This window comes from Anaerostipes sp. CAG:276 (assembly GCF_000432215.1).
In the GTDB taxonomy this organism is placed as follows: Bacteria; Bacillota; Clostridia; order Lachnospirales; family Lachnospiraceae; genus Anaerostipes; species Anaerostipes caccae.
Window position 1 is genome coordinate 1 of the sequence record NZ_FR889205.1, and the last position, 47,179, is coordinate 47,179.

At 45.6% G+C, this 47,179-nt stretch carries 44 protein-coding genes; 1 reads left to right on the top strand and 43 read right to left on the bottom strand.

Annotation, left to right across the window (positions count from 1 at the left end; all coding sequences use genetic code 11):
- Positions 1-38: 38 nt before the first annotated feature.
- From QVP35_RS13960 to QVP35_RS14110, 31 genes are all read right to left on the bottom strand, one after another.
- Complete coding sequence (locus QVP35_RS13960) at positions 39-419, bottom strand: PTS glucitol/sorbitol transporter subunit IIA (RefSeq protein ID WP_022261285.1); 381 nt, start codon at positions 417-419, stop codon at positions 39-41.
- A 12-nt stretch (positions 420-431) separates the two neighbouring features.
- Positions 432-1,610 (bottom strand): sn-glycerol-1-phosphate dehydrogenase, encoded by a 1,179-nt coding sequence (locus QVP35_RS13965; protein WP_009290340.1) that lies wholly within the window; start codon positions 1,608-1,610, stop codon positions 432-434.
- A gap of 15 nt (positions 1,611-1,625) precedes the next feature.
- Positions 1,626-2,075 carry a ribose 5-phosphate isomerase B gene (gene rpiB, locus QVP35_RS13970; RefSeq protein ID WP_009290339.1) on the bottom strand — a complete coding sequence of 150 codons (450 nt, stop codon included), beginning with the start codon at positions 2,073-2,075 and terminating at the stop codon, positions 1,626-1,628.
- 95 nt (positions 2,076-2,170) lie between these two features.
- Entirely contained in the window at positions 2,171-3,154 is a 984-nt protein-coding gene (gene srlE / locus QVP35_RS13975) for a PTS glucitol/sorbitol transporter subunit IIB (RefSeq protein ID WP_009290338.1), read from the bottom strand.
- A complete protein-coding gene (srlA, locus tag QVP35_RS13980) occupies positions 3,147-3,698 on the bottom strand; it encodes a PTS glucitol/sorbitol transporter subunit IIC (RefSeq protein ID WP_009290337.1) in 552 nt (183 codons plus the stop codon). Before srlA ends, srlE begins: the two co-directional genes overlap by 8 nt.
- Before the next feature lie 10 nt (positions 3,699-3,708).
- Entirely contained in the window at positions 3,709-4,107 is a 399-nt protein-coding gene (locus QVP35_RS13985) for a transcriptional regulator GutM (RefSeq protein ID WP_009290336.1), read from the bottom strand.
- 224 nt (positions 4,108-4,331) lie between these two features.
- Positions 4,332-5,306, bottom strand: coding sequence for a sugar-binding transcriptional regulator (locus QVP35_RS13990; protein WP_006568023.1), 975 nt, complete (start codon positions 5,304-5,306; stop codon positions 4,332-4,334).
- 12 nt (positions 5,307-5,318) lie between these two features.
- On the bottom strand, positions 5,319-6,113 hold the full coding sequence (locus QVP35_RS13995) for a Cof-type HAD-IIB family hydrolase (protein ID WP_009290334.1): 795 nt from the start codon (positions 6,111-6,113) through the stop codon (positions 5,319-5,321).
- Positions 6,114-6,451: 338 nt separating this feature from the next.
- Positions 6,452-7,891, bottom strand: a complete 1,440-nt coding sequence (gatB, locus tag QVP35_RS14000; RefSeq protein WP_006568026.1) for an Asp-tRNA(Asn)/Glu-tRNA(Gln) amidotransferase subunit GatB — start codon at positions 7,889-7,891, stop codon at positions 6,452-6,454.
- On the bottom strand, positions 7,891-9,363 hold the full coding sequence (gene gatA / locus QVP35_RS14005) for an Asp-tRNA(Asn)/Glu-tRNA(Gln) amidotransferase subunit GatA (RefSeq protein ID WP_006568027.1): 1,473 nt from the start codon (positions 9,361-9,363) through the stop codon (positions 7,891-7,893). The genes gatB and gatA overlap by 1 nt, the downstream gene beginning before the upstream one ends.
- Before the next feature lie 9 nt (positions 9,364-9,372).
- The gene (gene gatC, locus QVP35_RS14010; protein WP_009290330.1) at positions 9,373-9,666 is read right to left on the bottom strand and encodes an Asp-tRNA(Asn)/Glu-tRNA(Gln) amidotransferase subunit GatC; all 294 of its coding nucleotides are present in this window, start codon (positions 9,664-9,666) and stop codon (positions 9,373-9,375) included.
- Positions 9,667-10,005: 339 nt separating this feature from the next.
- Complete coding sequence (locus tag QVP35_RS14015; protein ID WP_022261286.1) at positions 10,006-11,055, bottom strand: hypothetical protein; 1,050 nt, start codon at positions 11,053-11,055, stop codon at positions 10,006-10,008.
- 32 nt (positions 11,056-11,087) lie between these two features.
- Positions 11,088-11,522 (bottom strand): hypothetical protein, encoded by a 435-nt coding sequence (locus QVP35_RS14020; protein ID WP_009290328.1) that lies wholly within the window; start codon positions 11,520-11,522, stop codon positions 11,088-11,090.
- A 21-nt stretch (positions 11,523-11,543) separates the two neighbouring features.
- Positions 11,544-12,188: an HAD family hydrolase gene (locus QVP35_RS14025; RefSeq protein ID WP_009290327.1), complete on the bottom strand. Its 645-nt coding sequence runs from the start codon at positions 12,186-12,188 to the stop codon at positions 11,544-11,546.
- A 277-nt stretch (positions 12,189-12,465) separates the two neighbouring features.
- Entirely contained in the window at positions 12,466-13,107 is a 642-nt protein-coding gene (locus QVP35_RS14030) for a thiamine diphosphokinase (protein WP_118475543.1), read from the bottom strand.
- A complete protein-coding gene (rsgA, locus tag QVP35_RS14035) occupies positions 13,101-13,976 on the bottom strand; it encodes a ribosome small subunit-dependent GTPase A (protein WP_006568034.1) in 876 nt (291 codons plus the stop codon). The genes QVP35_RS14030 and rsgA overlap by 7 nt, the downstream gene beginning before the upstream one ends.
- Before the next feature lie 9 nt (positions 13,977-13,985).
- Complete coding sequence (gene pknB, locus QVP35_RS14040) at positions 13,986-15,773, bottom strand: Stk1 family PASTA domain-containing Ser/Thr kinase (RefSeq protein ID WP_009290322.1); 1,788 nt, start codon at positions 15,771-15,773, stop codon at positions 13,986-13,988.
- Positions 15,767-16,504 (bottom strand): Stp1/IreP family PP2C-type Ser/Thr phosphatase, encoded by a 738-nt coding sequence (locus tag QVP35_RS14045; RefSeq protein ID WP_006568036.1) that lies wholly within the window; start codon positions 16,502-16,504, stop codon positions 15,767-15,769. Before QVP35_RS14045 ends, pknB begins: the two co-directional genes overlap by 7 nt.
- Before the next feature lies 1 nt (position 16,505).
- Positions 16,506-17,570, bottom strand: coding sequence for a 23S rRNA (adenine(2503)-C(2))-methyltransferase RlmN (rlmN, locus tag QVP35_RS14050; RefSeq protein ID WP_009290321.1), 1,065 nt, complete (start codon positions 17,568-17,570; stop codon positions 16,506-16,508).
- Positions 17,567-18,913 carry a 16S rRNA (cytosine(967)-C(5))-methyltransferase RsmB gene (rsmB, locus tag QVP35_RS14055; protein ID WP_009290320.1) on the bottom strand — a complete coding sequence of 449 codons (1,347 nt, stop codon included), beginning with the start codon at positions 18,911-18,913 and terminating at the stop codon, positions 17,567-17,569. The genes rlmN and rsmB overlap by 4 nt, the downstream gene beginning before the upstream one ends.
- 1 nt (position 18,914) lies before the next feature.
- On the bottom strand, positions 18,915-19,844 hold the full coding sequence (fmt, locus tag QVP35_RS14060; protein ID WP_022261288.1) for a methionyl-tRNA formyltransferase: 930 nt from the start codon (positions 19,842-19,844) through the stop codon (positions 18,915-18,917).
- Positions 19,845-19,854: 10 nt separating this feature from the next.
- The gene (def, locus tag QVP35_RS14065; RefSeq protein ID WP_009290317.1) at positions 19,855-20,328 is read right to left on the bottom strand and encodes a peptide deformylase; all 474 of its coding nucleotides are present in this window, start codon (positions 20,326-20,328) and stop codon (positions 19,855-19,857) included.
- Positions 20,329-20,366: 38 nt separating this feature from the next.
- Positions 20,367-22,592, bottom strand: a complete 2,226-nt coding sequence (priA, locus tag QVP35_RS14070) for a replication restart helicase PriA (RefSeq protein WP_009290316.1) — start codon at positions 22,590-22,592, stop codon at positions 20,367-20,369.
- Positions 22,593-22,595: 3 nt separating this feature from the next.
- The gene (gene glmM / locus QVP35_RS14075; RefSeq protein ID WP_009290315.1) at positions 22,596-23,945 is read right to left on the bottom strand and encodes a phosphoglucosamine mutase; all 1,350 of its coding nucleotides are present in this window, start codon (positions 23,943-23,945) and stop codon (positions 22,596-22,598) included.
- A 134-nt stretch (positions 23,946-24,079) separates the two neighbouring features.
- The gene (locus QVP35_RS14080; RefSeq protein WP_009290314.1) at positions 24,080-24,499 is read right to left on the bottom strand and encodes a Fur family transcriptional regulator; all 420 of its coding nucleotides are present in this window, start codon (positions 24,497-24,499) and stop codon (positions 24,080-24,082) included.
- Positions 24,500-24,612: 113 nt separating this feature from the next.
- On the bottom strand, positions 24,613-25,821 hold the full coding sequence (locus tag QVP35_RS14085) for a deoxyguanosinetriphosphate triphosphohydrolase family protein (RefSeq protein ID WP_009290313.1): 1,209 nt from the start codon (positions 25,819-25,821) through the stop codon (positions 24,613-24,615).
- A gap of 69 nt (positions 25,822-25,890) precedes the next feature.
- The gene (locus tag QVP35_RS14090) at positions 25,891-26,772 is read right to left on the bottom strand and encodes a phosphatidylserine decarboxylase (protein ID WP_009290312.1); all 882 of its coding nucleotides are present in this window, start codon (positions 26,770-26,772) and stop codon (positions 25,891-25,893) included.
- A gap of 12 nt (positions 26,773-26,784) precedes the next feature.
- The gene (locus tag QVP35_RS14095) at positions 26,785-27,396 is read right to left on the bottom strand and encodes a CDP-alcohol phosphatidyltransferase family protein (protein ID WP_006568046.1); all 612 of its coding nucleotides are present in this window, start codon (positions 27,394-27,396) and stop codon (positions 26,785-26,787) included.
- 10 nt (positions 27,397-27,406) lie between these two features.
- Positions 27,407-28,429: a lysylphosphatidylglycerol synthase transmembrane domain-containing protein gene (locus QVP35_RS14100; RefSeq protein ID WP_009290311.1), complete on the bottom strand. Its 1,023-nt coding sequence runs from the start codon at positions 28,427-28,429 to the stop codon at positions 27,407-27,409.
- A complete protein-coding gene (locus QVP35_RS14105) occupies positions 28,419-29,135 on the bottom strand; it encodes a phosphatase PAP2 family protein (protein WP_009290310.1) in 717 nt (238 codons plus the stop codon). The genes QVP35_RS14100 and QVP35_RS14105 overlap by 11 nt, the downstream gene beginning before the upstream one ends.
- A 121-nt stretch (positions 29,136-29,256) precedes the next feature.
- Positions 29,257-32,934, bottom strand: coding sequence for an efflux RND transporter permease subunit (locus QVP35_RS14110; protein ID WP_022261289.1), 3,678 nt, complete (start codon positions 32,932-32,934; stop codon positions 29,257-29,259).
- A 136-nt stretch (positions 32,935-33,070) separates the two neighbouring features.
- Here QVP35_RS14110 and QVP35_RS14115 point away from each other — a divergent pair, with 136 nt between their 5' ends.
- Positions 33,071-33,712, top strand: coding sequence for a superoxide dismutase (locus tag QVP35_RS14115; RefSeq protein WP_009290307.1), 642 nt, complete (start codon positions 33,071-33,073; stop codon positions 33,710-33,712).
- 69 nt (positions 33,713-33,781) lie between these two features.
- Here QVP35_RS14115 and guaB read toward each other — a convergent pair whose 3' ends face one another.
- The 12 genes from guaB to QVP35_RS14175 form a co-directional block, all read right to left on the bottom strand.
- Positions 33,782-35,236, bottom strand: coding sequence for an IMP dehydrogenase (gene guaB / locus QVP35_RS14120; protein WP_009290306.1), 1,455 nt, complete (start codon positions 35,234-35,236; stop codon positions 33,782-33,784).
- A gap of 123 nt (positions 35,237-35,359) precedes the next feature.
- Complete coding sequence (locus tag QVP35_RS14125) at positions 35,360-35,728, bottom strand: PTS glucitol/sorbitol transporter subunit IIA (RefSeq protein ID WP_009290305.1); 369 nt, start codon at positions 35,726-35,728, stop codon at positions 35,360-35,362.
- Between the two features lie 15 nt (positions 35,729-35,743).
- A complete protein-coding gene (gene gltA / locus QVP35_RS14130) occupies positions 35,744-37,132 on the bottom strand; it encodes an NADPH-dependent glutamate synthase (protein WP_006568053.1) in 1,389 nt (462 codons plus the stop codon).
- Between the two features lie 2 nt (positions 37,133-37,134).
- Positions 37,135-37,956, bottom strand: coding sequence for a sulfide/dihydroorotate dehydrogenase-like FAD/NAD-binding protein (locus QVP35_RS14135; RefSeq protein WP_022261290.1), 822 nt, complete (start codon positions 37,954-37,956; stop codon positions 37,135-37,137).
- Positions 37,957-38,117: 161 nt separating this feature from the next.
- Entirely contained in the window at positions 38,118-38,795 is a 678-nt protein-coding gene (locus QVP35_RS14140; RefSeq protein WP_022261291.1) for a hypothetical protein, read from the bottom strand.
- Positions 38,796-38,980: 185 nt separating this feature from the next.
- Positions 38,981-40,609, bottom strand: coding sequence for a chaperonin GroEL (groL, locus tag QVP35_RS14145; protein ID WP_006568088.1), 1,629 nt, complete (start codon positions 40,607-40,609; stop codon positions 38,981-38,983).
- A gap of 21 nt (positions 40,610-40,630) precedes the next feature.
- Entirely contained in the window at positions 40,631-40,903 is a 273-nt protein-coding gene (locus tag QVP35_RS14150) for a co-chaperone GroES (protein ID WP_006568089.1), read from the bottom strand.
- A 143-nt stretch (positions 40,904-41,046) separates the two neighbouring features.
- Positions 41,047-41,637: a GrpB family protein gene (locus tag QVP35_RS14155; protein ID WP_009290302.1), complete on the bottom strand. Its 591-nt coding sequence runs from the start codon at positions 41,635-41,637 to the stop codon at positions 41,047-41,049.
- Between the two features lie 124 nt (positions 41,638-41,761).
- The gene (locus QVP35_RS14160) at positions 41,762-43,420 is read right to left on the bottom strand and encodes a glutamine--tRNA ligase/YqeY domain fusion protein (RefSeq protein WP_006568091.1); all 1,659 of its coding nucleotides are present in this window, start codon (positions 43,418-43,420) and stop codon (positions 41,762-41,764) included.
- 54 nt (positions 43,421-43,474) lie between these two features.
- Complete coding sequence (gene radA / locus QVP35_RS14165) at positions 43,475-44,830, bottom strand: DNA repair protein RadA (RefSeq protein WP_006568092.1); 1,356 nt, start codon at positions 44,828-44,830, stop codon at positions 43,475-43,477.
- 15 nt (positions 44,831-44,845) lie between these two features.
- Positions 44,846-45,259, bottom strand: a complete 414-nt coding sequence (locus tag QVP35_RS14170) for a hypothetical protein (RefSeq protein ID WP_006568093.1) — start codon at positions 45,257-45,259, stop codon at positions 44,846-44,848.
- 56 nt (positions 45,260-45,315) lie between these two features.
- Positions 45,316-47,179 (bottom strand): ATP-dependent Clp protease ATP-binding subunit (locus tag QVP35_RS14175; RefSeq protein ID WP_288187944.1); only part of this gene is annotated, 1,864 nt, incomplete at its 5' end.

Below are 47,179 nucleotides of genomic sequence, written 5' to 3' on the forward strand. Positions count from 1 at the left end.
CATCTCTGAGACAGCAAGCCGGAAAACTCGTCAAAATGTCATATGAATTCAATCGTATTTCCCGGCGCAAAATCTGCGGATGTCAAAGGCTCCTCACCTTTTACCGCCTCCACCATAATACACCCCGGGCGCTCTGCTTCCGGGCCGCCTTTAAAACTTACCGTACAATGTCCGAGTCCCCGGAGAGTCTCATTTGCTTCCGTACCTACTGCCGTCACTTCAAATCCTTTTTCATTGAGCAGCATCATATCTCCGGGCTCAATATTTGCTCTCAGTTCTTCAATCGTATGCAGCACACAGAGATCCTCAAATGCAGGGGGTGCGTTGTCATTAAACAGAATAATAAAATTTGAATCAGGATCCCCCAAAAATGTCAGCGAGTCTTTCCCCAGCTTTTGGATTCTTGTAAAATATTTCATTTCATCTCTCCCTTACTGATAAATACGGTTGGTTATTTTTTCAGCGATCTCTTCAAGCCTTCCTGTTTTCAGGGCCAGTTCCAGAATACTGTACCGGTTTCTTACCTTGTATCCCTCCAAAATACTGTTATAGAACAATTCTCTGTCTATCCCTATATCCGTCGGATACACCGGTGCCCCCACTGTCTTTAAGAGGCCTTCAACATATTCTCTGGAAGGCGCCAGTTTCATGGCTTCTTCTGGCACCTCGTCCTTCATCATTTCAAAAATTTCCGCAATCACAGGCGTCGCGATGCCGACCTTGATGCCGTGCAGTTCCGGGAATTTTCCCTTGGCGATAAAGTCCATCTCCCAATAGTGGCTGAGCATATGTTCTGCCCCTGAAGCCGGGCGGGATACACCGATCAGACCCATAGCCACCCCTGTGAGGGTCAGCGCTTCAATCAGGTAAAGGACCGCGTCATCGTCCCTCTTTGCCAGGGCTTCTGCGCTGCCTGTGACTTTGTCCAGTGCTCTCTGCACAAGGGTCACACAGGTCTCACAGCAGTACTCATCCACATTTTCTTTTGCCAGATACCAGTCGGCAAGGGCGGTCAGTTTGCCCAGCACATCGCCGAATCCGGCGTGGATCATATGCATCGGTGCCTGCTTCATGATATCCGTGTCCCCGATGACGCCGTAAGGAAGTGTGGCGACAAAGGATATTTTCCTTCCCTCCAGGATCAGCGGTGCCCCGTCGGCCACATATCCGTCCATGGAGGGAGCCGTACAGACGATCACATATGGAATCTTTGTTCTCGCAGACATATATTTTGCCATATCATTGATGGTCCCTGAGCCAACGGCAACGATCACTGCCGTATCCGGCTCCAGATTGAGGAACATCGTTCCCACGGCCTGTTCGTTGGGGATCAGGATATCATCCCCGGAATCCAGCATTACATTTTTCACAAGATAATCCTCGGCTTCCAGAATCGAGAGCACCCGGTCTCCCGCTGCCTCAAATGTGTGATTATCACTGAGCATGTAAACCTTTTTGCCGGAAAACGGCTCCAGTACTTTCGGAAGTTCCTTTAGAACCCCCTGCCCCATGATGATATGCCTAATATCCAGTGTATGATGTCTGCCGCAGCTGCAGTCAAAATCTGCTCCTGCCATTTCATTCATTGAATAATTTAAAACTTCATCCATATGCTCTCCTCCTGCCTATTTGCTGAATTGTTTCTCGTAATAAGTAATCCTCTCGACCTTTTCGGTAGACGGCCCGTCTTTAAATTCAAGCCCCATCCAAATGTCCAAAAGGTATAAGGCCAGCTGAGGTGCGATCACCCTGGCTCCCATGCACATCACATTTCCGTCATTGCTCAGAATGGAGCGCTCTGTAGAAAACGGATCGTGACAGACCGCTGCCCTGATTCCCGGCACCTTGTTTGCCGTCATAGCCATGCCGATGCCGGTGCCGCACACGAGAATTCCCCTGTCACACTCACCGCTGGTCACTCTTTCACAGGTTTTTACTGCAACATCCGGATACAATGCGGTTTCTCCGGCCTCTACTCCATTGTCCACATATGTATGCCCTGTCTCCTCCAGTCTCTTTTTGATGGCCTCTTTTAACTCATAAGCTGCTTCGTCACATCCAATTGAAATCTTCATATACTTCTGCCTCCTTTGATTTTATGTCTTCATTTTACCTTTTTATTCAAGCAAAGTCTATATAAATTATTGAAATTATGTATAAATATTATTTTCTATCCATGATATAGTCCAAAGCTTGCAGCGAACGCAATAATAACCGCCAGCGGCCCAGTAATGACACGGGAATACAAAACAGACGGAACACCCAATTCGATCGTTTCTGACTCACACTCCGCAAGGCTCAGCCCCACCGGGATGAAATCACATCCTACCTGGGCATTGATCGCAAAAAGTGCCGGCAGTGCATATTGAGCCGGTATCTTGCCCATAGCGATCTGTGATCCCAGAAGAGTTCCCACGACCTGTGCGATAACGGCTCCGGGACCGAGCACCGGTGACAAAAACGGCATAGCACAAATAAGTGATATGATCAGCATTCCGGGAAGCGTGGCACACAACGGCGAAATTGTCTTAGCAATGACGTTCCCAAGTCCCGTAGCTGTGATGATTCCAAGGATAGTGCTGGTAAATGCCATGAACGGAAGGATATTCTTTACTACCATTTCAATCGTTTCACGTCCTGCCGCAAAAAACTTTCCGACAACCTGCCCTACTCCGATGCCGAGTCTCGTGATCAATCCCGGACGTTCAGCCGCCTGTTCCTGTTTCATTTCCCGGCTGCCGTCTCTTTCTTCTTCGGGCTCTTTCTTCTCCGTGACAGCCTCACCATCAGCATAAGACAGACAATTTTCATTCACAGCTGACACGTAAATATCCGGAGTAATATATTTTGCCAGAGGCCCTGACTGCCCCACAGGATTTAAATTAATGGTGAAAATCCCTTTTTGCGGATAAATTCCGCACCGCAGCGTTCCTCCGCAGTCTACGATAGCCACCAGGATTTCTTCATCCGGCACGTTATTCTTGTGGCCGTCGACGGCTTCCCCTCCGGTCATCTCCGCCAGTTTTGCCCCCAGCGGATGAATGCCTCCTATCGCTGTCATACAAAGAATCTTATTGCATGTTTCTGTTGCCTGGACTACAAGCGGTCCCCCGTATCCTCCGGAACCTGCGACGATTTTAACTGGCTTATTCATGGACAGCTACCTCCTTCTTTCCCATCTTCTGATATTTGTTGCTGAGCATCAGATAAATTCTTTCTGTCACCATACCGCGGATGAAAATGACGACAAGTCCTACGAGAAAATAGCGGACCGCCAGATCACCCAGAGGCAGATTCAGCTTTTGAATGCCTGCGGCGATCCCCATGTATACGAACAGCTCGCCGGCGTTGGCGTTAGGAAAGAATCCCAGCACCGGGTGACAGAAGCTGATGGCCGCGTCAAAAAAAGGAACCTTATACTTTTCTTCTACAAATCTTCCAAACGTATATGCCATCGGGTTGCCGACACAGATCATTGCGATGACAGGCAGAAATAAATACCGGCACAGCCTGTTCCCGGTGATCCTCATACAAAACCTTTCCACCCTGTCTTCTCCGATCAGCTTTATGATCGCATTGACTGCCGTCATCAGACATACGACTGTTGGAATAATCGTGGTCACCCAGCCTAAAAACGTCTGTCCTCCCGTGGAAAACAGCTTCATGAATCCATTCGCTAAATTAGATATAACCTGCATATGTTCCTCCTTACACTCTCATTTCCAATGCTTCCAGTGCCTGTATGTATCCTTTATAGTATTTCTGTTTCTTCTTCGTCATACTGCGGAGTTCCAAAAGGACTTCCCGAAAATCCCTTCCCAGTATCCGCACATGATAAACCTCAGACACCGGATGGAATCTGGCCAGAAATGAAATTCCGTCCATAGCTTCTCCGCCGGTTATCCTTCCGCCGTCATCGCATGCAAGAATGACAATATGGCCTCCGGATAACAGACGTCCTCTTTTCTGTCCGATCCCTACTGCTCCGTCCCGGTTTACTCTCCGCACGGCTTTCTCATAATCTTTGATCTGAAAAATCCCTCCCGCAGACTGAAGCAGAAACAGCACTAGAAACACTCCAAAAAGAATCAATACATGATTTGACATTTTCTCTCCTTTCTTTGATCTTTTTTTCTGTACATGTATTTTAACTCTTTTATTATTACATAGTCTATACTTTTTATTGAAACATTGTATAAGTCTTTTATATCAGTCCCATATTTATACAACATTTCAATACATATCAACACAACAAAAGACCTTCCGGAATTCTGTGGTTCCGGAAGGTCCTTACCTTTATCCTATATGAACTTATGATGATGTTTCAAATATCAAACTTCTTTCAGCATCTGTCTTGCACATTCAGAGTCTGTGATCAGGACATTAATATTTTTGGAACGCACGGCTCCGACGACAGATTTGGATTTTTCAATCCCTCCTGCAACCCCGATCCTAATGTCAATCTTCTTCAGCTGCTCCTGTGATATGCCTGCCACACGCTGATTAAAAGAATCAAACGGTTTGGTATTTCCTTCGATGTTGTAAAAATATAGAGACGCGTCTCCGACTGCCCCCATCTCGACAAAATTTTTTAATTCATTCTCCGTTAAATACCCCTCTGCCACAAGAGCTGTTCCTCCGGCCTCCGGGATTCCGATCCCCATGACCACGACCCTGAGCTTTGAAAAATATTCATAAATGTAGTTCACCGTCTCCTCCTGAAGGAAGATGTCTTTCACCTCTTTGCTGGAAAAGATACCGGGCGACAAAAACTGTACATAATCGCCGCCGAATTTTTCCGCAAATTCCACTGCGATCCGGTTGGACTGTACATCCCTTTTTTCCGTCCGTTTCTGGGATATCCCGCCGTACAGGGGCACAAATAAAAGCTTATTGCCTTTGTTATAGGTTTTATCAACGTGTGCAATGTGGTAAAGCGTCCGCCCCATGGTGACTCCCACATAGTCATCATTTTTGAGAATATGGCTCAGATAGTCAAAAGCCGCCTCTGAAAGCATGTCCATCTGCTCCTCTTTCGTATCCAGCGGTTCGCTCTCCACAATGATGGCCTCTTTCAGTCCAAATCTCTGTTCCAGCTTCTGCTCCAGTTCCCCGTAATCGTAACTGATCGGGTTGATGACCTCGATTTTTACAATTCCCTGTTCTCTTCCGAGAGCAAGCATCCTGGATACGGTGGCCCTGGAAAGTCCCAGGGTATTGCAGATCTCCACCTGGGTCTTATTTTTCATATAGTATAAATTGCAGCATTTATAAATCAGACGGTCGTCATCGACAATTTTTTTCATCTGCTTCCACCTTTATATTAATTCTAATTCTCTCAGCGCATGATAGATACCGTTTTCTTTTGTCGTCTGGGTGAACATATCCGCGGTCTCCTTCACCGCGTCACTGCAGCGTCCCATTCCGATACCTGTCCCGACATTTTTAAGCATCTCCACGTCGTTGTCTGAATCGCCGAATGCATAGAGATTCTCTTTGGAAATGCCAAGATCATCCGCTACCTGGACAACCGCGTCTCCTTTCGTGACACCTTTGAGCGTAATGTCAAAGAAATTCTCACGGACATGTTTCGCACACTCGAAGGTATCTGCGTATTCCTTTTTGAAATCCTCAAAAACATCCGGTGCTTTATAATTCATCGTAAGCTTTGATATGTGCTGCTTTTCCCAGTACTTCCATGGAGCGTACCACTCCATCGGCAGGCTGAACAGACGGCAGAAATACTTAAAAAATTCCTCGTCGTTATGTAAATAATAGGTCACATCCTGGGTATCCATCTGGATGATCGTATCTCTTATAAAGTATTTGTCTATGACTTCATGCAGCAGATCTTCCTCAATATAAATATCCCTGAGCACTTCCCCGTCCACTTCCGCATAGCTTCCATTGCAGGTGACGGCCCCGTCAAAATGCTCGATATCCGCCTCTAAAAACCGTTTGGTCCGCCCTGAACAAAGCAGGGCTGCATAGCCGTTATCCTGAAGCCTTCTGATGGCCTCCAGAGTTTTCGGCGTAACCGTCTTGATATGATCCACTTCATCGACTAATGTTCCGTCGTAGTCAAAAAATACCGCTCCTTTATATTTCTTCATAGTATGGCTCTTCTCCTTATTGATCGTGCTCGTTTACTTAACCAATACTATTGTACTTTCTTTTAATTCCCATTTCAAGCGGTATCCTACATCATAAGCACCTGCATGATCAAAATCAGGGTTATTCCAAGGGAAAGCAGAAACATCGACCTGTAAAAATCCTTCATGATAACGCTCCTTCTGATTTGTTTTTCCGTTGTATTTTATGTGATACTGTTATCATACCGGATTTCTCTTTCAGAATTCCCAACCAATTTGTGAAAAATTTCTTAACATTTTGTGTTTTTATACAAAAACAGAAGCTTTGGATGACAATCATACCAAAGCTTCTGTTCTTTTTATAAACTTTCTAATATTTCTTTCAGTATCTTATTGACAACTCCGGGATCTGCTTTCCCCTGGGTTGCTTTCATAGTCTGCCCCACAAGGAATCCCATGGCTTTTTTCTTTCCTGCCTTATAGTCCTCCACTGACTTCGGATTGTCTTTGACGATCTGTCCGATGGTTTCTTTCAGAGCCCCCTCGTCATTCATTGATTTCAATCCGTGCTCTTCAACATAGGCTTTCGGGTCCACATCTTCTTTGAAAATCTTCTCAAAGACTTCTTTTGCGACCTTTCGGTTGATCTCATTTTCTTTCACCATGCTGATCAGGGCTGCCAGATGCTCCGGTGAAAAAGAAAGATCTGTAAGGTCCATTTCCGAATCGTTAACCAGACGCATTGTCTCTCCCATGAGCCAGTTGGATACTTCCTTCGCCTCGGCTCCGTGGGTGATCGTCGCCTCAAAAATATCTGCCAGATGTTTGCTTCCCGTGATAATGTCAATATCATAATCCGGAAGGCCGTATTCTTCTTTATAGCGGTTTCTCTTTTCATCCCGCAGTTCCGGCTGTGCCTCTTTTATCTGGCTGATCCACTCATCGCTGATGATGACCGGCACGAGATCAGGGTCCGGGAAGTAGCGGTAATCCTGTGCGTCCTCTTTGGAACGCATTTGATAAGATTTTTCTTTTGTGTCGTCCCAGCGTCTTGTCTCCTGCGTCACTTCTTTGCCTTCTTCCAGCAGAGAGATCTGGCGGTCCGTCTCTCCTTCAATCGCACGTCTGATCGCCTTAAAAGAGTTCAGATTTTTCATCTCTGTCCTTGTCCCGAACTCTTCTGCTCCTGCCTCTCTTATAGAAAGGTTGACATCGGCTCTCATGGAACCCTCCTGAAGCTTACAGTCGGAGGCGCCGAGATACTGGATGATCAGTCTGAGTTTTTCCAGATAAGCCACGACTTCATCAGCGGAACGCATATCCGGCTCTGAGACAATCTCGATCAGCGGCACTCCGGAACGATTGTAATCCACAAGGGAACAGTCTTCCCATTCGTCATGGATTAATTTACCCGCATCTTCCTCCATATGGATCTCGTGAATTCCAACGGATTTTGTCCCCCCGTCCGTTTCGATCTCCACATGTCCGTCCCGGCAGATCGGAAGATACAGCTGGGAAATCTGATAATTCTGCGGATTGTCGGGATAAAAATAATTCTTCCTGTCAAACTTGCAGTTCTGTGTAATGCTGCAGTTGGTCGCAAGCCCAACAGCCACGGCATATTCGACTACCTGTTTATTTAATACCGGAAGAGAACCCGGCATTCCGGTGCACACCGGACAGGTATGTGTATTCGGCGCACCCCCGAACTCAGTGCTGCATCCGCAGAAGATCTTCGTTTTCGTCGCCAGTTCCACATGGACTTCCAGTCCGATAACGGTCTCATATTGTTTACTCATTACTGAACACCTCCTTTGGCAATTTCTGGTGCTTCATAACTTCTCGTCTGCTCAAATGCATAGGCAGCCCGGATCAGTTTCTTTTCCTGGAAGCAGTCTCCCAAAAGCTGCAGACCGATCGGCAGTCCTTTGCTGTCTTTTCCGCACGGCACACTGATTCCCGGCAGTCCTGCCAGGTTTGCAGAAATCGTGTAAATATCTCCGAGATACATTTTGATCGGATCACTTAAACTGTCCCCAAGCTTCGGGGCGGTGGTAGGTGCCGCCGGTCCGAGAATCAGGTCGTAGGATGCAAATGCTTTGTCAAATTCCTGTTTGATCAATGCTTTTGTCCTCAGTGCCTTCAAATAGTACGCGTCGTAGTAGCCGGAACTTAAGACAAAAGATCCAAGCATGATCCTTCTTTTGACCTCCGGCCCGAATCCTTCGGAACGTGTCTTTTTATACATGGCATGGAGTCCCTCTGCTCCCTTTGCGCGGTATCCGTATTTTATACCGTCAAACCGTGAAAGGTTTGAACTGGCTTCCGCCGCGGCAATAACATAGTATGCAGGGATGGCGTAATCCACGAGCCCCAGGTCAAACTCCTCAATGACGGCTCCCTTTTCCTCCAATGTACGGGCAGCATTCATGACAGCTTCCCTGACTTCAGAGTCCAGTCCTTCCCCGAAATAGTCTTTCGGGATTCCGATCTTCATTCCTTTCACATCGTCAACTAAAGCCGATGTAAAATCATACTCATCCCGCTCAATGGATGTGGAGTCTTTTTTGTCATACGATGCCACAGTTTCCAGAAGAGCCGCACAGTCGGATACATCTTTGGCCATCGGCCCGATCTGATCCAGGGAAGAACCGTAAGCGATCAGTCCGTATCTTGAAATTGTACCATAAGTCGGTTTCATTCCGGTAATTCCGCAGAAAGATGCGGGCTGGCGGATGGATCCTCCGGTATCTGAGCCGAGTGCCATGAAACACTCTCCTGCCGCCACTGCTGCTGCCGATCCGCCGGAAGATCCTCCCGGCACATGTTCCTGATTCCATGGATTTTTTGTCGGCCCAAATGCTGAAGTTTCAGTCGTGCTTCCCATGGCAAACTCATCCATATTCGTCTTTCCTATGATGACCACACCGGCAGCGATCAGGTTTTCCACCGCCTGAGCGGCATAGGTCGGAACAAAATTTTCGAGAATTCTGGAACTGCACGTAGTTTTATATCCCTTTGTACAAATATTATCTTTCACAGCCATCGGAACACCGGCCAGCGGCCCGGTCAATGTGCCGTCATCGATCTGTTTCTGCACCTCTTCTGCTCTCTTTAATGCACTCTCTTCATCATATGATACATAGGCATGCACCGCCGGCTCTGTTTTCCTGATCTGTTCCAGAACAGCCTGTACTGCTTCTACTGAGGTGATCTCTTTTGCTTTTATTTTTCTGCCCAGCTCAAGGGCTGTCAAATCTAAAATTCCCATGGCTTCCTCCTATTCTACGGTCTTTGGCACCACAAAGGCACCTTCTTTTCTCTCCGGTGCATTTTTAAGAATCCCTTCTCTGTCGTCTCCATTGGTGACGATATCTTCTCTGAATACATTGTTTACCGGAAATACGTGAGACATAGGTTCCACACCGTCCGTATCCAGTTCATTCAGCTTGTCGACATAGTCGAGCATACTCTCCATGTCCTTCTTTGCCTGTTCTTTTTCTTCGCCGGACAGCTCAAGCTTTGCCAAAATGCCGACGTATTCAATCGTTTCATCACTGATGTGATTTGCCATTCTAATTCCTCCTTTTATAAAGGGTGGGTGAACTTAAAAATCCCGCTCCAAAGCAAAATTGCTTCGGGGCGGGAATATCTTCCCACGGTACCACCCGTCTTAAAACCAGAATCTCTATTCATATTCTGGCTTCCTCTCGTTTCCGTACTTAACGCGTACCACGTGACCGCCTAACAGGCATCCTACCTTTCAGCCGCCCGGCTCCAAAGTGTTCCCGCCGCAAGGTGTCCCTGGAAAGCTTTCAGTCTGCGGGCTTTCCTCCCTGTAAGGTTCCTTTTGCCTTGAGTCTTTTTCACTGCCTTTCTCCCACTATGATTTTTAATCATAACACAGTTGATTTTATGAATCAAGCCCATTTAACGAATCATAGACATGCATATTTTCAGGTCTGACATGTTTGCTCGGAATCAGCCTGACCTGAAAATATCCTTCCGGTGGAATTTCGATTTCCGTGCCTTTCATAAGTTCTAAATTCACAAATTTTTCTGGATCTTCCCCCTTTGAATCTTCTGAGAGCCAAATACTATTTGCACCAAATTCGTCATCCTTATCTTGTTCATAAGTAAATTTGAATTCACCACCATCGCTGACCGCAACTACATCATAAGTGCCTGCCGGAAAATCTTTTCCTGCTTTCATCACCCCGTCAACTTCTACTTCTTTACTCAGAGGATTTTTCCTGGGTTCTTCCATTTTCTTCATATTAGCATCCGATGTCTCGCAGTTAATATGCCCCCTGCCTGTAACTTCTATTAAAGAGCCCTGATAAAGACGGACGTTTTTTACTTTACAGTACCGCTTTACATCCAATATTTTTTCATCTGTAAACTGTTCGTAAATGCCGATATTCTGTGCATCATTATTTGCTGAAAAATACAGTTCCTCCCCTCCTGCGGTCATTGTATAGTTTCCTTCCGGAAGATCCAATCCTACGATATATCTGCCGGAAGTAAGGTTCACAGAAAACCTCTTTCCGGTCTTCTCCAAATCATAATCCGTATCTTCATATGTATGGTCCGGCATCGTTTTTGTCCACTGTTTCTTTTCATCTTCACTCATAAAAGTCCGGACCTTTTTCATCAGCTGCCCGATATCAGCCTCACTTACCGCATCCAAAAATATACTGGAAATAACCACGAAACTCAAAATAAACTTTATAAGCTTCCCCGCACCTCTTTTTTTCTCGGTGCGGAACTGTCTGTGTGCCTGTTTATGCTGTTTTGTCATAGAGTGCTTTGGCTCTTCGTTGGGCCTGGCTCTGTAATCCGGACGGTTCCCCCTGTTTCCGGATCTTTGCCCGCTCTCCAGTCTTTTAAAGTCATAACCGCACATAGGGCAGATGCCGTTTTTTAATTTTTCATTGCAGATCGGACATTTATCATATTTCATATCCATCTCCTCCAGCCGATAAGAATATCCTGCTATCTGGCCCGATTCTTAAACTTTTTCTTTTCGATACGTTCTTTATCCTTCTGCTCGATCTCCGGGGCAATGGTCTTTGTAAACCATAAAAGCGCCAGCGCCGGTGCAAGGATCCAGAGTGATCTCTGATCATTTCCCAAAAATGAAATCGTCATAATTCCCCTGGCCTGAAACATCATTACAAACATATAAACAAAGACTAAAAGAAGTGCAATTGACTCTGTTTTCGTATAATTTTTGCCCGTACCGGGTCCCACGAGGAACCGTTCTAGGAGCAGAGCAGCTCCGCTGATCACTGTCAGGATAAATGCCACATCCGTAAACTCAACACTGGATCCCACAAAGTTTTTTACCCAGTCAAACACCAGACTGAATGCAAACATCAGAATTAAAACCAGCCACAATACTTTTTCTAGTTTTTTATATAATTTCATCTTTTCACCTCTGTAAATTATCTACGCATTTTTCAGCATTGGAATCACATCCACTACCCGCTTCACTTTCGTATCTGCCTCTTCCTGCGGCAGACAATATTCTTCCGGCACCTTTGCCACCGTAAAAATTCCGGCGCCTTTGGACGCCCTGATGCCTGCCCTGGAATCCTCCAGAGTAATACACTGTTCCGGCTCCAGGTCCATATATTCCATTGCTTTTAAATAGACATCCGGATGGGGCTTATTTCTCCGCAGCTTTTCTCCGCTGATCACAAAATCAAAATGACTTTCGAGACCGCACTCCTCCAACATTTTTTCGATACAGTCCATAGAATTTCCGGAAGCCAGGGTTGTCTTGATCTTTTTCTTTTTGCAGTATGTAAGCAGCTCCTTCACTCCCGGATTGAGAATATCCCGATAGTTAAATTTTACCTGATCTTTCAGCTGAGCAAACATCTCAGCAAACTCTTCCCTGCTGCTCCTGTCTCCCCAAAACTCCATAAAGTAATCAATAGCCTCCGCATACGGTGTGCCAATGATCTTCTCAAAATCACTCATTCCCATCTCGATACCCTGCTTTTTAAACCATGTCATAAATTTTTTTACATACACAAGCTCACTGTCCACGACGACTCCGTCCATATCCATGATCAAACCTTTTTTCATAATATCAACCCTCTCCAAATATAAAAAATAAACAACACTAAAACAAGTATACCTTATCGTGCGAAGCACGTCCACCCGAGAGACATTTTCCACATAATTTCCGTTCGGCTCTTAGAATGCCTCACTCCAACCATGTAGAAAATGGACGTAATGTCTGCTGGATAAGGACTCATCAAACTGCTGTCACTATCTAACGATAGTTTTTTAGCACTATTGGAGGAATGCATTTCAAAGCGTGACGGAAATAGTGGTAAAAAACTCGTCCACCCCGCCTCATCTAGTCTCTGCTTTCTACCACAAGCAGGGTCCCTGTCTTCATTTCAACGATTCCGCTCTCCTCAGTCAGTTCATTGCTGATCCCCCATGTCTCATGAAACAGAAGGGTATCGTCATTCAGCGGGTAATAAAATCCGTGAAGTGTCACTCCTGTAACCGTGCCCACCGGAATGAGGGAAATATAGTTCCCAAACTGTTCATTTTTATCTATGCAAAGGGGGCGGTCCACTGCCCGGATACGGTTATGTGAATCCACCATATATGCCTCCACTCCATGCTTTAACGCATAGACGAGCTGTCCCATATTGCCGAGTACATGGTCCAGCCTGGTTCCCGTACTCCCAAGTACCGTCACTTTATCGGCTCCCATACGGACTGCCTGCTCCATGGCGATCCCTGTATCCGTGTCGTCTTTTTCTCTCGGCAGAACCATAATGTTTTCTTTTTCAAACTTTTTTACCGTTTCTCTGGGACAACTGTCGAAATCGCCCAAAATAAAATCAGGGCGAATCCCGATCTGCTCTGCATAGAACAGTCCTTTGTCCGCAGCGATGACTTTATCAAATTTCTGTGTCTGAATATAAGAACGGGCGAAGACCCTGTCCAAATCTCCGCCTGTTAAAATCAAGATATGCATTACCATTTTCTCTTTTCTTTTAATTCATTGTAGATGAGTACATAGTTGTCATAGCGTGTCTTACTGATCTTCCCTTCATCAAGCGCCTGTTTGACACCACAGCCAGGTTCATGGGTATGGCTGCATCCCTGGAACCGGCATTGTCCCTCATAGGGTTCAAATTCTTTAAAATAGTATTTAATCTCGTCTTCCTCGAACATATCCACAAACAGAGAGCTGAAGCCCGGCGTATCCATGACGAAGGTGTCTTCTCCCACCCGGATCAGCTCCGAATGTCTGGTCGTATGCTTTCCTCTCTGGATCTTTTCACTTACCGCTCCGGTTTCCATATTTGCATCCGGATATAAAAGATTCATCATAGAAGATTTTCCTACACCGGAAGGGCCTGCAAGCACAGTTGTCTTGTGATCTACGGCCTCCCTGATCTCCGAAAGTCCCGTCTCTCCGGAAACACTGGTAAAGATCACCCGGTGGCCGCAGTCTTTATATACATCCATGAGAACAGACAGTTCTTTTTCTTTTGCAAGATCCGTCTTATTAAAACAAACCACCGCAGGGACTCCCTGCTTCTCCATCATGAGCAAAAACCGGTCCAGAAGATTATAATTTGGTTTTGGATTCTTGGCTGCAAAAATAACCAGCGCCTGATCAATATTTGACACAGCCGGACGGATCAGTTCGTTCGTCCTTGGGAGTAACTCTGTCAGATTTCCCAGCTTTTTTTCTTCATCCAGGACTTCGATCTCTGCCATGTCTCCCACGAGCGGCTTCATCTTCCGGTTTCTGAAAATGCCTTTTGCTTTGCACTCATATAAACCGGTGCCCGTGTCAACATAATAAAACCCTGCAATTCCTTTGATAATTCTTCCCTGCATGAACTGATCTTACTCCTCTGTATTATCTGTGGTGTCTTCTGTTGTCGGCTGCTTTCCAAGGCTTACGACCACGCCAATTCCTGTTCCTTTTGTGACCTTTTTCCCGGCTTTTGGTGACTGACTGATGATGCATCCCTCCGGCACCCTGCTGTCGTACTTTTGGGAAGAGACAATCAGCTTTAATCCTTCTATGCTTAACTCTTCTCTCGCATCCTCTACGGTCTTAAATACGATCTCCGGCACTGTGACCTTGTTCTCACCCTTGCTGACCGTGATCGTCACCTTGGAACCTCTGGAAATTTTGTTCCCCGCTCCAGGAGACTGAGAAATCACATCACCTTCCTTGACACTGGAGCTGAATTTGGTAGACACAGAAACTTTGAATCCCTGGTCTGAAAGAATCTTCGTGGCAGACTTCTGGCTGTATCCGCGGACATCCGGCACCTCAACTTTGCTCTCGCCGGTGCTGACAGTCAATACAATGGTCGTACCCTTTTCCACTTCCTGGTCAGACTCCAGACTCTGGCGGATGATATATCCCGCCTCATAAGAAGAGGAAGCCTCTGTTTTGCGCTCCACTTTCAGATCCTCATCGATGGACGCCAGCGCAGCATCGTAAGTCATTCCCACATAGTTTTCAACCGGTACCTTCTCAAGCTCTTCCGTGGTGCTTTCCTCGGTAGTCGTAAGTTTCTCTGTGCCGGCATTGTCCCCTGAGCGAAACAGCCCTGAACTGTTAATGACCAGCACAATGATGGATATGAGAATAATGGCTCCCACCACAGCAGCCAGGACGACAACCAGTTTTTCGATCTTGGAATTCATGCCCCGCGGCTCTTCCTCATCATCGTCATCCACAAATCCAGATTCCTCTTCCGGTTCTTCTTCTGTCTCCTCCGGTTTTACAAACTCTTTTGTATGAAGCAGCTGCGTCGGTGAATCATCCACAAAGGGCGCCATGCCTACATAGCTTCCTTTCGTGTCTTCAAAAACCAGCTTCAAATCCTCGATCAGTTCATTCACAGACTGATACCGGTCTTCCGGCTTCTTCATGGTACATTTGAGAATGATCTTTTCCAGGCTTTCCGGGATATCTCCGATCAGTTCCCCCGGAGGCGTAATCTCATTCTGGAGATGCATCAGAGCAATGGTAACCCCATTTTCATGGTCAAAAGGAACCTGGCCTGTGGCCATCTCATACATCGTGATGCCCAGGGAATAAATGTCGCTCTTCTCATCACAGTACTTTCCTTTGGCCTGTTCCGGAGAAATATAATGGACTGATCCTATGGCCGTGGATGTGACTGTATTGGAGTTGGCTGCCTTTGCTATTCCAAAATCCGTGACTTTTACCTGACCGGAATCTGAGACCAGAATATTCTGCGGCTTAATATCCCTGTGGATCGTGTGGTGCCCATGGGCATGACTGATCGCTGAAGCTATCTGAAGAGATAATTCTACAGTCTCTTTCGCGGAAAGATGCCCCTTTTTCTTAATATATTCCTTCAGGGTAATGCCTTCTGCCAATTCCATGACAATGTAATTGACACTGCCTTCCTGACCTACATCATATACGTTCACAATATTGGGATGGGCCAGTCTTGCGACCGCCTCTGCTTCCACCTGAAATTTTTTTAAAAACTTCTCATTATCTACATATTCATTTTTCAGCACTTTGATGGCAACGTTCCGGTTGAGTTTATGGCACTTTGCCATGTATACGTCAGCCATCCCGCCGGTACCGATCTTTTTCAGGATTTCATAGCGTCCTCCTAAAATGGTTCCTGTTTCTAACATGTGATCTCACCTCGCTCCCCCAGCGCAACGATCACCAGGGATATATTGTCCTTGCCGCCATATTCGTTGGCCCTGTTCACCAACTGGGCTGCCTTATTTTCTAATTGACTGTGATCCAACAGGAGTTCTTTGATTTCATCATCCGCAACCATGCTCGTCAGTCCGTCACTGCACAACAATAAATATCCGTTTTTCTTTGGCAGCTCAAAAAAATCGGGTACAGATTCAATCCCTGCACCGATCGCTCTCGTGATCAGATTTCTTTTTGGATGCTGCCTCATCTGTCTGCGGTCAATCTCTCCGGCCTTCACCAATTCTTCCACAAAAGAATGGTCTGTTGTCACCTGGACAAGATCCTGATCTGCAAAATACAGACGGCTGTCCCCGATGTTCATCACAAAAATACTCTCTTCTGTCACAGTGGCTGCTACCATAGTTGTTCCCATGCCAGAGTACTCTTCTTCCTGGCACTTCAGCAATATTTCACTGCTCACTTTCTGCAGTGCTTCCTTCATAATCTCAATAGGATCTGAATTCTCTATCTCTCGTATTAATTCCACAAACCGACTGACCGCAAAAGAGGACGCAAAACCTCCTGCCTTGTGGCCTCCCATGCCGTCCGCAACGATATATAAATTATCTAATTGTCCTACGGGTTCATCAGAGTGAAAGATGGTGTCCTGATTTTCAGACCGTACCTTTCCTCTGTGAGAAGTTCCAACGGATTGCATCTTAGTTCTCCTTTTTTGTGCGGATTTCCTGTTTTTCCACAGAATTCAGCTTCTTTCTTCTTAATTGTCCACAGGCAGCGTTGATATCTCTGCCCATTTCTCTTCTTATGGTAACATTTACACGATTTTTTTCAAGTATGTTTTTGAAGTCGTTTACAAACTCCGGCATAGACTGGCGGAAGTCTCTCTCCTTAATAGGATTGACCGGAATCAGATTGACATGGCATGGAAACCCGCCTAAAAAGCGGCAAAGTTCCTTTGCATTTTGGGGACTGTCATTCACTTCTGCTACAAGGCTGTATTCAAATGTGATCCTCCGGCCCGTCCGGTCAAAATAATATTTACAGGCAGCAAGCAGATCTTCCATAGAATACTGATTTGCCACCGGCATCAGGGATTTCCTCATCTCGTCGTTGGAGGCGTGAAGAGAGATCGCAAGAGTCATCTGAAGCTTTTCATCTGCCAGTTCCCGTATTTTCGGCACCAGTCCGCAGGTAGACACTGTCAGGTTTCTTTGACTTAAATTCAGCCCCTTTTCATCGGTCAAGAGTCTGATAAATCTCAAAAGATTTTCATAATTATCCAACGGTTCCCCAGTTCCCATAACGACCACATTGGACACCCGTTCCCCGGTATCTTTCTGGATATAATAAATCTGTCCAAGCATTTCTGACGGTAAAAGATTGCGGTCCAGCCCTCCGAGGGTAGATGCACAGAATCTGCATCCCATCCTGCACCCGGCCTGTGACGAAATGCACACCGAATTGCCGTGCTTGTATTTCATCAGGACACTTTCTATCATATTCCCATCATTCAGCTGAAATAAATACTTTCTTGTGCCGTCAATCCTGGATACATAGGTTTCCACTTCTTTCAGTTCCGCAGCTTCATATTTTTCCTGAAGTTTTTCTTTCAGGTTTTTCGGAAGATTGTTCATCTCATCAAGAGAGGATGCCAGCCTCTTATGGAACCACTCAAATATTTGTTTTGCACGGAACTTCTTTTCTCCCAGTTCTTTCACCGCAAGTTCCAGTTCTTCCAGTGTCATTGATTTCAGATCTCTCATTTTGTTCTCCTAAGTTTTCCGATAAAAAATCCGTCGCACGGATGTATTCCCGGCAGCAGCTGGATATATCCCTCTTTCGCCGTTTTAATGTCAAGAGTTTCGGGAAGAAACGGAGTCAGGTCTTCCGGCTCATATCCGGTCTGTCCCGCAAGCCACCTGAAATTTTCCTCATTTTCTTTCGGATTGATCGTACATGTAGAAAAAAGCAGGCTTCCTCCCGGCTTCACATAGGTCAGGGCGGTTTTTAGTATTTCTCTCTGCAATTTCACCAGGTCTTCCAAAGCGGATTCTTCCAGATTGTACTTAATGTCCTGCTTTTTTCCCATAATTCCAAGTCCGGAACAGGGAACATCGCACAGTACAACATCCATAGACTCTGCCAGGCGTTCATCCGGAATTCTGGCATCCCAGATCTGAGTACGGATATTTTCAAATCCCACACGCTCAATGTTTTCCTTTAACAGTTCCTCTTTGTATTCCGTCAGATCCCGCGCCAGGACCTGCCCCGTTCCGTGGAGTTTGTCTGCCGCATACAGAGCTTTGCCTCCCGGCGCGCTGCACATATCGAGGATCTTCTGTCCCTCTTTTGGATCTGCAGCCTTTCCCGCCAGCATGGAACTTTCATCCTGCACAATAAACCGGCCTTCCCTGAATGATGTGAGACGTCTCAAAAAATCATAGTGAGAAATACGGAGTGCCTCCGGGAGAAGCTTTCCGTCTTCCACCTTGGCGCCGTCCTTTTCCAGGGAAGCGATCAGTTCCTCTCTGGACCCGCTGCTTTCCATCCATGAAACCGTCGTCTTTTTTGGCTCCAGGAAGGAACTAACGATCGTTTCTGTTTCTTCCTCTGAATAAGAGCGGAGAAAATGACGGATGATCCATTCCGGCATGGAACAGGCAACAGACAGATACTTTACAAAGTCCTTATTCCGGTCCGGAAACGGAATCTCCTGCTTCTGTCTGGATATTGTTCTCAAAACACCGTTTACAAAGCCGGATAACTTAGAAAATCCCCGCTTTTTCGCCAGCTTTACACATTCATTGCAGGCCGCGGAATCAGGGATATGATCCATAAATAAAATCTGACAGGCACCCATGCGGAGCAGTGAACGCACCAGCGGCTTCATTTTCCTTTCCTTCGTCTTAGAATACAGATCGATCACATAGTCGATGGTCAGGCGGCGTTCCAGAGTTCCCTGGCATAGCCTTGTAAAAAAAGCCCGGTCCTTCTTTTCACTGAACTGATACTTTTCCAGTGTCTCTCCGATGGCAATATGGGACAGTTCCTCTTTTTTATCTATTTTCATCAGAACATCTAAGGCCAATTCTCTTGGATTCTGCATATTATTCTCCTAATACCGTTCCTGTATCCACCCTGGAGCCCGCCAAAAATGCCTGAACGGACATCCGTTTTTTCCCGGAAAGCTGGATCTCGTTGAGCGCTAACGCATCCTGGCCGCAGGCCACAATCATCTGTTTTTTCGTCACTTCAATGATCGTTCCGGGTCTCTCTCCTCCGTCATAAGGAACGACGTCCGCATCCCATATTTTCAGTGTTTTCCCTCCAAGTTCCGTATAAGCACTCGGCCATGGGTTCAGTCCGCGCACCCACTGTTCAATCTCAGCGGCACTTTTCGTGAACTCTATTTCCCCCATCTCTTTGCTCAGCATCGGGGCATAGGAACTCTCATTGTCATTTTGTTTCGTCCTTACCGCCGTCCCGTTTTCTAGTTTTTCTAAGGTCTCCAGCAATAAGTCCGCGCCCAGTTTCATCAGCTTGTCATGAAGGGTTCCTGACGTTTCTTTCTGATCCAGCGGGATGACCGCTTTGTCGATCATATCTCCCGTATCCAAACCTTTTTCCATATACATAGTTGTAATTCCCGTTTCCTTCTCACCGTTTAAGACGGCCCACTGTATCGGTCCCGCCCCGCGGTATTTCGGAAGAAGTGACCCATGGACATTGATACATCCGTATTTGGGGATATTCAGGATCCGCTCCGGCAGAATCTGTCCGTACGCGACTACTACAATCACATCCGGAGCCAGCTGTTCAAGGTCTTCTATAAACTGCTCATCTCTGGCTTTTGCCGGCTGAAGGACAGGGATTCCATGTTGCAGTGCCGCCTCTTTCACCGGCGGAAAAGAAAGTTTCTTTCCTCTTCCCTTCTGCTTATCCGGCTGGGTCACTGCCGCAGCCACATGATGAAATTGTGTCAGCTTCTCCAATGTAGGCACCGCAAATTCCGGCGTTCCCATAAATACAACGTTCATCGCGTCCTCCTTACTCTTCCTCTTCTTCCACATCTCTCACCGGTTCTTCCGCCACATCCGGGTAAAGGACTCCGTCCAAATGGTCGAGTTCATGGCAGATCGCCCTCGCAAGAAGTCCTTCTCCCTCCACTCTGATGGGGTTCATATCCTGGTCCAGCGCCTCACATACCACATGGTTCGGACGCTTTACGACTGCGACCTTCCCCGGAAGGCTCAGACATCCCTCATCTCCGATCTGTTCGCCGTCTTTTTCCACAATCTTAGGATTGATCAGGACCAGCGGCTGGCCTTCATAGGTGTCGATGACCACCAGCCGTTTCAGGATTCCAACCTGAGGAGCGGCCAGTCCCACACCGTATGCCTCATACATCGTATCAAACATGTCTTCGATCAGCAGCATGGTCCTGGAAGTCATTTCTTTAATCTCTTTTGATGGTTTTCTGAGGACTTCATCCCCCATTTTTCTGATGTTTCTGATTGCCATGAATACTTCTCCTTCTCAAATATCTCAAATATTCTTTGTTAATAACTGCTCATAGGATTAAAATCAAATGTAATATGAATGTCTTTCGGCAGTTCCTGCCGGTCGATCCAAAGTTCCAGCCGGTCTTTCACCTTCACAAGTTCCTTGTAGTCTTTCTCTTTTACGTACAGCACCTGCCGGTAAATATCATTGACTTTTGCCAGAGAGGCTTCGCCGGGTCCGATGACGCGGATACCCGAATTCTGAATGACCCTTGCCATGCGCTGTGCTGTCTGTTTACATTCCTCTTCCGAAGGCCCGGCAAGAAGGACTGTGAGCATCTGCCAAACCGGAGGATAGCAAAGCATCGTCCGGTAGGCTATCTCCTGGCGGTAAAACTCTTCATAGTCCTGCGCCGCCGCCGTGACAATACAGTAATGTTCCGGCGAATAGGTCTGTATGACAACCTCACCCGCTTTCTCACCTCTCCCTGCACGGCCGGCTGCCTGGGTCAAAAGCTGGAATGTCCTCTCTGCCGCACGAAAATCATTGGCATGCAGAGATAAATCCGCTGCCAGGATTCCGACGAGAGTCACGTTTTCAAAATCGTGTCCTTTGACAATCATCTGCGTGCCCACAAGAATATCGGCCCTGCCTTCCGAAAAAGTCTTCAAGATCTCTTCATGGCTGTGCTTTCTTTTCGTGGTATCCATATCCATCCGAAGCACTCTTGCTTCCGGAAATTCTTTCCTTATGGCGGCTTCTGCCTTTTGAGTACCGAGGCCGAACATTCCGATAAACGGGCTGCCGCACTCAGGACAGGCCTCCGGCATCACTTCTTCATACCCGCAGTAATGGCAGCGGAGTTTCCCGTCCCTGTGATACGTAAGCGACACGTCACAGTGCGGACACTGCATTACAGTGCCGCAGCTTCTGCACGAGACAAACCCGGCATATCCCCTCCGGTTTAAAAACAGCATGACCTGTTCTTTTTTCCGAAGCCGGTCTCCGATCAGTTCATAGAGCCTTCTGCTGAACATGCTGCGGTTCCCCTGTTTTAATTCTTCCCTTAAATCTTCTATATACACATCGGGCAGGACCGCTTCTTTTGCACGGTCTTTCAGAGTCCAGAACCTGTATTTTCCGTCCAGTGCCTTCTGATAGCTCTCAAGAGACGGCGTTGCGGACCCTAAAATCACCGCCGCGCCTTCCATGTCCGCTTTTTTCAGGGCTACTTCTCTTGCATGATATTTGGGTGTCTGTTCACTTTTATAACTGCCCTCATGTTCTTCATCCATAATGATCAGCCCCAGGTTAGGAAACGGCACAAACAAAGCGGATCTGGGCCCGATGATAATATCGCAGTCCCCATTCTTTGCCCGGAGCCACTGATCGTATTTCTCTCCTTTGGAGAGTCTGGAATTAAGAATGGATACTCTGTCTCCAAACCGCTTCGTGAAACGGCAGACCGTCTGGTACGTAAGGGCGATCTCCGGGATGAGCACGATCGCCTGTTTCCCTTTTCTGACAACTTCTTCGATTGCCGCCAGATAGACCTCTGTCTTCCCGCTTCCGGTAACTCCGTGCAGAAGATACGTTTTCCTCTCCCCTGCCGCGTAATCTGCTTTAAATTCCTGTATCAGCTTCTCCTGACTCTCATTCAGGGGCAGGGCAGCCTCCGCTTCCATCCCGCCGAGGCCGGGATTCCGGTAAAACATTTCTGTTTCGACGCGGATGATGCCATCCTGTTCCATACCTGCAACCGTTGTCCTCGGAATCTTCAGGTCTTTCGTCACACGCTCCCAGGAAACCGTCTGCTCATCCATGAGAACAGCCAGCAGCCTGGCTTTTGCCGCATAATGCCTGCCTAAATATTCATCCAGCAGACCGGGAGCCTGCTCTTTGGGCAGCATGAGCCTGACAGATTTTTTTTCTTTTTGTTTCATCTTATCCTGCACGGGAAGCACGGTCTTCAATGCCTGGATCATGGTAGAGCCATAGTTTTCCCGAATCCAGTAGGCGAGCTTGATCATCCTGGATTCTGCGCTCACACTGTCTTCTTCTATAGACAAAATTTCCTTTATTTTCTTTGGATCGTACTCTGCCTGATCCGAAAGCCTGACAACATATCCCCTCTGTTCCCGGTTTCCTGCTCCAAACGGCACCCGAACGGACTGCCCGACCCGGATCTGCTCATATAAGGAAAAAGGCACTCGATATTGAAATACCCGATCCAGTGCCTCATGCGAAATATTAATGATAATATCTGCGTATAATGTTTCCATAAATCAGTCGATGACGTGTCCCTTTTGGCGCAGGACTTTCACTACACGGTCCACATGTTCCCTGCAGATCTCGTGAGTTTTGGCTTCCACCATGACACGCACCAAAGGTTCCGTTCCGCTCTCCCTTACAAGAATCCTTCCGTCATTTCCGAGTTCCTTCTCCACAGCTTCCACCGCTGTGATCACGTCTTCGTCTTCCCTGGCGTCTTTTTTATCCCGTACTTTGACGTTCTCAAGAATCTGCGGATAGATATCCACATCCTTTACCAGCTGACCGAGTGACTGTTTCTGTTCCAGCATGGCCTCCATGATCTTTAAAGAAGTCAGAATCCCGTCTCCGGTAGTCGCAAACTTGCTGAAAATAATATGTCCTGACTGTTCACCGCCCAGGCCGTGTCCGTTTCTGGACATATTTTCATACACATATTTATCTCCCACTGCTGTTTTTTCATAGTCGATGCCGGCCCGGTCAAAGGCCTTGTAAAGACCGAGGTTGGACATGACCGTCGTGACGACCGTGTTATTGTTGAGAGCGCCGTGCTCTTTCATGTATTTTCCGCACACATACAGGATCAGATCGCCGTTTACTTCTGCCCCGTTCTCATCCACAGCAATACACCGGTCTGCGTCGCCGTCGTATGCGAATCCCACATCCAGGTGGTTCTCTTTTACAAATCCCTTCAGGATCTCTATATGAGTGGAACCGCAGTTGGTGTTGATATTTGTTCCGTCCGGTTCATTGTTGATCACATAGACCTCTGCACCCAGTGTTTCAAATACATTCTTTGCAATGCTGGAAGAACTTCCGTTGGAACAGTCCAGTCCGACCTTTACATTTTTAAATGACCGTGTGGCCAGGGAGATGAGATATCCTATGTATCGGTTTCTTCCAGATGCGTAATCTTTCGCCCTTCCGATATCGCTTTTCGTGGCAAAAGGAAGTTCTCCGATCTCACCGTCGATGTATGCCTCGATCTGTTCTTCGACTTCCGCATCCATCTTATGTCCCTTGGCGTTGATCAGCTTGATCCCGTTGTCATAGTATGGATTGTGGCTGGCAGAAATCATAATGCCGCAGTCAAACTGTTCCGTGCGGACTACGTAAGACACACTCGGAGTCGTAGTCACATAGAGCATGTAAGCGTTGGCTCCTGAAGCCGTAAGTCCGGCCACCAGCGCATGTTCAAACATATAGCTGCTTCTCCTCGTATCCTTTCCTATGACTACTTTCGGGCGTTTCTTTTCCTTGCCCAGATGCCATCCCAAAAATCTTCCTACTTTATATGCATGCTCCACTGTCAGATCGATATTTGCCTCTCCGCGGAAGCCGTCAGTGCCAAAATATTTTCCCATGATTGACCTCTTTCTCATACTTTATTTTAAAATAACCTAGAATGTATTATAACATAAAGTCTCACCGTTGAAAAACAAAAAATCCCCGCCGGAGATCATGCTTTGACAGCACTGTCTCCAGCGGGGACACACTTTTAACTGCTTTTCCGGCTGACTTTTACAACAACGGAAATATCTTCATCCTTAATCTCACCAAGGGCCCTGAGCATTTTTTTCAGGGCGGGATACCATATATCCTTGGGGAGTTCCTTCATCTCTTCTTTTGTGAGCAGACTCGTCTGATCCTTCTCTGTTCCGAATAATCCCTCGTAACAGATCTCGTACTGCTTTCCCCGGTCGATGACTCCTAACTCTTCCAAGGTATTCATCATCCGGTAGACAGTCGCTCTGCCAATGGCAGGATCTATTTTTGTCGCCTCATAAAAGATTTCTTTGCAGCAGGAACAATTATTTTTTAAAATCACATCCAGAATCACTTTTCTCTGGCTTGTAATCCGAAGCCCCTGCTCCCGAAGCTGCTCTATGATTCTTTCCCGGCTAAGTTCTGTGGTCATACTGCCTCCCATTCGCATCTGTCTCTCTGCGGTGCCTCTATAAATTGATAACCAATATCATTTATAGCCTTATCATACGCAACTTTTCTAAAATTGTCAAGTTTTTATTGATATCAATTTTCAAAATAAGACTTATAATTCACATGGTATTTCCCTTTCGGAAATAAGTGATGGTAGAGATCTACAAAATAATCATCTGTCATGCTCGCAATATAATCGGCCACAATCCGGTTCGGCTCCTCCTCTGCGTAGGATCTTGACGCATCATAATAAGACCTGGCCTCCTCCACGTATTCTATATGGTGTTTAAAAATCACCGATTCTTCATTTCCCGCGATCAAATCAGCATACAGCTTTTCATAGACTTCCCGGAACATCGGAGCCACATTTTCCGAATAAATACAGTCCAGTTTTTTGTTGAAATAAATTTGTTCATAGTTTTCTTTCTTGGCGATCTTCATGGCATCATAATACTTTGAATCCAGCATGATATAGTCTTTTCGGTAACTGTTTTCAACAATGTTCACGATCATGTTATTGATAATCTCCGCATTTTCTACTCCGATCTCCCCCTGAGTAAAAATATCACTGCTCTCAATCAGCTTTGCTTTCTTCGCATCCTGCCGGTCCTTGCCAAGATAGGCTACCATATCGCAGATCCTGACCACACATCCTTCCAGGGTTGAGGGGATCAGAGTTTTGATATAGTCTTTGTTTTGACTGCTGTTTCCCATCTTCTCATAAAACTCTTCAAAAGTATCCATCCGGCAGGGACGGTACTCCTGCTGTTCAAATTCTCCATTGTGACACAGGATTCCATCCAATGTCTGCAGTGAAAGGTTCCGCTCAAACATCCCGTCCAGCACCCGCACACTTTGAATATTGTGCTGAAAACACTGTCCTGTCTTCTCATGATAAAGTTCATCCAAATACCGTTCTCCCGCATGTCCGAACGGCGTGTGTCCGATGTCGTGTCCGAGGGCGACCGCCTCGATCAGGTCACAGTTTAAACCCAGGAGCTTACCGATATTTCTGGCAATCCTTGAGACAAGCTGTACATGCAGAGATCTTCTGGAAATATCATCGTTCAGGAAAAATGAAAATACCTGGGTCTTATCTGTATACCGGTTGTAGTATGGAGAGTGGATGATCTTTTCCACATCCCGGACAAAAGCCGGTCTCCAGAGGCTGGCCTTATCTCTTTCCCGATTTTTCCGGATCACCTGTTCATCCGTACATGCATAGGGATTTTTCCAGCCCACCTGCCGGTCCCTGATGATTTCCTTCTGCAGTTCTTTTGAAAGTTCATGATAATTAAGCATTTTCCTCTTCCTCCCTAAATCCCGAATCATGCCCGCTGACTCAATTTATAAAACAGAAAAAGCCTACAATTATGATTGCAGACTTTGTTTTTTTGCCATGCCTAAACGCTGGCCCTGTTTTAGTTTTGTCTCACATCCGTCTTTCGTTCTTTCCAATAAACATTCATCGATCTCTACCTTGTCGCCTCTGAAAAGCAGAACGATGGTGGAGCCTCCAAACTCAAAATATCCCTTTTCCATACCGCGGTGCATGATGCCTTCTTCGTGATGGTTTACGATCCGCCCTACCATCAGAGCTCCAACTTCCATCTGGACTGCATCGCCGAAATGCTCCGTCTTCATCATGGTAAACTCCCTGGCATTTTCTTTATAGACAGACACATAGTTATTGGCTGTCGGATTCACAGTGTGGTAGGCCCCTTTTATAAAATAATTCCTGCTCTTCGTGCCGTTGTCAAAATAGCAGTACCTGTGATAATCATCGACTGTAAGGCGCAGAATGACTGCGTAGCCGTTTCTGAAATGGTCAGCGATCTTTCTGCTTCTAAGCAGTGACTCCACGGTATAGACCGTATCTTTCACACAAAATGACGTGTCTTCTGTTATGCGGTATGCGCTTGCTTTACAGTCGCAAGGACTGAACAGAATATCCTGATTTTCAGGAAGCAGCCGCTTTCCAGGCTTGATCCTCCTCGTGAAAAAATCATTATAAGACGTATAGATCCTGTCCTCATACTCCCTCATATCGATCTTATTTTTTCTGACAAACCGCTCGATCAGACACTTTGAGAAGCCTGTACTCAGAAAAAGACCTCCCAGCCTGGATATCCAGGGCTTTGTGAGAATCTTTAATTTGATACGGCCGATGTAAGTTCCATAAAGAAGCTTCAGAAATTTATCCTGAAAAGTTTCTTCCTCATAACAGCGGCCTTTTTGATCCACGTATTTCATTTCTTTTCTCCTTTAAAGAAAATATATTCTGACGGCGATCAGGATGCCTATAATTACAAATGCGAACATGCACTTCTTTCCCGGCTTAAACACACTAAAATCAATTACAAACAGCAGAGAAATGATCAATACTGCCAGCAGATATATGTATGGAAACTGTGCTGTAAAAAACCTTTTCAGCTGATATACGACGGGCAGAATCAGTGCTACCGATGTGACCGGAAGTCCCCGGTAATGTTTTCTTCTCTCGCTTGTCTCTGCCTGTCTCTGTTCTTCGGTGACATTAAAAAATGCCAGCCGGATCACCGCTCCCAGAATGTACATCATATATATGATTTTTGCATACCAGGCATCCATCCCCATGGAATAACCTATGACGACAGGAAACGCTCCAAAACAGATCAGATCACAGAGGGAATCAATCTCGATTCCAAATTTCTTTGCGTCATCGGAGCGTTTGATCATTTTTGCGACGGTTCCGTCATACATATCTGTAAATCCGGAGATCATCAGACAAATCATTGCTATTTTAAAGTTTCCGTTAAATGCCGCTGACATACCGAATACAGCACTGACGACACCTGCATATGTCAGTATCACTGACACATTATAAAATCCTATCATAATTAAACCTCTATTCCTTACGCTTTATTGTCACATGAGCCACAAAAGTCAAGAATGCACTGATCAGCACCAGAGCATAATAACTGATTCCCCGGCTCAGCAGCATTGCCGGATACAGCAGACTGCCCCTGAATATCTTATGGAAAATACTTAAAAACAAGCCTTCACTGATTCCCATTCCTCCCGGAAGAGGAAGCATATCCACCGAGATCGATATGACACACTGAAGTGCTACAATATCAACAAATCCAAGTGCAGAGAGTCCCAGCGCCTTATAGACAAGATATGTGATGGAAAAATGCAGAATTCTCTGAACCAAAGTCACCAAAAACATCTCAAAAATCATGAGTTTATATTCTTTAATGACTGCAGCAGCCTTATGGTAGTCCTGCATCCAGCCCTCTATTTTTCTGATCCGCTCTTCTTTCTTTTTAAGGATATGAATTTTTTCCAGCATCCGTATCATTGACAGAAGCACTCTGGACGCAAGCGTCGGTTCAAATACCAGCATCAGCATCAGTGCGACGCAGAAAACATTCAGTCCGATACCGAGATAAAAGAAAAATGCTACCTGAGATATATAGTCTGTAATCAGACTGTGCCGGAACACAAAGATCGCCGCTCCCAGAAATACTAATACAAACTTATATAAAATTGTAACGATCATCAAAACAACGGTTCCCACCGAAACATCGATCTTATCCCGGTTCATATAGTAAAGCTGAGCCGGCTGTCCTCCGGTGGCCGACGGCGTGATGCAGCTGAAAAAAAATCCTACAAACGAATAGAGAATACAGTGCCTTTTCGGCACGCGGTACCGGAGCACACGCAGCATTCTGTAAATGATAAAAGCTTCGCAGCATACAAACACGATGATCAGCCCAAAACCTAATATATAGTATACAGGGCTGACGCTTCTCATAACCTTTAAAAGTTCCGGCAGCTCTTTTCCGCGAAAGATTGCATAAAATGTAAGCCCGAACAGTGCAAAAAAGAAGATGCCATTGCCAATCCAGCGCTTCTTATTCTCCATAACCTACCTCTTTGTCGATTGCCCTCTCCAAATGTACACCACGGTTGATCTTTGTAAACATACTCTGCAGTTTCAGATACCAATCCGTCTTCTGACCGACCAGATACATAGCCTCTGCCAGCAGTATCCCTCCTATCAGGTCTATGATATAATGCTGCTTCGTAACCTGAGTGGAAATACACACCAGAACTGCAAAAACACAGGAAAAACGCTGATACCACAAAGGAACTTTTTTCTGTCCCCTGATCCCAACATAACAAAACCAGCTGACCAGACAATGGATGGACGGAAACAGATTTGCCGACGGATCAACCGTATAAACCAGATTCAGCATCTGATCCCATATCCCGGTTCCGGTTATTTCGGGCCTTGCCAGAGTCGTCGGAACCATTACAAAGAAGATACCGCAGATGACTCTGGAGAGTAAATCTCCTACTAAGAACCGGTATAAATGCTCCTTCCCAATCCTGCCTATCATGATATAATTCACAGCCCAAAACAGATAACAGATCAGATAGATACTCGTAAATTCCGGTATCAGAGGTACTGCACGGTCAAATGCCGTTGTAAAATCATAATGCTTTAAATCCCTGCACAGAATCTGTGTACCCGTATAAATCAGTGAATTAAAAGTGAAAGAACAAATCAATGGGAGCACTGCATATTTGGGGATTATATTCCATAAATGTCCATCCAGTTTTTTCATATTTCACTCCTTTACAAACAAAAACCATGTCATAATACATGACATGATTCTTGTCTTATTATAGCTTTCCATCATCAAAATGTAAAGCCAAGCTCATTTATTTAATACATTTGTAAGAAAATCAGGATCTCTGCCTTTTCTTCTTTCTGTTAAACACCAGGTAGATACAAGGGATAAAGATTAATGTAAGCAAAGTTCCATAAATCAGTCCCCCGATTGTAACGATGGCCATCGGCTGTACCATTTCTGCCCCGGATCCAAGACCCAGTGCCATGGTAGAAAGACCCAGAATTGTCGTGATCGCCGTCATTAAAATCGGCCGGATTCTCATGGAACCGGCAGTTATGACAGCATCCATGAGCTCGTAGCCTTTATCTCTCAGCTGATTGATCGTATCCACCAGAACGATACCATTATTTACGATGATACCGGACAGCATGACGAAACCGATCATGGCAATGATGCTCAGATCCTTGCCCGCCACAAACAGTCCGATCAGACCACCTGTAAATGCCAGAGGAATTGTAAACAGGATAATGAAAGGAGACTTGAGTGACTGGAACTGTGCCACCATAATCAGATACATAAATGCGATTGCCAAAATCAGCATCAATCCTACCTGTCCCGCGGTATCATTTATGGATTCCATCTCACCCGCCACTTTATAACTGTATCCTGCAGGCGCCTTGTACCCCTTCAGCGCTTTGGTCACATTCTGGCTTACGATACCGATATTGTAACCGTCCTCAAGCTCTGCGGTTACATTCAGTATTCTCTCCTGAGCTGATCTTGAGATCGTAGAGAGACTGTCGGTATCACTGAAGCTGGCTACTTTGGAAAGTGCCACTTCCCTGCTCTCCCCTTTCTTCGTTCCAGTGAGCTTCATTTTCTTCAGCTGTGCTCTTGTAATATTGTCCTTGGTGTCATTAGACACTTTTACATCCCACTGTTTTTCATTCTGGCTGATCGTAGTCGCTGTGGAGCCCTCCTGAATCTTGGAGCTGAGCTGCTGATAAACGGTCGCCACCGTGAGACCATATTTTGCGGCTTTTGCTTTATCAACTGTAACATGGATATCGGGAGTCGTTTCCTCCTGTCCGTCACTGACATTCTTCGTGCCTTTGACAGATTCCACCCTTTTTGCAATATCACTGGCTGTCCTGCGGAGCGTTTTCATATCATTTCCTTTGACTTCGATGGCAATCCCGCTTCCCCCGAGGGCGCTCATATCCATGTTGGACTCCTGTACCTGGATCTCACAGTCGAATTTCTTTGTCTTTTTTAAGATCTCATTTTTTATCTCTTTATTTGTCTGCTTTTTATCTTCTTTCAGCATGATATACATGCTGGCTGTATCCTGATCTGCCTTGCTTCCCGACGAAGTGCCTCCCATGCCTGATGAACTGCTCACCATAGCTCCGACGCCGTCTACATCAGGAATCTCACGAATTTTTTTCATGACCGTATCAGACATAGCCGCCGTATCACTCAGGCCTGATCCTTTCGGCATCTCGATGGTAAGGCTCATCTGTGAACTGTCCATAGACGGCATCAGGGAAGTTCCAATCCTTGTTGCCCCGATCACTGCTCCCACAAACACTGCCAGCGTCAGTACGATGGCAATCCATTTCCTCCTGAGCACCTTATCCATGACTCCGCGGTACAAAGACTGAAGTCCGTCAAACAGCCTGTTGTCCTTTTCAGTCACTTTGTGAAGCACTCCGGCGGACATCATCGGAACAAAAGTCACTGCAACGATCAGACTGGCAATCAGTGAATATCCGATTGTCAGCGCCATATCGGAAAACAGCTTCTTCGTAAGTCCTGTTGTGAACACAATCGGCAGGAAGACAGAGATTGTTGTCAGCGTAGAAGCAGTGATTGCTCCGGCTACCCCTTTTGCTCCTTCGATCGCAGCCTCCTTGACCGGCACCCCTTCTTTTCTCAGCCGGTAAATATTCTCTATAACAACAATCGAGTTATCCACCAGCATACCGACTCCGAGCGCAAGGCCGGAAAGGGAAATAACATTCAGGGTAATGCCGCTGAAATACATCATAACGACGGCAAACACTACACTAATCGGAATGGAGCAGGCGATGACGGCAGTAGGTTTGATATCCTTTAAAAACACAAGCAGGATCAGCACTGCCAGCACTGCACCCATTCCAAGATTCTGCAGAACAGATCCTACAACCATATCTATGTAGATTCCCTGATCCATTAAGTTTGTATAATGCAGTCCGGGGTTCTCTTTTTTGAGTGTTTCCAGCTTCTCGGAAACCCTCTTTGATACGTCTGCCGTAGAGTAATTGTTCTGTTTCTGAATGCTCAGCACCGCCGCATCATTGCCATTTACCCTGCAGTAATTATCCTTTTTATTGTTGACAACTGCCACATCTGCAACATCACTCAGACGGATCGGCGCAAAGTTATCAATGCCGAGATCCATCAGCTCCATGTCTTCCAGATCTTCCTGACTGGTAACTTTATCCCCGACTCTGACCAGATATTGTGTGTTGTCTTCTGAAATATATCCCGCAGGCATTTCAAAATTCTGTGCGATCAGCATGGCTTTTACATTGTCCACAGTCAGTTTATCTTTTATGTCAGCCGCCGCTTTTGCCTGCTTTTTGCTGGCATCCAGCTGCTGCTGGCCCGCAGCGATCTGTGATTCGCCCTGTGCGATGCCGATCTCTCCTGATGTCATCTGGCTGTTGGCATTGGCGGTCTGGGCAGTCACTGTCGTCAGATTGGCGTCGATCTGTTTTTTGCCCTTCTGGATCTGCTTTAACGCCTTCTGTAAAACTTCAATATTTTTATCCAGGGTCTTTATCGTACTGTCTGCTGTTTTCAGCTGCTTTTTAATCTCTGTGATCTGAGCCTGAAGCTGCGCCTTCTGTGCGGGGTCTGTCACAGTTTTGAGCTGTGCCTCCAGCTGTTTAAGTCCTTCTTCCCCCGCCTGTTTTACAAGTTCCAAAGCTTTTTTCTGATTTTGAAGATTGGTAAGAACACTTGTGACCTCTACCTCCTTCTGGGCAAGGCTTAATTTCCCGCTGTTTAGAGCCGTCTGTGCTTTCGCAAGGGTATCGTTGAGCTCCGTTCTCTTAGAATTCAGCTGTGCCTTGCTTCCGTCAAGTTTTGCTTTCGCCCGGTCCAGCTCATCCTGAGCCTCGTCAAACTGGCCGTCCAAAGCCTTTTGAATCTTTTTATTTAATGATTTGATCTTGTCCTCATTGATGATAACATTGATATTCTCTTCAAGCATTCCGGTCTCGCTTACAGAGGCAACACCTTCCACTGCCTCCACACCCGGAGAAACTTTGTCTTTGATCAGCTTTGAAATCTCAGACATATCTTTGTTGTCCGAATCAATCGCAGTCACAAGCACCGGCATCATGTCCGGATTTAATTTCATGATCGTAGGATTGCCTACTTTGTCAGGCCAGTATCCTTTGATCATATCCAGCTTTTCCCGCATATCAAGAGCTGCCGAATCCATATTGGCATCGCCTTCAAACTCCATATAGACAACGGACATATTCTCACTGGAGGAAGATGCCACCTGTTTGATGTTGGATATGGTTGCCATGGCCTGTTCCACCGGCTTTGTCACCGTAGTCTCCACTTCTTCAGGAGAAGCCCCCTGATAGGTAGTCATGACAAGAGCGTATGGAAGTTCCATACTCGGAAGCAAGTCCGTAGTCATTTTGGAAAAAGAGACAATGCCCAGAATAATTACCAGGATGACTCCCACAATGACAGTATATGGCTTGCGCACACTAAATTTTGAAAACATGTTTTTTCCCCTTTTGAGTTTTTGTATTATAAGAATAATACAATGTTAGCATGACCGCTCAAAGGATTCAAGTTTTTTTGAATATTATTTTAGATTCCCACGTAAAATAAAAAGAAAAAAGGAGATAAATTATAATATGAATGAAACATACCCATTTTCCCTCGAACCGCTTCCATACGATTATGATGCCCTGGAGCCGGTGATTGACGCTGAAACCCTCAGATTTCATCACGATAAACATCTTGCCGCCTATGTAGAAAAACTGAATGCGGCAATCAAACCCCACCAAGATCTGCATAACATGACGCTGGAACAGCTGCTTACAGAACCTGACAAAATTCCGGAAGAAGCAAAAACCCCTGTTAAGAACAACGGCGGAGGAGTTTACAACCATCAAGTATATTTTAACGCTATGGAAAAGGATGAATTCACAACTCCCGAAGGAGAAATTGGAAAAGCCATAGAGAGAGATTTCGGGTCCCTTGATACCTTCATGAAAGAAATGACAGAGGCCGCATTGTCACAGTTTGGTTCCGGTTATGGATGGCTTGTAAATAACAATGGAAAACTAAAAGTGATAAATCTTCCAAATCAGGATGTACCGCTCAGTGATACTCTTTATCCTCTGCTTCCTGTCGATGTCTGGGAACATGCTTATTATCTCCAGTACCAAAATCGGCGCCCTGATTATGTGAACAACTGGTTTTCACTAATCAACTGGGACTATGTAAACAAACGGCTTGAAGACAGCAGACAATGGTTTGAAGAGCACCAGTAAACCTGCACATTCAAAAAGCAGCAGTTAATTTTTATAACTGCTGCTTTTTATTTTTCCATAGGAAAGTTCTTAAACGTCTACGCTGTAATTAGGTGCTTCTTTTGTGATATGAATGTCATGCGGATGGCTTTCTTTCAAGGATGCAGCCGTAATCTGTACAAACTGTCCCTTCTCCTGCAGTTCTTCTACGGTTTTTGCCCCGCAGTATCCCATGCCGGAGCGGAGTCCGCCGAGCAGCTGGAAAATGGTGTCTTCTGCAGTCCCTCTGTATGCCACACGGCCCTCGACACCTTCCGGAACCAATTTCTTAGCGTTTGTCTGGAAATAGCGGTCTTTGCTTCCGCATTCCATAGCTGCTAAGGATCCCATGCCGCGGTATACTTTATATTTTCTTCCCTGGTAGAGTTCAAACTCTCCTGGGCTCTCATCACATCCGGCCATCATACTTCCGAGCATACATGCACTGGCACCGGCTGCAATCGCTTTTGTAATATCTCCTGAAAACTTGATCCCGCCGTCTGCAATGATCGGAATCCCTGCTTTCTTTGCCTCTTCATATGCCCCCATAATCGCAGTAATCTGCGGAACACCGATTCCGGCAACCACACGGGTGGTACAGATGGATCCTGGTCCGATTCCCACTTTGACAGCGTCGGCCCCTGCCTCAATCAATGCTTTTGTACCCTCTGCCGTGGCTACATTTCCTGCAATGACCTGCAGTTCAGGATATGCTTTTTTCACCATTCTGACTGCCTTTAATACGTTTGCAGAATGTCCATGGGCTGAGTCGACAACCACTACATCTACGTGAGCTTTTACCAATGCATCCACACGGTCCAAGATATCGGCTGTGATCCCCACACCGGCACCACACAGCAGTCTGCCCTGTTCGTCTTTTGCAGCATGCGGGTATTTGATCTGTTTTTCAATATCCTTAATAGTAATTAAACCTTTTAAGTTAAAGTCTTTGTCCACGATCGGAAGTTTTTCTTTCCTTGCCTTCCCTAAAATCTGTTTTGCCTCTTCCAGGGTGATCCCTTCCTGCGCTGTGACAAGATTTTCTGATGTCATGGATTCCTTGATCTTCTTTGAAAAATCTGTTTCGAACTTTAAATCACGGTTTGTGATGATTCCGACCAGTTTGGTTCCCTCAGTAATCGGCACCCCTGATATGCGGTATTTTCCCATCAGGTCATCTGCGTCCTGGATCGTATGTTCAGGACTTAAAGAAAAAGGATCTGTGATGACACCGTTTTCCGAACGTTTTACCTTGTCCACTTCGTCTGCCTGCTGTGCAATGGTCATATTCTTATGAATGATACCGATACCGCCCTGCCTTGCCATTGCGATCGCCATACGGTGCTCTGTTACCGTATCCATGCTGGCACTCATTAAAGGAATATTTAATGTAATCTTGTCTGTCAGACGGGTCTCTGTCACCACTTCATTTGCGATTACTTCTGAATATCCCGGAACTAATAATACGTCGTCAAATGTGATTCCCTGGCCAATTAACTTTCCCATTTTTTCCTCGCTTTCTATGTCTTTCGTATTCTAATTTATAGTTTTATACTATAACAAATTCTAAATTCTTTGTCAACAAACAAAGGATTATTGTCCGAAAACAATAATCCTTTGTACAATCGTCTAGTCTTCTTTAATTTCGATCTTTGATCCGACTTTTAACTTAGGCATTGGCTTGGCCTCAACACAGATGCTTCCCGGAAGCCCTGCCTCAGCTGCCCCGCTGAATACTACCGTCAGATGTCCAAGAGTCTCTAAATTAGACTGGGCAATCTCTCCCACAGCCGAGATCTTAAACTCTGCACCGTCAATCACCAGTGTGTTTCCTTTGCCGATTGTCCCGTCTACTTCATTGACATCGATAAAATGGCAGAAATCTTTTAATGTATCCGGAACATTCTCACCGAACAGCACAAACATCCCTTCGTCATAAAAGGCATCAACCTGGTCTCCCAATTCATAGACAGATGTTTGAAAAATAGTTTTGCTCATATCCTGTCCTCCCGATTATCCTCTTAACTTTTTGTCAATGGCTGCCGCAGCTTTCTTCCCGGCACCCATGGCCAAAATGACAGTTGCCGCACCCGTGACAGTATCTCCTCCTGCATAGACTCCGTCTTTGCTTGATTCCATCGTCTCCTCGTCAACAATGATACCGCCCCATTTCTGAACATCCAAGCCTGGTGTTGTGTGACGAATTAACGGGTTCGGACTCTGTCCAATCGCGATGACAACAGTATCTACATCAATATCGTAGTTGGACCCTTCAATCGGAACCGGAGACCTTCTTCCTGAGGCATCGGGTTCTCCTAATTCCTGTTTTACGATCTCCATCTTCTCTACCCATCCGTCCTCATTTGCCTTAATGGCTACCGGATTATTTAAAAACTTAAAGATAATTCCTTCTTCTTTAGCGTGGTGAAGTTCTTCCAGACGGGCAGGAGCTTCCTCTTCACTTCGTCTGTAAACAATATATACCTCATCTGCTCCAAGACGCTTCGCTGTTCTGGCAGCATCCATCGCTACGTTTCCTGCTCCCACGACTGCAACTTTCTTTCCGATCTTGACCGGGGTCGGGTACTCTGGGAATTCGTAACCCTTCATGAGGTTCACACGGGTTAAGAATTCATTGGCAGAATAAACTCCCAGGTAGTTTTCTCCCGGTATATTTAAGAATCTTGGAAGTCCTGCTCCGCTGCCCACAAAGACAGCTTCATATCCGTCTTCCATCAGCTCGTCGATGGTAACAGATCTTCCGACAATCACATTGGTCTCGATCTTCACGCCAAGATTTTCAACAGATTCTATTTCTTTCGCCACTAGATCCTTTGGAAGACGGAATTCCGGAATTCCGTAGCTCAGTACTCCGCCCGGCTTGTGCAGTGCTTCAAATACTGTCACTTCATATCCTTTTTTGATCAGTTCACCGGCACAGGTAATACCTGCAGGTCCGCATCCTACGACTGCGACTTTCTTTCCATTCTTTTCGATGCTGACTTCAGCCGGTTCTGCATTTGCCATGTGGTAGTCTGCAACAAACCGCTCCATACGCCCGATACCAACAGGTTCACCCTTGATCCCACGGACACATTTACCCTCACACTGATTTTCCTGAGGACATACGCGGCCGCAGATAGCAGGCAGGGCATTCTCACTCGTGATTACTTCATAAGCGCCTTCAAAATCACCTGCAGCTACTTTTTCGATAAATTCCGGAATCGGTACATTGACCGGACATCCGTTGACACACGGTTTATTTTTGCAGTTTAAGCAGCGGGTTGCTTCTTCCATAGCCATTTCTTTCGTATATCCCAAAGCAACTTCTTTAAAGTTCTTATTCCGAACATTCGGATCCTGTTCCGGCATTGCTACTTTATTTGGACTCATATTTGCCATGACTATTTACCCCTCCCAATCTTACACTCGTGTTCTTCTTCTCTGAACATTGTCTGACGTTTCATACATTCATCAAAATCCACCTGGAATCCGTCAAAATCCGGTCCGTCCACACAGGCAAACTTCGTTTCTCCGCCTACTGTGACACGGCATCCGCCGCACATACCGGTTCCGTCAATCATGATCGGATTCAGGGATACCATCGTCGGAATATCATGCTGTTTTGTAATCTTTACAACATTTTTCATCATGATCAGCGGCCCGATCGCGATGACTTCGTCATACTTCACGCCTTTTGCAATCTGATCTTCCAGAACATTCGTAACAAATCCTTTTGTTCCAAGGCTTCCGTCATCTGTGGCAATAAATACATTTTCACAGAACTCTTCAAATTTCTCTTTTAAGATAACAAATTCTGCACTCTTGCCTCCGATAATAACATCTACAGGAACTCCCATTTCGGCAAGTTTGCGAAGCTGAGGATAAAGAGGTGCTGCACCGACTCCGCCTGCCACACCTAAAACTCTCTCTCGTTTATGTAAGATGGACGGCTGTCCTAGAGGACCTACAAAATCGGCTACATAGTCTCCCTCTTTCTTCTTGCTTAATAATTCTGTGGAATATCCGACAACCTGATAAATGATTGTGACTGTTTCCTTTTCTCTGTCATAATCTGCGATAGTCAAAGGAACTCTCTCGCCTTTTTCATCAACACGGATAATAATGAACTGACCTGGTTCACACTTCCTTGCAACGAATGGTGCGTGAATTTCCATCAATTCAACCAAGTTATTAAGTGTCTCTTTTTTTACTATTTTATACACCAAATACACCTCTTTCTGCATCTTTTAATATCTTTTTTATTATATCGTGAAACTGTACAATAGCAAAGCATTTTTTTGAAATTCTTAAAATACTCTTAACAAATGAAAAAACCTGCCTTGTTTCTGCACAGAAAAAAGGAGAAAGAACCGGCTCCTTCTCCTTAAAATATTTTGTTTAATTTTACACTGTGATTTGTGACTGTCTTTTTTAACAGATCGACATCGGTCTCCAAAACATCCTGTCTTCTTATAACCATCTTGTATCTGGATGAATCTTCACGGTTTTCAAAGAGTACATTTAATTTGGTGCAGATTTCATTCTCCAGAATCATATGAATATCGGAAAATCCAGCTTCCATTTTCGTTTTAAGATCAGATACCTCTCCTTCCGTTCGCTCCAAACGGGATTCTATGGAATTTGTCTTCTCTGATATAAAATCTATTTTTTCTGACATAAGATTTGACTTTTCTGTGAGAATATCAGTGCGCTGTAAGAGAAGGCTGTTTTGTTCACTTAGGAATTTTGTCGTCTGATCCAGCTGATCTGTTTTTTCTTCCAAAGCAGAGGTTCTTTCATTTAATTCCTGAATACTGCTTTCCATTCTGTCTGTTTTTTCGTCCAGTCTCTGGATATCCTGACTTAATCCATCTGTCTTCTCATCCAGTCTCTGAATGTCCTGAACGATCATATCTGTTTTTTCTTCCAGATTCTCTGTTTTTACCGTCAGCAGATCCACTTTTCTCTCAACACATCCCATTCGTCCGTCAAAGGCTGTCATACTGGAATTCACCTGCTGCATCAGATTATACATGTCTTTTATCATTTGTTCTTCCGGCAACTTTTTTCGCCTCCTTCTTACATATTTTAGGAATTGTAAATATTATACTTCTTTCTTTACTCTTTGTCTACCCTTTTGTACTGAAATGCATTTTTTATGTCATGAAAAAAAGAAGGCTGACGAGTTTATCAGCCTTCTCTTTGTTTCTGTATCTCTTTTACAATCAAACACCTTATGAAATCCGATTACATCATTCCCATTCCCGGTGCTCCTGCTCCAGCCGGCATTGCCGGTGCATCTTCTTTGATATTAGCAACAACAGATTCTGTTGTCAGTAAGGTAGATGCAACAGATGTTGCATTCTGTAATGCACTTCTTGTTACCTTAGCCGGATCAATGATGCCTGCTTCAATCATATTTACATATTTTCCATTTAATGCGTCGAATCCGAATCCAACTTCCTGTTCTTCAACTTTATTGATGATAACAGAACCTTCCAGTCCTGCGTTTGCAGCAATGTGGAATAATGGAGCCTGGAGAGCTTTGAGGATAATATTTGCACCTGTCTTTTCATCGCCCTCTAATTCTTCTGCCATCTTTGCAACCTTCTTGGAAGCATGGATATAAGCAGAACCGCCGCCGAAAATAATACCTTCTTCAACTGCTGCCTTTGTCGCTGCCAGGGCGTCTTCCAGACGAAGTTTACTTTCTTTCATCTCTGTCTCTGTCGCCGCACCTACACGGATAACTGCAACACCACCGGATAATTTTGCGAGTCTTTCCTGTAATTTTTCTTTATCAAATTCAGAAGTTGTCTCATCCAGCTGACCCTTGATCTGTCCGATTCTTGCCTGAATTGCATCCTTAGATCCTTCTCCGTCAACAATCACTGTGTTTTCTTTTTCAACTTTTACAGATTTTGCACGGCCTAACTGATCGATCGTTGTTTCTTTCAAATCTAATCCGACTTCCTCAGAAATCACAGTTCCTCCTGTAAGGATTGCAATATCCTCTAACATCGCTTTTCTTCTGTCACCGTATCCAGGTGCCTTCACTGCACACACAGAGAATGTTCCGCGCAGTTTATTAACGATCAATGTTGTCAGTGCTTCGCCTTCAATATCTTCTGCGATGATCAGAAGTTTCTTTCCGCTCTGTACGATCTGCTCTAAGATTGGAAGGATATCCTGAATATTAGAAATCTTCTTATCTGTGATCAGGATATATGGGTCTTCTAATTCAGCGACCATTTTTTCCATGTCTGTTGAGAAGTAAGCAGATAAATATCCGCGGTCAAACTGCATACCTTCCACTAAATCTAATTCTGTCTTCATTGTCTTAGATTCTTCGATTGTGATAACACCGTCGTTAGACACCTTTTCCATAGCATCCGCAACTAACTCCCCGACTTCCTCATCACTGGCAGAAATTGCAGCAACTTTTGCGATCTGATCTTTGCCGTTTACTTTGCTGCTCATCTCAGCGATTGCTTCTACTGCCGCATCTGTTGCCTTTTTCATTCCTTTTCTTAAAATAATCGGATTTGCACCTGCCGCAAGGTTTTTCATTCCTTCATTTACCATTGCCTGGGCTAAAACAGTGGCTGTTGTAGTACCATCACCCGCAACATCATTTGTCTTTGTTGCAACTTCTTTTACAATCTGAGCACCCATGTTCTCGAATGCATCTTCTAATTCAATCTCTTTTGCGATTGTCACACCGTCGTTTGTGATCAGAGGAATACCAAAAGATTTATCTAACACTACATTTCTTCCTTTTGGTCCGATGGTAACTCTGACTGTATCTGCTAACTGGTTTACACCTGCTTCTAACGCTTTTCTTGCATCAATTCCGTATTTGATTTCTTTTGCCATGATTCGTCTCCTCCAAAAATCCTATTCTACAACTGCTAAAATATCGTTCTGTTTTACGATGATGTATTCATCATCTCCACATTTCACTTCAGTTCCCGCATATTTGGAATAGATGACTTTCTGTCCCTTTTCTACTTCCATTTTCACTTCATCCGTTCCAGGTCCGACTGCGACAACTTCGGCTTCCTGCGGTTTTTCCTGAGATGCTGTTGTCAACACGATTCCGGATTTTGTTGTAGTCTCAGCTTCCAGCTGTTTCAGCACTACTCTGTCTCCTAATGGTTTTAAATTCATATCATTACCTCCTAAAATTCAGATGAAATTCTTTTGTCTTATTTACCCGATTATTGTTAGCACTCACTCTCATCGAGTGCTAATCACAAAATATAGTATAACACCCTATCAAAAAATTGCAAGGGCTTTTTTGAAAAATTTTTTCACTTTTCACCGTCTGGCCGGTAGATATCTCCAAACTCTTTCCGGGCCTTTTTCGTGCACTCTCTTACAAAATCTGTCTTTGCCCTTGTATAGGCATCCCTGTCATGTTCATATTTTTTCTGAAAACCAGTCTTTAATTTCCCGTATTCTTCTGCCGCCTCCCGATGCCGTTTCAAATAATCCCGGAAATAAAGTTCATCCCAGTCCCCCGGATACCTTACATGGAGATGATAGACTTTCTTTGCAAATCCCTGTAAAGTATAACCTTTCATAAACATCATATGCGGGGGAGGATTCCTCGGCTTCTTCTCATAGATATATCCTTCCTTCTCCACCGCCCGGATCAGGTCCTTCAGGTCGCAGTGTTCTTCAATTTCCAAAAGGATATCAATCGTAGGCTTAGCCAAAAGCCCTTTCACAGCCGTGCTGCCGATGTGACTGATCCTCGCCACCTGGCCCCGCCCAATCGAATGAAGCAGCAGTTTCTTTTCATTTTCATACATCTGCTTCCATTCTTCCTTATGGCCGCACAAAACGATGGGAAAAAGTTCCCACAGTTCTTCATTGGACATCTCTGTAAGATTTTTCATCTTCATCTCCTTCATTGTTTCCAAAAATTAAACAAAGTAGTCAAACACACTCTGCGGAGCATTCTTCATTTCTCAGAAAATGAAAAGATAAGCCGTTATAAAACGGCTTATCTCTCTTCTGCTTCTATTTAGGCTGATAAGAGCTCTTCATAGAAACAATGCGGTTAAATACCATGTGATCCTTTGTTGTATCTTTTGTGTCCAGGCAAAAATACCCCTGTCTGACAAACTGGAAGCTGTCCCCAGGAGCTGCCTCCTCAAGAGACGGCTCAACATAGCAGTCTTTTAATATTATGAGAGAATCTGGATTTAAATTAACAGATCCATCCTCGTTATACACGCCTTTTTCCTCATCTACAATATTTTCATATAAACGGACTTCGGCCTTTTTTGCAAAAGGAGCGGCAACCCAGTGAATGGTCCCCTTCACTTTTCGTCCGTCGGGGCTGTTGCCTCCTCTGGATTCCGGATCATAGGTACAGAGTACCTCTGTGACATTTCCGTCCTCATCGGTCACGTAGTCTGTGCAGGTCACAAAATATCCGTTCATCAGACGCACTTCGTTGCCGGGATACAGACGGAAATACTTCTTCGGCCTCTCAATCTTAAAATCATCCCGCTCTATATACAGTTCTCTGCAAAACGGCACTTTTCTTGTGCCCATCTCTTCATTTTCCTGATTATTTTTTACTTCCATATACTCTACCTTGTCTTCCGGGTAGTTTGTAATAACCAGCTTAATTGGGTCCAGGACAGCCGATACCCTTGGCTTTTTCAGCTTCAGGTCATCTCTGATGCAGTACTCAAGCATGGCATAATCTACGGAGCTGTGACTCTTAGCCACACCGACCAGCTCCATAAACCTGCGGATGGATTCCGGAGTATATCCACGGCGTCTCAGTGCAGACAGCGTCACAAGCCTCGGATCATCCCAGCCGTCCACGATTCCGTCATCCACCAGCTTCTTGATATAGCGTTTTCCCGTGACTACATTGGTAAGATAAAGTTTTGCAAACTCAATCTGCTTCGGCGGATGTACAAACTCGCACTCTTTTACAACCCAGTCATATAGCGGCCTGTGATCCTCAAACTCCAGTGTACAGATGGAATGGGTCACGCCTTCAAAGGCATCCTCCAGCGGATGCGCAAAATCATACATCGGATAAATGCACCAATCGTCACCTGTATTGTGATGTTCCATTCTGGCAATACGGTAAAGGATCGGGTCCCTCATATTCATATTGCCGGAAGTCATATCAATCTTAGCCCTGAGCACCTTGCTTCCGTCTTCAAACTCTCCATTTTTCATTGCGCGGAATAATGCAAGGTTTTCTTCCGGTGTACGGTCTCTGTACGGACTGTTTTTTCCCGGTTCCGTCAGCGTCCCCCTGTATTCCCGGATCTCCTCCGGCGTCAGGTCGCACACGTAGGCCTTTCCTTTCTTGATCAGGAACTCTGCACATTCATACATACGGTCAAAATAATTGGATGCAAAATAAATCGTCTGGTCATAATCTGCTCCAAGCCACTCCACATCCTCTTTGATCGAATCTACATACTCGGTCTTTTCCTTCGTCGGATTCGTATCGTCAAACCGGAAATGAAAATCTCCGCCGTACTCTTTCGCCAGTCCATAGTTTAAAAGGATTGATTTGGCATGTCCGATATGCAGGTAGCCGTTTGGCTCCGGCGGGAACCTGGTCACAATTTTTTCGTATTTCCCTTCTTTCAGATCTTCTTCAATGATCTGTTCTATAAAATTTTTTGAGATCGCCTCTTCCATCGTGTCTCCATTCCTCCATACTTTTCATTATTCTCTAATAATATAAGACATATTTTAAATACAATCAAGGGCTTCTCTTACATTTGCGACGCCCAAAAGCCGCATGTTTGTCCTGATCTTTAAGCTGTCCACATTTGCCTTGGGAAGGATGCAGGTTTTAAATCCAAGCTTTTCCGCCTCTTTGATCCTCTGGTCTCCCTGGGATACTCTCCGTACCTCGCCTACCAGCCCGACTTCCCCGAAGATGATCGTATCTTCCGGGAGAGGTATGTTTTTATAGCTGGATGCAATGGCCAGAATAATCCCCAGGTCAATCGCCGGCTCTCCCAGCCTCATGCCTCCGGCCAGGTTCACATAGGCGTCACAGCCGCCCAGCTGGAGACCGACCCTTTTTTCCAAAACTGCCATAAGAAGATTGACCCTATTATAGTCAATTCCCACCGCTGTTCTCCTCGGCATCTGAAAACTCGTGGGAGAGATCAGTGCCTGAATCTCGATAAGAATCGGCCTGGTTCCCTCCAGGGAACATACTACCACAGAACCGGAGGCGTCCACAGGGCGCCCGTTCAGCATCATCTTGGACGGATTCTCCACCTCTGTAAGACCATCTGCGCACATCTCAAACACACCGATCTCATTTGTGGAGCCGAAGCGGTTCTTCACTCCCCGCAGAATCCGGTATGCCGCCTCCCTCTCCCCTTCAAAATATAGGACCGTATCCACCATATGCTCCAGTGTCCTGGGCCCTGCCACGACACCTTCCTTTGTCACATGTCCGACAATGAAGACTGCGATATTTTCTTCTTTTGCGATCCTCATCATCTGAGCCGTCACTTCCCGGACCTGGGATACACTTCCCGCTGCCGCGGTCAGTTCTTCACTGAACATCGTCTGGATGGAGTCTATCACGACAAACTCCGGGCGGACTTTGCGGATTCCCTCGAGGATCTCCTCCAGAATCGTCTCACAGAACAGAAGAAGTTCATCCTCAAATGCCCCGATCCTCTCTGCACGCATCTTAATCTGATGTGCGGACTCCTCCCCGGAAACATATAAAACTTTCCGCTTTGCATTTACTAAATTCCTGCAGACTTGGAGCAGCAGAGTAGACTTTCCGATCCCCGGGTCTCCGCCCACTAAAGACAGAGAGCCGGTCACAATTCCTCCTCCGAGAACTCTGTCCAGCTCACCTATGCCTGTCGGAATACGTTCCTCACTCTTTATAGAAACCTCTGACATATTCATAGGAGAGGCAGAAGCCCGCCTGGGCTTTGCCCCTCCCTTTTTTGTCACTGATTGTTTTTCTTCTACAAAGGTATTCCACGATTTGCAGGCCGGACACTGTCCCAGCCACTTGGATGATTCATGTCCGCACTCACTGCAGAAAAAGACGGTTTTTGCCTTTGCCATATCAGTTCCTGCTCCTTACTGTTTCTTCACACGGACCATAGCCGTCATGCCCGGATTCAGTTCCACACTCAGAGTGAGTTTTCCTCCTAGATTGGCCTTCATGTTTCCAACATTTATATTGTCTATATATACGCGGTATTCCTGTTCAGGCTCCACTTCAAGCGTTACCTGGACATCTTCTGATGCCTCGATCTCAAATGCCACTCCGTCTGTTGTTGCAGCAAAATTGTGGACGGCGGAACCCGGTACAGATTCAAAGATCAGCTGTCCGTTTTTGTCCAGCTTTGTCATTGTCTTGAAGGTTTTCACTTTGTACATATCCCCTTCAAATTCGATCTTGTCCTTTTTGGCTTTCGTATCTAATGTGTAATCCCCGAAGCTTAATGTCCCATTTTCTTCGCTGCGAAACAACTCTGTTACCACTGACATGTTCTTATCCTCCTATTAAATCTGCATTTGTTATTTTATTATATAATATTTGCTGCTTATTTACTAGCATCCTTTATCGAAAAAGTAAGGTTTTTGTCTTTTGCTCCGATCGTAAGCGCTGCTTCGTCCCGAAGCTCACCGCTTAAGATCTTATCTGCCAGCACATCCTCGATCTCACTCTGGATCACACGGCGCAGCGGTCTTGCACCGTACGTCTCACTGTACCCTTTGTCTGCCAGCAGTGAAACGGCATTGGACGTGATCTTTACCGAGATCCGATGGTTTTTCATCAGCTGTTCCTTTAAATTGTTCAAAAAGAGTTTTGCAATTTCCCGGAGCTCATCTTTAGTCAGCATGGTAAATACAATCGTTCCGTCTATTCTGTTCAGGAATTCGGGCTTGAAAATCTGCCGCACCTCCTCCATCACACCCTGAGTCATCTTCTCATGATTCTTTTCCTTATCGGAAGTTCTGACAAACCCAAGCTGTTTCGGAGAAATGATCCTGGACGCGCCCGCGTTGGAAGTCATAATAAGCACTGTGTTTTTGAAATCGACTTTTCTTCCGTTGGAGTCTGTAATATGTCCGTCATCCAGCACCTGAAGCAGGATATTAAATACATCCGGATGCGCTTTTTCAATCTCATCCAGCAGGATCACAGAGTATGGATGCCTTCTGACCTGCTCACTCAGCTGTCCGCCTTCTCCGAAACCGACATATCCGGGAGGTGATCCGATGATCTTTGATACGCTGTGCTTTTCCATGTATTCAGACATGTCTACGCGGATCAGGTCTTCTTCCCTTCCGAACATGGCTTTCGCAAGACTCTTGGAAAGCTCTGTTTTACCCACACCGGTAGGCCCTAGAAATAAGAAGGAACCGATGGGGCGTTTTGGATCTTTCAGGCCAACCCTGCTGCGCTTTATGGCTCTGGCCACAGCTTCCACGGCCTTATCCTGTCCTATCACCTGTTTGTGAAGAATTTTTTCAAGATTCCGAAGTCTCTCCATCTCTCCCTGTTTCAGCTGGTTCACCGGTATCTTGGTCCAAAGAGAAATGATCTCCTCCACATCTTCCATCTCAATGGAAGGTATCTTCTTCTGCTGGTTTTCCATCCTGCGGTACTTCTTCTCAAGACTTTTGCCGATTTCCTCTTTTTTGCTCTTCAGTTCTCTTGCTTTTTCAATCTGCCCGCTGCTGATGTAAGCTTCCATTTCTTTTACAATCTGCTTTTGCTGCTCCTGTTCCTCTTTCATATCCGACGGCACTTTCAAAGACTTCATCCGCTTTTTGGCACAGGCCTCGTCCAGAACGTCGATTGCTTTGTCAGGCAGAAACCGGTCGTTGACATACCGGCAGGAAAGATCCACCGCATAGGAAGTCACCTCTTCAGGAATCAGCACTCTGTGATGAGATTCAAACTTATATTTGAGCCCTTCAAGGATCTTGACTGCTTCTTTCACCGAAGGCTCCTCCACCAAAATAGACTGAAACCTCCGCACAAGTGCTGCATCCTTCTCAAAGTATTTGGTATATTCCTCGCTGGTTGTAGCCCCGATCAGCTGAAAGTCTCCCCGTGCGAGAGAGGGCTTCAGGATGTTGGATGCGTCCATGGCTCCCTCAGAACCGCCTGCCCCGATCATCGTGTGAATTTCGTCAATAAAGAGAATCACTGAAGGATCTTCCGTCACCTCGGAAATAATCTGTTTCATCCGCTCCTCAAACTCCCCCCGGTACTTCGTCCCTGCGATCACTCTTGTCAGATCCAGAGAGAGCAGTCTCTTATCCTTTAGATTAAGGGGCACGTTACCCTGCACGATCCTCGCAGCCAGCCCTTCAACGATAGCGGTCTTTCCCACACCCGGGTCTCCGATCAGACAAGGGTTATTTTTGGACCTCCTGCACAATACCTGCATCAGC

Excerpts from the sequence above, each read along its gene's own strand:
- QVP35_RS13960 (WP_022261285.1), bottom strand. The coding sequence starts at position 419 with ATGAAATATTTTACAAGAATCCAAAAGCTGGGGAAAGACTCGCTGACA.
- QVP35_RS13965 (WP_009290340.1), bottom strand. The coding sequence starts at position 1,610 with ATGGATGAAGTTTTAAATTATTCAATGAATGAAATGGCAGGAGCAGAT.
- rpiB (WP_009290339.1), bottom strand. The coding sequence starts at position 2,075 with ATGAAGATTTCAATTGGATGTGACGAAGCAGCTTATGAGTTAAAAGAG.
- srlE (WP_009290338.1), bottom strand. The coding sequence starts at position 3,154 with ATGAATAAGCCAGTTAAAATCGTCGCAGGTTCCGGAGGATACGGGGGA.
- srlA (WP_009290337.1), bottom strand. The coding sequence starts at position 3,698 with ATGCAGGTTATATCTAATTTAGCGAATGGATTCATGAAGCTGTTTTCC.
- QVP35_RS13985 (WP_009290336.1), bottom strand. The coding sequence starts at position 4,107 with ATGTCAAATCATGTATTGATTCTTTTTGGAGTGTTTCTAGTGCTGTTT.
- QVP35_RS13990 (WP_006568023.1), bottom strand. The coding sequence starts at position 5,306 with ATGAAAAAAATTGTCGATGACGACCGTCTGATTTATAAATGCTGCAAT.
- QVP35_RS13995 (WP_009290334.1), bottom strand. The coding sequence starts at position 6,113 with ATGAAGAAATATAAAGGAGCGGTATTTTTTGACTACGACGGAACATTA.
- gatB (WP_006568026.1), bottom strand. The coding sequence starts at position 7,891 with ATGAGTAAACAATATGAGACCGTTATCGGACTGGAAGTCCATGTGGAA.
- gatA (WP_006568027.1), bottom strand. The coding sequence starts at position 9,363 with ATGGGAATTTTAGATTTGACAGCCCTTGAGCTGGGCAGAAAAATAAAA.
- gatC (WP_009290330.1), bottom strand. The coding sequence starts at position 9,666 with ATGGCAAATCACATCAGTGATGAAACGATTGAATACGTCGGCATTTTG.
- QVP35_RS14015 (WP_022261286.1), bottom strand. The coding sequence starts at position 11,055 with ATGAAATATGATAAATGTCCGATCTGCAATGAAAAATTAAAAAACGGC.
- QVP35_RS14020 (WP_009290328.1), bottom strand. The coding sequence starts at position 11,522 with ATGAAATTATATAAAAAACTAGAAAAAGTATTGTGGCTGGTTTTAATT.
- QVP35_RS14025 (WP_009290327.1), bottom strand. The coding sequence starts at position 12,188 with ATGAAAAAAGGTTTGATCATGGATATGGACGGAGTCGTCGTGGACAGT.
- QVP35_RS14030 (WP_118475543.1), bottom strand. The coding sequence starts at position 13,107 with ATGGTAATGCATATCTTGATTTTAACAGGCGGAGATTTGGACAGGGTC.
- rsgA (WP_006568034.1), bottom strand. The coding sequence starts at position 13,976 with ATGCAGGGAAGAATTATCAAAGGAATTGCAGGGTTTTATTATGTTGAC.
- pknB (WP_009290322.1), bottom strand. The coding sequence starts at position 15,773 with ATGTTAGAAACAGGAACCATTTTAGGAGGACGCTATGAAATCCTGAAA.
- QVP35_RS14045 (WP_006568036.1), bottom strand. The coding sequence starts at position 16,504 with ATGCAATCCGTTGGAACTTCTCACAGAGGAAAGGTACGGTCTGAAAAT.
- rlmN (WP_009290321.1), bottom strand. The coding sequence starts at position 17,570 with ATGAGAGATCTGAAATCAATGACACTGGAAGAACTGGAACTTGCGGTG.
- rsmB (WP_009290320.1), bottom strand. The coding sequence starts at position 18,913 with ATGCAGAATCCAAGAGAATTGGCCTTAGATGTTCTGATGAAAATAGAT.
- fmt (WP_022261288.1), bottom strand. The coding sequence starts at position 19,844 with ATGAACGTTGTATTTATGGGAACGCCGGAATTTGCGGTGCCTACATTG.
- def (WP_009290317.1), bottom strand. The coding sequence starts at position 20,328 with ATGGCAATCAGAAACATCAGAAAAATGGGGGATGAAGTCCTCAGAAAA.
- priA (WP_009290316.1), bottom strand. The coding sequence starts at position 22,592 with ATGGAAACATTATACGCAGATATTATCATTAATATTTCGCATGAGGCA.
- glmM (WP_009290315.1), bottom strand. The coding sequence starts at position 23,945 with ATGGGAAAATATTTTGGCACTGACGGCTTCCGCGGAGAGGCAAATATC.
- QVP35_RS14080 (WP_009290314.1), bottom strand. The coding sequence starts at position 24,499 with ATGACCACAGAACTTAGCCGGGAAAGAATCATAGAGCAGCTTCGGGAG.
- QVP35_RS14085 (WP_009290313.1), bottom strand. The coding sequence starts at position 25,821 with ATGCTTAATTATCATGAACTTTCAAAAGAACTGCAGAAGGAAATCATC.
- QVP35_RS14090 (WP_009290312.1), bottom strand. The coding sequence starts at position 26,772 with ATGAAATACGTGGATCAAAAAGGCCGCTGTTATGAGGAAGAAACTTTT.
- QVP35_RS14095 (WP_006568046.1), bottom strand. The coding sequence starts at position 27,396 with ATGATAGGATTTTATAATGTGTCAGTGATACTGACATATGCAGGTGTC.
- QVP35_RS14100 (WP_009290311.1), bottom strand. The coding sequence starts at position 28,429 with ATGGAGAATAAGAAGCGCTGGATTGGCAATGGCATCTTCTTTTTTGCA.
- QVP35_RS14105 (WP_009290310.1), bottom strand. The coding sequence starts at position 29,135 with ATGAAAAAACTGGATGGACATTTATGGAATATAATCCCCAAATATGCA.
- QVP35_RS14110 (WP_022261289.1), bottom strand. The coding sequence starts at position 32,934 with ATGTTTTCAAAATTTAGTGTGCGCAAGCCATATACTGTCATTGTGGGA.
- QVP35_RS14115 (WP_009290307.1), top strand. The coding sequence starts at position 33,071 with ATGAATGAAACATACCCATTTTCCCTCGAACCGCTTCCATACGATTAT.
- guaB (WP_009290306.1), bottom strand. The coding sequence starts at position 35,236 with ATGGGAAAGTTAATTGGCCAGGGAATCACATTTGACGACGTATTATTA.
- QVP35_RS14125 (WP_009290305.1), bottom strand. The coding sequence starts at position 35,728 with ATGAGCAAAACTATTTTTCAAACATCTGTCTATGAATTGGGAGACCAG.
- gltA (WP_006568053.1), bottom strand. The coding sequence starts at position 37,132 with ATGGCAAATATGAGTCCAAATAAAGTAGCAATGCCGGAACAGGATCCG.
- groL (WP_006568088.1), bottom strand. The coding sequence starts at position 40,609 with ATGGCAAAAGAAATCAAATACGGAATTGATGCAAGAAAAGCGTTAGAA.
- QVP35_RS14150 (WP_006568089.1), bottom strand. The coding sequence starts at position 40,903 with ATGAATTTAAAACCATTAGGAGACAGAGTAGTGCTGAAACAGCTGGAA.
- QVP35_RS14155 (WP_009290302.1), bottom strand. The coding sequence starts at position 41,637 with ATGAAAAATCTTACAGAGATGTCCAATGAAGAACTGTGGGAACTTTTT.
- QVP35_RS14160 (WP_006568091.1), bottom strand. The coding sequence starts at position 43,420 with ATGGAAGAGGCGATCTCAAAAAATTTTATAGAACAGATCATTGAAGAA.
- radA (WP_006568092.1), bottom strand. The coding sequence starts at position 44,830 with ATGGCAAAGGCAAAAACCGTCTTTTTCTGCAGTGAGTGCGGACATGAA.
- QVP35_RS14170 (WP_006568093.1), bottom strand. The coding sequence starts at position 45,259 with ATGTCAGTGGTAACAGAGTTGTTTCGCAGCGAAGAAAATGGGACATTA.